Origin of the sequence: Allobosea sp. (genome assembly GCF_030694325.1) — a bacterium.
Lineage (GTDB): Bacteria > Pseudomonadota > Alphaproteobacteria > Rhizobiales > Beijerinckiaceae > Allobosea.
Window position 1 is genome coordinate 1 of sequence record NZ_JAUXYO010000201.1, and the last position, 54,018, is coordinate 54,018.

At 67.5% G+C, this 54,018-nt stretch carries 62 protein-coding genes and 1 pseudogene (1 of these 63 only partly in view); 42 read left to right on the top strand and 21 right to left on the bottom strand.

Features of this window, described 5'->3' with window-relative positions; genetic code table 11:
- Positions 1-341: 341 nt before the first annotated feature.
- The 5 genes from Q8M82_RS12860 to lepB all read right to left on the bottom strand — a co-directional run bounded on the left by Q8M82_RS12860 (position 342) and on the right by lepB (position 4,465).
- The gene (locus tag Q8M82_RS12860) at positions 342-974 is read right to left on the bottom strand and encodes a LabA-like NYN domain-containing protein (RefSeq protein WP_305691744.1); all 633 of its coding nucleotides are present in this window, start codon (positions 972-974) and stop codon (positions 342-344) included.
- Positions 975-1,115: 141 nt separating this feature from the next.
- Positions 1,116-1,700: an orotate phosphoribosyltransferase gene (gene pyrE, locus Q8M82_RS12865; RefSeq protein ID WP_305691745.1), complete on the bottom strand. Its 585-nt coding sequence runs from the start codon at positions 1,698-1,700 to the stop codon at positions 1,116-1,118.
- 316 nt (positions 1,701-2,016) lie between these two features.
- On the bottom strand, positions 2,017-2,943 hold the full coding sequence (gene era, locus Q8M82_RS12870) for a GTPase Era (RefSeq protein WP_305691746.1): 927 nt from the start codon (positions 2,941-2,943) through the stop codon (positions 2,017-2,019).
- The gene (gene rnc / locus Q8M82_RS12875; RefSeq protein WP_305691747.1) at positions 2,936-3,667 is read right to left on the bottom strand and encodes a ribonuclease III; all 732 of its coding nucleotides are present in this window, start codon (positions 3,665-3,667) and stop codon (positions 2,936-2,938) included. The genes era and rnc overlap by 8 nt, the downstream gene beginning before the upstream one ends.
- A 30-nt stretch (positions 3,668-3,697) precedes the next feature.
- Positions 3,698-4,465, bottom strand: a complete 768-nt coding sequence (lepB, locus tag Q8M82_RS12880; protein WP_305691748.1) for a signal peptidase I — start codon at positions 4,463-4,465, stop codon at positions 3,698-3,700.
- Positions 4,466-4,714: 249 nt separating this feature from the next.
- Here lepB and Q8M82_RS12885 point away from each other — a divergent pair, with 249 nt between their 5' ends.
- Both Q8M82_RS12885 and aqpZ read left to right on the top strand, forming a co-directional pair.
- Entirely contained in the window at positions 4,715-5,752 is a 1,038-nt protein-coding gene (locus Q8M82_RS12885) for a sensor histidine kinase (RefSeq protein ID WP_305691749.1), read from the top strand.
- Positions 5,753-5,799: 47 nt separating this feature from the next.
- Positions 5,800-6,525, top strand: a complete 726-nt coding sequence (gene aqpZ, locus Q8M82_RS12890) for an aquaporin Z (RefSeq protein ID WP_305691750.1) — start codon at positions 5,800-5,802, stop codon at positions 6,523-6,525.
- Positions 6,526-6,540: 15 nt separating this feature from the next.
- Here aqpZ and acpS read toward each other — a convergent pair whose 3' ends face one another.
- Both acpS and Q8M82_RS12900 read right to left on the bottom strand, forming a co-directional pair.
- Positions 6,541-6,948, bottom strand: a complete 408-nt coding sequence (acpS, locus tag Q8M82_RS12895) for a holo-ACP synthase (protein ID WP_305691751.1) — start codon at positions 6,946-6,948, stop codon at positions 6,541-6,543.
- 9 nt (positions 6,949-6,957) lie between these two features.
- Positions 6,958-7,707: a pyridoxine 5'-phosphate synthase gene (locus Q8M82_RS12900; RefSeq protein ID WP_305691752.1), complete on the bottom strand. Its 750-nt coding sequence runs from the start codon at positions 7,705-7,707 to the stop codon at positions 6,958-6,960.
- A 237-nt stretch (positions 7,708-7,944) separates the two neighbouring features.
- Here Q8M82_RS12900 and Q8M82_RS12905 point away from each other — a divergent pair, with 237 nt between their 5' ends.
- From Q8M82_RS12905 to Q8M82_RS12915, 3 genes are all read left to right on the top strand, one after another.
- Positions 7,945-9,645, top strand: a complete 1,701-nt coding sequence (locus Q8M82_RS12905) for an ATP-binding protein (RefSeq protein WP_371126343.1) — start codon at positions 7,945-7,947, stop codon at positions 9,643-9,645.
- Between the two features lie 102 nt (positions 9,646-9,747).
- Entirely contained in the window at positions 9,748-10,140 is a 393-nt protein-coding gene (gene rpoZ / locus Q8M82_RS12910) for a DNA-directed RNA polymerase subunit omega (protein ID WP_069054763.1), read from the top strand.
- 167 nt (positions 10,141-10,307) lie between these two features.
- A complete protein-coding gene (locus Q8M82_RS12915) occupies positions 10,308-12,542 on the top strand; it encodes a RelA/SpoT family protein (RefSeq protein ID WP_305691806.1) in 2,235 nt (744 codons plus the stop codon).
- Between the two features lie 3 nt (positions 12,543-12,545).
- On the opposite strand, the gene Q8M82_RS12920 is transcribed toward Q8M82_RS12915, so the two are convergent.
- A complete protein-coding gene (locus Q8M82_RS12920) occupies positions 12,546-13,391 on the bottom strand; it encodes a LysR family transcriptional regulator (RefSeq protein ID WP_305691753.1) in 846 nt (281 codons plus the stop codon).
- A 115-nt stretch (positions 13,392-13,506) separates the two neighbouring features.
- Between Q8M82_RS12920 and Q8M82_RS12925 the strand changes: the two genes are divergently transcribed.
- Together Q8M82_RS12925 and recO are read left to right on the top strand one after the other, a co-directional pair.
- Complete coding sequence (locus Q8M82_RS12925) at positions 13,507-13,890, top strand: tautomerase family protein (protein WP_305691754.1); 384 nt, start codon at positions 13,507-13,509, stop codon at positions 13,888-13,890.
- A gap of 182 nt (positions 13,891-14,072) precedes the next feature.
- Positions 14,073-14,816, top strand: coding sequence for a DNA repair protein RecO (recO, locus tag Q8M82_RS12930; protein ID WP_305691755.1), 744 nt, complete (start codon positions 14,073-14,075; stop codon positions 14,814-14,816).
- Here the strand turns inward: recO and Q8M82_RS12935 are convergent.
- Positions 14,723-15,514 carry a DUF1003 domain-containing protein gene (locus Q8M82_RS12935; protein WP_305691756.1) on the bottom strand — a complete coding sequence of 264 codons (792 nt, stop codon included), beginning with the start codon at positions 15,512-15,514 and terminating at the stop codon, positions 14,723-14,725. The genes recO and Q8M82_RS12935 overlap by 94 nt on opposite strands.
- Positions 15,515-15,645: 131 nt before the next feature.
- Between Q8M82_RS12935 and parC the strand changes: the two genes are divergently transcribed.
- Positions 15,646-17,892 (top strand): DNA topoisomerase IV subunit A, encoded by a 2,247-nt coding sequence (parC, locus tag Q8M82_RS12940; RefSeq protein ID WP_305691757.1) that lies wholly within the window; start codon positions 15,646-15,648, stop codon positions 17,890-17,892.
- 153 nt (positions 17,893-18,045) lie between these two features.
- On the opposite strand, the gene Q8M82_RS12945 is transcribed toward parC, so the two are convergent.
- The 4 genes from Q8M82_RS12945 to Q8M82_RS12960 all read right to left on the bottom strand — a co-directional run bounded on the left by Q8M82_RS12945 (position 18,046) and on the right by Q8M82_RS12960 (position 21,803).
- On the bottom strand, positions 18,046-18,651 hold the full coding sequence (locus Q8M82_RS12945) for an outer membrane protein (protein WP_305691758.1): 606 nt from the start codon (positions 18,649-18,651) through the stop codon (positions 18,046-18,048).
- Positions 18,652-18,738: 87 nt separating this feature from the next.
- A complete protein-coding gene (locus tag Q8M82_RS12950; RefSeq protein ID WP_305691759.1) occupies positions 18,739-19,764 on the bottom strand; it encodes a DUF2336 domain-containing protein in 1,026 nt (341 codons plus the stop codon).
- Between the two features lie 99 nt (positions 19,765-19,863).
- Positions 19,864-20,889, bottom strand: coding sequence for a DUF2336 domain-containing protein (locus Q8M82_RS12955; RefSeq protein WP_305691760.1), 1,026 nt, complete (start codon positions 20,887-20,889; stop codon positions 19,864-19,866).
- A 167-nt stretch (positions 20,890-21,056) separates the two neighbouring features.
- Positions 21,057-21,803: an arginyltransferase gene (locus Q8M82_RS12960; protein ID WP_305691761.1), complete on the bottom strand. Its 747-nt coding sequence runs from the start codon at positions 21,801-21,803 to the stop codon at positions 21,057-21,059.
- A 136-nt stretch (positions 21,804-21,939) separates the two neighbouring features.
- Between Q8M82_RS12960 and Q8M82_RS12965 the strand changes: the two genes are divergently transcribed.
- Both Q8M82_RS12965 and Q8M82_RS12970 read left to right on the top strand, forming a co-directional pair.
- Positions 21,940-22,362, top strand: a complete 423-nt coding sequence (locus Q8M82_RS12965) for a putative toxin-antitoxin system toxin component, PIN family (protein ID WP_305691762.1) — start codon at positions 21,940-21,942, stop codon at positions 22,360-22,362.
- Entirely contained in the window at positions 22,359-22,598 is a 240-nt protein-coding gene (locus Q8M82_RS12970; RefSeq protein WP_305691763.1) for a ribbon-helix-helix domain-containing protein, read from the top strand. The genes Q8M82_RS12965 and Q8M82_RS12970 overlap by 4 nt, the downstream gene beginning before the upstream one ends.
- A gap of 30 nt (positions 22,599-22,628) precedes the next feature.
- On the opposite strand, the gene Q8M82_RS12975 is transcribed toward Q8M82_RS12970, so the two are convergent.
- Genes Q8M82_RS12975 through Q8M82_RS12985 form a run of 3 tightly spaced genes read right to left on the bottom strand, consistent with a single transcriptional unit; the run spans position 22,629 to position 25,796 of the window.
- A complete protein-coding gene (locus Q8M82_RS12975) occupies positions 22,629-23,102 on the bottom strand; it encodes an RDD family protein (RefSeq protein WP_305691764.1) in 474 nt (157 codons plus the stop codon).
- Between the two features lie 56 nt (positions 23,103-23,158).
- Positions 23,159-24,418 carry a threonine ammonia-lyase gene (locus Q8M82_RS12980; RefSeq protein WP_305691765.1) on the bottom strand — a complete coding sequence of 420 codons (1,260 nt, stop codon included), beginning with the start codon at positions 24,416-24,418 and terminating at the stop codon, positions 23,159-23,161.
- A gap of 58 nt (positions 24,419-24,476) precedes the next feature.
- Positions 24,477-25,796 carry a branched-chain amino acid ABC transporter permease gene (locus Q8M82_RS12985; protein ID WP_305691766.1) on the bottom strand — a complete coding sequence of 440 codons (1,320 nt, stop codon included), beginning with the start codon at positions 25,794-25,796 and terminating at the stop codon, positions 24,477-24,479.
- A 155-nt stretch (positions 25,797-25,951) separates the two neighbouring features.
- Here Q8M82_RS12985 and Q8M82_RS12990 point away from each other — a divergent pair, with 155 nt between their 5' ends.
- Positions 25,952-26,686 (top strand): class I SAM-dependent methyltransferase, encoded by a 735-nt coding sequence (locus tag Q8M82_RS12990; RefSeq protein ID WP_305691767.1) that lies wholly within the window; start codon positions 25,952-25,954, stop codon positions 26,684-26,686.
- Between the two features lie 40 nt (positions 26,687-26,726).
- Here Q8M82_RS12990 and hemB read toward each other — a convergent pair.
- Positions 26,727-27,725, bottom strand: a pseudogene (gene hemB, locus Q8M82_RS12995) (porphobilinogen synthase).
- A gap of 223 nt (positions 27,726-27,948) precedes the next feature.
- On the opposite strand from hemB, the gene Q8M82_RS13000 reads away from it, so the two are divergent.
- From Q8M82_RS13000 to Q8M82_RS13110, 23 genes are all read left to right on the top strand, one after another.
- Positions 27,949-29,004, top strand: a complete 1,056-nt coding sequence (locus Q8M82_RS13000; protein ID WP_305691768.1) for an enoyl-CoA hydratase/isomerase family protein — start codon at positions 27,949-27,951, stop codon at positions 29,002-29,004.
- Positions 29,004-29,453 (top strand): DUF6163 family protein, encoded by a 450-nt coding sequence (locus Q8M82_RS13005; RefSeq protein ID WP_305691769.1) that lies wholly within the window; start codon positions 29,004-29,006, stop codon positions 29,451-29,453. Before Q8M82_RS13000 ends, Q8M82_RS13005 begins: the two co-directional genes overlap by 1 nt.
- Before the next feature lie 203 nt (positions 29,454-29,656).
- Positions 29,657-30,169: a transcriptional regulator LdtR gene (gene ldtR, locus Q8M82_RS13010; protein WP_305680877.1), complete on the top strand. Its 513-nt coding sequence runs from the start codon at positions 29,657-29,659 to the stop codon at positions 30,167-30,169.
- Between the two features lie 273 nt (positions 30,170-30,442).
- Complete coding sequence (locus Q8M82_RS13015) at positions 30,443-31,675, top strand: L,D-transpeptidase family protein (protein WP_305691770.1); 1,233 nt, start codon at positions 30,443-30,445, stop codon at positions 31,673-31,675.
- A 259-nt stretch (positions 31,676-31,934) separates the two neighbouring features.
- Positions 31,935-33,074, top strand: coding sequence for an RNA-dependent RNA polymerase family protein (locus Q8M82_RS13020; protein WP_305691771.1), 1,140 nt, complete (start codon positions 31,935-31,937; stop codon positions 33,072-33,074).
- A gap of 8 nt (positions 33,075-33,082) precedes the next feature.
- Positions 33,083-33,436: a hypothetical protein gene (locus Q8M82_RS13025; RefSeq protein WP_305691772.1), complete on the top strand. Its 354-nt coding sequence runs from the start codon at positions 33,083-33,085 to the stop codon at positions 33,434-33,436.
- A gap of 375 nt (positions 33,437-33,811) precedes the next feature.
- A complete protein-coding gene (glyA, locus tag Q8M82_RS13030) occupies positions 33,812-35,113 on the top strand; it encodes a serine hydroxymethyltransferase (RefSeq protein WP_305691773.1) in 1,302 nt (433 codons plus the stop codon).
- 75 nt (positions 35,114-35,188) lie between these two features.
- Positions 35,189-35,431 (top strand): hypothetical protein, encoded by a 243-nt coding sequence (locus tag Q8M82_RS13035; protein WP_305691774.1) that lies wholly within the window; start codon positions 35,189-35,191, stop codon positions 35,429-35,431.
- A gap of 145 nt (positions 35,432-35,576) precedes the next feature.
- Positions 35,577-35,897: a PIN domain-containing protein gene (locus Q8M82_RS13040; protein ID WP_305691775.1), complete on the top strand. Its 321-nt coding sequence runs from the start codon at positions 35,577-35,579 to the stop codon at positions 35,895-35,897.
- A gap of 7 nt (positions 35,898-35,904) precedes the next feature.
- On the top strand, positions 35,905-36,399 hold the full coding sequence (nrdR, locus tag Q8M82_RS13045) for a transcriptional regulator NrdR (protein ID WP_305691776.1): 495 nt from the start codon (positions 35,905-35,907) through the stop codon (positions 36,397-36,399).
- On the top strand, positions 36,392-37,537 hold the full coding sequence (ribD, locus tag Q8M82_RS13050) for a bifunctional diaminohydroxyphosphoribosylaminopyrimidine deaminase/5-amino-6-(5-phosphoribosylamino)uracil reductase RibD (protein WP_305691777.1): 1,146 nt from the start codon (positions 36,392-36,394) through the stop codon (positions 37,535-37,537). The genes nrdR and ribD overlap by 8 nt, the downstream gene beginning before the upstream one ends.
- A complete protein-coding gene (locus Q8M82_RS13055) occupies positions 37,537-38,184 on the top strand; it encodes a riboflavin synthase (RefSeq protein WP_305691778.1) in 648 nt (215 codons plus the stop codon). The genes ribD and Q8M82_RS13055 overlap by 1 nt, the downstream gene beginning before the upstream one ends.
- A 35-nt stretch (positions 38,185-38,219) precedes the next feature.
- Positions 38,220-38,729, top strand: coding sequence for a 6,7-dimethyl-8-ribityllumazine synthase (gene ribH, locus Q8M82_RS13060; RefSeq protein WP_305691779.1), 510 nt, complete (start codon positions 38,220-38,222; stop codon positions 38,727-38,729).
- The gene (nusB, locus tag Q8M82_RS13065) at positions 38,726-39,208 is read left to right on the top strand and encodes a transcription antitermination factor NusB (RefSeq protein WP_305691780.1); all 483 of its coding nucleotides are present in this window, start codon (positions 38,726-38,728) and stop codon (positions 39,206-39,208) included. The genes ribH and nusB overlap by 4 nt, the downstream gene beginning before the upstream one ends.
- Before the next feature lies 1 nt (position 39,209).
- Entirely contained in the window at positions 39,210-39,479 is a 270-nt protein-coding gene (locus tag Q8M82_RS13070; RefSeq protein WP_305691781.1) for a DUF4258 domain-containing protein, read from the top strand.
- Positions 39,476-39,691: a DUF2283 domain-containing protein gene (locus Q8M82_RS13075; RefSeq protein WP_305691782.1), complete on the top strand. Its 216-nt coding sequence runs from the start codon at positions 39,476-39,478 to the stop codon at positions 39,689-39,691. Before Q8M82_RS13070 ends, Q8M82_RS13075 begins: the two co-directional genes overlap by 4 nt.
- A gap of 4 nt (positions 39,692-39,695) precedes the next feature.
- A complete protein-coding gene (thiL, locus tag Q8M82_RS13080) occupies positions 39,696-40,682 on the top strand; it encodes a thiamine-phosphate kinase (RefSeq protein ID WP_305691807.1) in 987 nt (328 codons plus the stop codon).
- Between the two features lie 38 nt (positions 40,683-40,720).
- Positions 40,721-41,926: an MFS transporter gene (locus tag Q8M82_RS13085; RefSeq protein WP_305691783.1), complete on the top strand. Its 1,206-nt coding sequence runs from the start codon at positions 40,721-40,723 to the stop codon at positions 41,924-41,926.
- Positions 41,927-41,962: 36 nt separating this feature from the next.
- Positions 41,963-42,763 (top strand): (S)-ureidoglycine aminohydrolase, encoded by an 801-nt coding sequence (allE, locus tag Q8M82_RS13090; RefSeq protein ID WP_305691784.1) that lies wholly within the window; start codon positions 41,963-41,965, stop codon positions 42,761-42,763.
- Positions 42,764-42,993: 230 nt separating this feature from the next.
- Positions 42,994-45,150, top strand: a complete 2,157-nt coding sequence (locus tag Q8M82_RS13095; protein WP_305691785.1) for a sodium-translocating pyrophosphatase — start codon at positions 42,994-42,996, stop codon at positions 45,148-45,150.
- A gap of 119 nt (positions 45,151-45,269) precedes the next feature.
- A complete protein-coding gene (locus tag Q8M82_RS13100; RefSeq protein WP_305691786.1) occupies positions 45,270-45,530 on the top strand; it encodes a type II toxin-antitoxin system ParD family antitoxin in 261 nt (86 codons plus the stop codon).
- On the top strand, positions 45,527-45,823 hold the full coding sequence (locus tag Q8M82_RS13105; protein WP_305691787.1) for a type II toxin-antitoxin system RelE/ParE family toxin: 297 nt from the start codon (positions 45,527-45,529) through the stop codon (positions 45,821-45,823). The genes Q8M82_RS13100 and Q8M82_RS13105 overlap by 4 nt, the downstream gene beginning before the upstream one ends.
- Positions 45,824-45,983: 160 nt before the next feature.
- Positions 45,984-46,913, top strand: a complete 930-nt coding sequence (locus Q8M82_RS13110; RefSeq protein WP_305691788.1) for a DMT family transporter — start codon at positions 45,984-45,986, stop codon at positions 46,911-46,913.
- A 72-nt stretch (positions 46,914-46,985) separates the two neighbouring features.
- Here the strand turns inward: Q8M82_RS13110 and Q8M82_RS13115 are convergent, their stop codons facing one another.
- Positions 46,986-47,480 carry an outer membrane protein assembly factor BamE gene (locus Q8M82_RS13115; protein ID WP_305691789.1) on the bottom strand — a complete coding sequence of 165 codons (495 nt, stop codon included), beginning with the start codon at positions 47,478-47,480 and terminating at the stop codon, positions 46,986-46,988.
- A 142-nt stretch (positions 47,481-47,622) separates the two neighbouring features.
- Between Q8M82_RS13115 and Q8M82_RS13120 the strand changes: the two genes are divergently transcribed.
- From Q8M82_RS13120 to sugE, 7 genes are all read left to right on the top strand, one after another.
- Entirely contained in the window at positions 47,623-48,162 is a 540-nt protein-coding gene (locus Q8M82_RS13120; protein ID WP_305691790.1) for a ubiquinol-cytochrome C chaperone family protein, read from the top strand.
- A complete protein-coding gene (locus Q8M82_RS13125) occupies positions 48,159-48,707 on the top strand; it encodes a YceD family protein (RefSeq protein ID WP_305691791.1) in 549 nt (182 codons plus the stop codon). Before Q8M82_RS13120 ends, Q8M82_RS13125 begins: the two co-directional genes overlap by 4 nt.
- 113 nt (positions 48,708-48,820) lie before the next feature.
- Positions 48,821-49,876 carry a phosphate acyltransferase PlsX gene (plsX, locus tag Q8M82_RS13130; RefSeq protein WP_305691792.1) on the top strand — a complete coding sequence of 352 codons (1,056 nt, stop codon included), beginning with the start codon at positions 48,821-48,823 and terminating at the stop codon, positions 49,874-49,876.
- Between the two features lie 4 nt (positions 49,877-49,880).
- On the top strand, positions 49,881-50,864 hold the full coding sequence (locus Q8M82_RS13135; RefSeq protein WP_371126344.1) for a beta-ketoacyl-ACP synthase III: 984 nt from the start codon (positions 49,881-49,883) through the stop codon (positions 50,862-50,864).
- A 190-nt stretch (positions 50,865-51,054) separates the two neighbouring features.
- Complete coding sequence (locus Q8M82_RS13140; protein WP_305691794.1) at positions 51,055-51,369, top strand: integration host factor subunit alpha; 315 nt, start codon at positions 51,055-51,057, stop codon at positions 51,367-51,369.
- 49 nt (positions 51,370-51,418) lie between these two features.
- Positions 51,419-51,874 carry a MerR family transcriptional regulator gene (locus tag Q8M82_RS13145; RefSeq protein ID WP_305691808.1) on the top strand — a complete coding sequence of 152 codons (456 nt, stop codon included), beginning with the start codon at positions 51,419-51,421 and terminating at the stop codon, positions 51,872-51,874.
- Between the two features lie 118 nt (positions 51,875-51,992).
- The gene (gene sugE, locus Q8M82_RS13150) at positions 51,993-52,307 is read left to right on the top strand and encodes a quaternary ammonium compound efflux SMR transporter SugE (RefSeq protein ID WP_305691795.1); all 315 of its coding nucleotides are present in this window, start codon (positions 51,993-51,995) and stop codon (positions 52,305-52,307) included.
- A 10-nt stretch (positions 52,308-52,317) separates the two neighbouring features.
- On the opposite strand, the gene Q8M82_RS13155 is transcribed toward sugE, so the two are convergent.
- Positions 52,318-52,488, bottom strand: a complete 171-nt coding sequence (locus Q8M82_RS13155) for a hypothetical protein (RefSeq protein WP_305691796.1) — start codon at positions 52,486-52,488, stop codon at positions 52,318-52,320.
- A 184-nt stretch (positions 52,489-52,672) separates the two neighbouring features.
- On the opposite strand from Q8M82_RS13155, the gene Q8M82_RS13160 reads away from it, so the two are divergent.
- Entirely contained in the window at positions 52,673-53,176 is a 504-nt protein-coding gene (locus Q8M82_RS13160; RefSeq protein ID WP_305691797.1) for a YciE/YciF ferroxidase family protein, read from the top strand.
- Positions 53,177-53,244: 68 nt separating this feature from the next.
- Here the strand turns inward: Q8M82_RS13160 and Q8M82_RS13165 are convergent, their stop codons facing one another.
- Together Q8M82_RS13165 and Q8M82_RS13170 are read right to left on the bottom strand one after the other, a co-directional pair.
- On the bottom strand, positions 53,245-53,388 hold the full coding sequence (locus Q8M82_RS13165; protein ID WP_305691798.1) for a hypothetical protein: 144 nt from the start codon (positions 53,386-53,388) through the stop codon (positions 53,245-53,247).
- Positions 53,385-54,018, bottom strand: the 3' portion of a protein-coding gene (locus Q8M82_RS13170) for a LysR family transcriptional regulator (protein WP_305691799.1). Its footprint extends 347 nt past the window's final position; 634 of the gene's 981 nt are visible here — the last part of the coding sequence; its start codon lies off the right edge, out of view; the stop codon is at positions 53,385-53,387. The genes Q8M82_RS13165 and Q8M82_RS13170 overlap by 4 nt, the downstream gene beginning before the upstream one ends.

Consider the following 54,018-nt stretch of genomic DNA (forward strand, 5'->3'; position numbering starts at 1 on the left):
GTGCGGCCGGGCGGGGTTTGCGGGTTTCGTCGCTTGCGGCCGTTGCGGGCCGAAGGCGGCGGAGGCGCAGATCGCCATCGCGCGGGTGAGTCAGGCCGCGCGACCCGAGACCCGGATAACCAGAAGGCGATCTGGTCGGCACAAAAGACCTGCGCGCGGGACGGGGCGGCGGCTGTTGGCGCTGCTTCGACACGACATTCGACATCGACATCGGCACGCAGCCGTCGACTGCGACGCCACCACCGTCCCGCGCATCCCCTCGGATCCGCAAAGAGAGATCGAGCGAGCCGGCCCGAAAACCCCGCGGCGTGAGCCGGCCGGGGCTTTCGGTGCGAAAGGGTTCAGCCTTCGGCGGGGTCGTCGCCCTGGCGGATGCCGTAGCGCCGCTCCAGCCCAGGATTGCCGGGCGTCACCGGCGCGCCCGCGGTGCCGCTGCGGGCACTGCGCTCGGAGGGATCGCGGCCGATCTTCTGCATCAGCTGGGCGAGGTCGATGAACTCGTCGCATTGCCGGCGCAGATCGTCTGCGACCATGGGCGGGCTGGTCGAGACGGTTGAGACCACCGAGACCTTCACGCCCTTGCGCTGCACCGCCTCGACCAGGGGCCGGAAATCGCCATCGCCCGAGAACAGGTAGATCTGGTCGAGATGAACAGCGAGTTCGAGCATCTCGATCGCCAGCTCGATGTCCATATTGCCCTTGATCCGCCGGCGCCCGGTGGCGTCGGTGAACTCCTTGGCCGCCTTGGTGATGACGCGGTAGCCATTGTAATCGAGCCAGTCGACCAGCGGCCGGATCGAGGAATATTCCTCGCTCTCGATCAGCGTGGTGAAATAGAAGGCGCGGATGAGGTTACCGCGGCTCTGGAACTCCCGCAGCAGCCGGCGGTAATCCATGTCGAAGCCGAGCTGCTTGGAGGTCGCGTAGAGATTGGCGCCATCGATGAAGAGCGCGATGCGCGGGTCGGCGGCCATTGAAATCACTCCGTCTGAAATCGCTTCAAAAATTCAAATGAAAAGCAAACACGGTCGAACCATGTCGGATCGGCAAAAATCGTCGGCGGCCGCTCGCCCCTTGCTGTGACCCCTCGCCGCAGCCGGCAAAACGGATGCGGCTCAGACGCTCAAGCCGCGGCTGCCCGGCTTGATGGCGGGGATGGCTGCGAGCTCCGGTGGCAGCGCATCGGGCGCATAGTCCGGCACGGCATACTCCATCAGGCTGACCAGTTCCATGCCGAGTTCGGCCCGGCCGGCCGAGCGGTCGATCAGGCAGGCCGCGCCGACGATCGTGCCGGGCTCGTCCTTCACCGAGTCGCGGCATTCGCGCAGCGACAGCCCGGTGGTGATGATGTCCTCGATGATGACGCAGCGCGCCCCGGCCGGCAGGGTGAAGCCGCGGCGCAGTCTGAAGCTGCCGCCCTCGCGCTCGACGAAGACCGCCTTGGCGCGCAGGTGCCGCGCGGTCTCATAGCCCGGCACGATGCCGCCGATCGCGGGCGAGACGACATAGTCGATGGTGCCGAAGCGCGCCTCGATCTTGGCCGCCAGCGCCTTGCACAGCCGCTCGGTGCGCACCGGGTCCTGGAAGACGAACATCTTCTGCAGGAAGACGCCGCTGCGCCGGCCCGACGACAGGATGAAATGCCCCTCGAGCAGCGCACCCGCCTCGCGGAATTCGGCGAGAACCTCGTCGTTGGTCATGGCATGGGCTCCTGAACAGAACGGTCGGCGGCGTCTTTGCGTCGGATCACGGGCGGGCGCAAGGCGCGAGGAGCCCCTCATTCACAGCCCTCATCCTGAGGAGCGCCAAAGGCGCGTCTCGAAGGATGCTCCCGGAGGCTCCAGAGGCATCGGGAGCATCCTTCGAGACGCCGCGTGCCGCGGCTCCTCAGGATGAGGGCTGAGCAACGTGCCGTCATTCTCGGGCGGAGCGAAGCGCAGACCCGAGAATCTCGTGACGAGAAGACGCCGGGTTCCGAGATGGTCGGGTCAAGCCCGACCATGACGAGCTTCCCAGCTAACCCTTCGGGAACTCGAGCCCCATCTCGCGATAGCGGGCCGGGTCGTCGCTCCAGTTCTCGCGCACCTTCACGAACAGGAAGAGATGCACCGTCGCCTCGGCGGCTTCCGCGATCTCGATGCGCGCCTTCTGGCCGATCGCCTTGATCGTCTGGCCGCCTTCGCCGAGCACGATCTTCCGCTGGCCCTCTCGCTCGACATAGATCGTCTGCTCGATGCGCACGGACCCGTCGGGCCGCTGCTGCCACTGCTCGGTCTCGACGGTCGAGCGATAGGGCAGCTCGTCATGCAGCCGCTCGAAGATCTTCTCGCGCGTGATCTCGGCGGCGAGGAAGCGCAGCGGCGCATCCGAGATCTGGTCCTCCGGATAGAGCCAGGGGCCGAGCGGCAGGCGCGTCTCCAGCCAGGCCAGGATGTCTTTGACGCCGTAGCCGGTCAGCGCCGCGATCATGAAGGTCGTCTCGAAGGCGCCCTGTGCGTTCACCTTGGCGGTGATCTCGAGCAGCTTGTCCTTGGCGATGGTGTCGATCTTGTTGAGGATCAGGAACTTCGGCTGCTTCAGCTCGGCGAGCTTCTCGAGCAGGCGCGTGTTCTCCTCGTTGTCGTGGCGCTCGACATCGATCAGCACGCCGATCAAATCGGCATCGGTGGCGCCGCCCCAGGCGCTCGTCACCATGGCGCGGTCGAGCCGGCGCTTGGGCTGGAAAATGCCGGGCGTGTCGACGAAGATGATCTGCGCCGCGCCCGACATGGCGATGCCGCGCACCTGGGTGCGCGTCGTCTGCACCTTGCGCGAGACGATCGAGACCTTGGCTCCGACGAGCTGGTTCAACAGCGTCGACTTACCGGCATTGGGCGCGCCGATCAGCGCGACGAAGCCGGCCCGCGTCGGTCCGGTGGGGGCGCCGCCCGTCTCGTCAGCCATGGTCGCTCTCCATCGTTTCGGTCCACAGCCCCTCGCGGCGCAGGAAGGCCTCGGCGGCGGCCTGCTCGGCCAGCCTTTTGGACGGGCCCTGCGCCTCGGAATCGGCGAGGCCCGTGATGCGCGCCGCGACGCGGAACATCGGGGCATGGTCGGGTCCGGAGCGGCCGCGCTCGGAATAGGTCGGTGTCGGATAGCCCTGGCCCTGGGCCCATTCCTGCAGCGCCGTCTTGGCGTCGCGCAGCGGCCGCGCCGGCTTGAGCAGGCGCTCGCCAAAGGCCCGTTCGACCAGAGCACGCGCCGCCTCGTAGCCCCCGTCGATGAAGACGGCGCCGATGATCGCCTCGCAGGCATCGGCCAGGATCGCCTTGTTCTTGCGGGCACCGCCGAGGATCTCACCCTCGCCCAGCCGCATGAAGGCGCCGAGATTCCAGGCGATCGCGACCTCGGCGCAGGTTTCCTTGCGCACCAGGTCCGCCAGCCGGCGCGACATGTCGCCCTCGGCGGCGAGCGGATAGCGGGCGAACAGCATGTCGGCGATGCACAGCCCCAGTACCCGGTCGCCCAAGAACTCCAGCCGCTGGTAGCTCTGCAGCCGCGGGCCCTCCGCGCTCATATGGGTGAGGGCGGTGTTGAGCAGTCCCTGGTCCTGGAAGGCATGGCCGAGCGTCGCCTGCAGGCGCGCGGTCTCGGGCGGCTTGCGCCCGTTCTCGCCGGCCTTGCTCACGTGCGGATTCCGCTCATCGGCAGATCCAGTTCACTTGATCGCGCTGAACAGGCGGTTCCAGCGCACCGTCCAGGGCCATTCCCACAGTTTCCAGGCGGAGGCACCGTCCTCGATCGAGAAGAAGACGATCTCGGCCCGGCCGACGAAATTCTCGAAGGGCACGAAGCCGACGCTGCGGTCGCGCGAATCCAGCGAGTTGTCGCGGTTGTCGCCCATCATGAAGAAGTGACCGGGCGGCACGACGAAGACGGGCGTGTTGTCGAAGCTGCCCCGGTCGCCCTCGCGCTCGATGATCTGGTGCGAGACGCCGTTGGGCAGGGTCTCGCGATACTGGATCGCCGGCGCGCTGCGGCCCCAATTATCGGTTGTGACGAAATCGGCGATGCGCTCGCGCTTCACCGGCTGGTTGTTGATGTGCAGGATGCCGTCGATCATCTGGATGCGCTCGCCGGGCAGGCCGATGACGCGCTTGATGTAGTCGGTCGAATTGTCGGTCGGCAGCTTGAACACGGCGATGTCGCCGCGCTTGGGCTCGGCCGCCCAGACCCGGCCGGAGAACAGCGGCGGGCTGAACGGGATCGAGTGCTTGGAATAGCCGTAGGTGTATTTCGAGACGAAGAGGTAATCGCCGATCAGCAGCGTCGGGATCAGCGAGCCCGAGGGAATGTTGAAGGGCTGGAACAGCAGCGTCCGGATCACCAGCGCGATCAGCAGCGCCTGCACGACGACCTTGATGGTCTCGACGATGCCGCCCTCGTCCTTGGCGGTCTTCTTCTTTGAATCGACGTCGTTGGCCACGCGGGCGCTCCTGGGACGGGGGTCCAGCGGGCGGTCTAGCGGAATGTCGCCCGGCAGACAACGCCGCGCGGGAGGGGGGCGGACGGCGCAGCCCGGGCTTACGCGAGGCGGGCCGGGTGATCTAACATGCGACACGTCTTTTGACATGGATGTTCCGTCCAGCCGTTCTAGGGAAGACAGTGTCTCGCTGGTTCGGGTGGCCCCGACGCGCGACGCCTGCCGTTCGAGTGACCAGCCGTTCAGGATTCCGTGAAGACCTTCGACCTGCCTCCATTCCTCTCCCGCCCGCAGCCCTTCGACGGGTCGGCGGTCGGGATCGCGCTCGCCTGCTTCATCGCGGCCGCGGCGGTGCTCGGCCGTTTCGCGCTGGAGGGCACGCTGCCGCTGGGCTACCCCTTCCTGACCTTCTTCCCTGCCGTGATCATCACGAGCTTTCTGTGCGGCACGGCGGCCGGCGCGCTCTGCGCGCTGCTGTGCGGACTGGCGGCCTGGTACTGGTTCATCCCGCCCGACGGTTTCTCGCTCGACCGGCAGAGCGCTTTTGCGCTGGGCTTCTACGTCTTCATCGTCACCGTCGACATCGTGCTGATCCATCTGATGACCCGCGCGATGCGACGGCTGGAGGCCGAGAAGCGCGTCTCGAACGCGCTGGCCGAGCAGCAGGGAACGATGTTCGAGGAGTTGCAGCACCGTGTCGCCAACAACATGGCCTTCGTCGCCAGCCTGTTGAACATGTCGCGGCGGCGGCTTGCTGCCGATCCCGCTGCGGCTCCGGCTATCCTTGACGATGCCCGCAACCGCATCGAGACCATGGCCCGGATTCACCGGCGCCTGCACGATCCCAACCAGGTCGATCTGCCGATCCGGGCCTATCTGCAGGATCTCTGTGCCGACATCGTCGAGACCAGCGGTTTGCCGGGCGTGGGCTGCGTGGTGGACGTCCCCGAGATGACCTTCGATATCCGCAGGCTGACGACGATCTCCATGCTCGTCTCGGAGGTCGTGACCAACTCGTTGAAGCACGCCTTTCCCGGCGGCCGCGCCGGCCGGCTCTCGGTGTCGCTGCGTCGCCTCGACGACGGTCAGGCCGAACTCACCATCGCCGATGACGGCGTCGGGCTGCCGAAGATTCCCGACGATGCGGTACCTGGCCATGGCCTGGGCAACCGCATCGTCGAGGCGCTGGCCAAGCAGCTCAAGGGCAGCGTCTCGCGGGAGTCGGGCGCGGGTCTGGTGACCCGCATCATCTTTCCGCTCGGAGCTACGACGACCGTGAGATTGACCTAGAGGCAGCTCGCGCGCACCATCGCCGTCATCTCGGGGGAGACGGCATCATGAACGGCAGGAAATATGCGGCGGAAGCCATCGGCACCTTCTGGTTGACCTTCGCGGGCTGCGGCAGCGCGGTCCTCGCCGCGGGCTTCCCGCAGGTCGGCATCGGCCTGCTCGGCGTCTCGCTCGCCTTCGGCCTCACCGTCGTGACCATGGCCTATGCCATCGGCCACATCTCGGGCTGCCATCTCAACCCGGCGGTGACGGTCGGCCTGGCGGCGGGCGGGCGCTTCCCGACGAACCAGATCCTGCCCTATGTCGTGGCGCAGGTGGCCGGCGCCGTCGTCGCGGCGGGCGTGCTCTACCTCATCGCCAGCGGGGCGGCCGGCTTCGACCTCGCCAAGGGCTTCGCCTCCAACGGCTATGGCGAGCACTCGCCGGGCAAGTACAGCCTCTTCGCCGGGTTCCTCACCGAAGTCGTGATGACGATGATGTTCCTCTTCATCATCATGGGCGCGACCCATGGCAAGGCGCCGGCCGGCTTCGCGCCGCTGGCGATCGGGCTCGGCCTGTGCCTGATCCACCTCGTCAGCATCCCGGTCACCAACACCTCCGTGAACCCGGCGCGCAGCACCGGCCCGGCGCTCTTCGTCGGTGGCTGGGCGATGGGGCAGCTCTGGCTGTTCTGGGTCGCGCCGCTGATCGGCGGGGCGCTCGGCGGCATCCTTTATCGCTGGCTCAGCGAGGAGCCGAGCGGTCAGGTCGTCGGAACTGTGCCGGCGGAGTAGGCCGCGGCGCGGGCCTCAGCCGCCCGACAGCGGGCGCGCCTCGATCACCACGAAGGCCTGCGCCATCGGCGGATCATCGGTCATCGAGACATGCACGAAGGCCTCGTGCCCGGGCGGCGTCATCGCCTTGAGCCTCGCGGCGGCGCCTCCGGTCAGCCGCAGCGTCGGCCGGCCGCCGGGCAGGTTGACGACCTCCATGTCGCGCCAGAACACGCCGGCGCGCAGCCCCGTGCCGAGCGCCTTGGAGCAGGCCTCCTTGGCGGCGAAGCGCCGCGCATAGGAGGCCGCGCGCGTCGCCCGCCGCTCCGACTTGGCGCGCTCGCCCTCGGTGAAGATGCGGTGGGTGAAGCGCTCGCCGAACCGGTCCAGCGATTTCTGGATGCGGTCGATGTCGCAGAGATCGGAGCCGATGCCGAGGATCATGCGCGAGACTTACGTCGCGGCGCGCCCCTCGTCCATCGCCTGCCGCATCCGCAGGAGGGCGGCGTCGAGGCCGATGAAGATCGCCTCGCCCATCAGGAAATGGCCGATGTTGAACTCGACGAGCTCCGGCACCGCCGCGAGCTGCCGCGCCGTCTTGTAGTCGAGCCCGTGCCCGGCATGGACCTCGAGACCGAGCGAGGCGGCGAAGGCCGCGCCCTTCGCGAGGCGCGCGAACTCGGCCTGCGCCTTCTCCGCATGGCCGTCGGCGACGGCGTGGCACCACGTCCCGGTATGCAGCTCGATCACCGGTGCGCCGAGCTTCGCCGCCATGGCGATCGGCGCCTCGTCCGCCTCGATGAAGAGCGAGACCCGGCAGCCGGCCGCCTTCAACCGCGCGATGGCGGGTTGCAGCGCCGCCTCCTGGCCGACGATGTCGAGGCCACCCTCGGTGGTGCGCTCCTCGCGCTTCTCGGGAACGAGGCAGGCGGCATGCGGCTTCAGCCGCTCGGCCAGCGCGATCATCTCCTCGGTTGCGGCCATCTCGAAATTCAGCGGCTTGGTCAGCTCGGTGGCGAGGCGGGCCATGTCGGCGTCGCGGATATGGCGCCGGTCCTCGCGCAGATGCGCGGTGATGCCGTCCGCGCCCGCCGCGACCGCCTGATGCGCGGCCCGCACCGGGTCGGGAAGGGCGCCGCCACGCGCATTGCGCACCGTCGCGACGTGATCGATGTTCACGCCCAGTCGCAGCCGGTTCGCCATGGGTCAACTCTCCTCGGGACCGGGCGTGCATAGACGACAATGCGCCGCTGTCTCAAGACACGCATTGTCACGGCCGACCCCACGAAAAATGATGGGTCGCGAGGATTGGCGTCGCGACCTTCGCGCTTCGGTAACCGCGTCCTCAGAGCAGCCGAGCGCCCGGCCTCCAATAAGGCAATCGTAAAGACTCGACTCTACCGTGAAACGCGGGGGTTTGAATGTCGTGGGGCGCGTATCGTGCAGCTTGCCGTAAAGTCGGGAATGTTCGAGACCGAGGTGACGCGTGACCGGCGCGATCACGCGCAGGATGCCGATCGCTCCCTCGGCCGCGTCGTCACCTGCGACGGCTCGCGGGCGACCATCGCCAGCACGGTGGCCGGGATGGCCCGGCTCGGCCCGGAATCCTGGACCGTCGGGCGGATGATCTCGATCAATCTCGGCCGCACCCGCATCGTCGGCCTGGTCTACGAGATGTCGGCGGTGAACGCCGTCTGGGACGAGGGCGCCGACAACGCCATCCATGTCCAGGTCGAGTTGCTGGGCGAAGTCACGGAGTCGGCCGATGGCCGCACCAGCTTCCAGAGCGGCATCTCGACCTATCCGCCGATCGGCGCCGTCGCGCACCGCATCCGCGCCGGAGACCTCGCCCTCGTCCATGATCTCGGCACCCGCAAGGGCGTCGCCATCGGCACGCTGACACAGGACCCGACGATCCCCGCGACGGTCTGTATCGACGACATGCTGGCGCGGCATTTCGCTCTGGTCGGCACAACCGGCGTCGGCAAATCGAGCGCCGTCTCGCTGCTGCTGCGGCGCGCGATCGCCGCCCGCCCGCGGTTGCGCGTCCTCATCCTCGACCCGCACAACGAATACGCCGCCGCCTTTCCCGACCGGGCGCTCGCGATCGACGCCGAGGCGCTCGACCTGCCGTTCTGGATGTTCAAGCTCGAGGAGTTTGCCGAGGTCGTCTTCCGTGGCCGGAGCGCCTTCGACGAGGAGGCAGACATCCTGCGCGAGGTCGTGATGGGCGCGCGCGAGCGCTATCGCGCCGGCAACTCCCGCAACACCATGCGCGATCTCAACTCCACCCTGCTCAAGCGGCCGCTCGACGCCGGCCTCGGCCGACGGGAGGATGGGACCGGCAACGCCAGCGACATGCCGACGCCCTACCGGATCATCGACGCCATCGCGATCATCGACGAGTTCATCGGCCTGCACGAGAAGCGCTGGCCGCACGCCTCGCTGCGCTCGCTGAAGGTCCGGCTCGAGACCCTGCACAACGACCCGCGCTACCAGTTCATGTTCGCCCGCGCCAACATGATGGAGACCATGGCGCCGGTCGTCGCGCAGATCTTCCGCGTGCCGCATCACGGCCGCCCGATCACGGTCTTCCAGCTCGGGGGGCTGCCGTCCGAGGTCGTCGATGCGGTCGCCTCCGTGCTGGCACGGCTCTCCTTCGACCTCGCCATGGCGAGCCAGGGCACTTACGAGATCCTCCTGCTCTGCGAGGAGGCCCATCGCTACGTGCCCGCCGATCCCTCGCTCGGCTTTCTGCCGACGCGCCAGGCCATCGCCCGCATCGCCAAGGAGGGCCGCAAATACGGCGCCTATCTCGGCGTGGTGACGCAGCGCCCCGGCGAACTCGACCCCACCATCCTCTCGCAATGCTCGACGATCTTCGCCATGCGGCTGGCCAACGAGGTCGACCAGCAGATCATCCGCTCCGCCATTTCGGACGCCTCCGCCAGCACGCTGAAATTCCTCTCCTCGGTCGGCAACCGCGAGGCGATCGCCTTCGGCGAGGGCGTCGCCACGACGATGCGCATGCGCTTCGCCGAGCTCGCCCCGCACGAACTGCCGGCGATGGACCTCGTCACCGGCGCCGATGGCCGGCGCGAGCCGGGGCTGGACGAGATGGTGCGGCGGATGCGCGGCTGAGCCGGCGCGCAGGCGACGCCAATCTTGCATCCGCGCTGCTTTGCCTGTAATGGCACGCGCTACCCATTTCCCTGCATCGCGACAGATCAGAAGGAGCCGCCCATGGCTCGCGTCACCGTTGAAGATTGCATCGACAAGGTCGACAACCGCTTCGAGCTGGTCCTGCTCGCCAGCCATCGCGCGCGCATGATCCAGTCGGGCTCGGCGATCCTGGTGCCGCGCGACAACGACAAGAACCCCGTCGTCGCCCTGCGCGAGATCGCTGACGAGAAGCTCAAGCCCGAGGATCTGAAGGAAGACCTGATCCACTCGCTGCAGAAGCATGTCGAGGTCGACGAGCCCGAGGCCGAGACCGTGCCGCTGCTCGCCGCACCCGGCCAGAGTGCCTCGACCCCCGATTCGGAGGTCCAGTTCGACCGCATGAGCGAGGACGACCTGCTGCGCGGCCTCGACGGCCTCGTCCCGCCGACCGAGAGCGCCGACGACGAGGACTGAGCCTGGCCCGGCCGGTTCTGAACGAACTCTTCACCCAATCCGCTAAAGCCCGGCACCGCCGGGCTTTTTCGTGCCTCGATCCGGGAATACGCCTTGCTGCCGTCCTCCGCCGCCCCGATATTGGGCAATTCCAGATCAGGCAGGCGTGACAGAGGGCCCGCATGGGCATGATGCGGCAATACGAACTCGTCGACCGGGTTCGAAGCTACAATCCCAACACCGACGAGGACCTCCTCAACCGGGCCTATGTCTATGCCATGCGCGCCCATGGCACGCAGAAGCGCGCCTCGGGCGACCCGTTCTTCGCCCATCCGCTCGAGGTCGCGGCTCTCCTGACCGATCTCAAGCTCGATGATGCGACGATCGTCGCAGCCGTGCTGCACGACACGGTCGAGGACACGGCCGCCACGCTCGAAGAGATCGAGAGCATGTTCGGGCCCGACATCCGCCGGCTGGTGGACGGGCTGACCAAGATCAAGAAGCTCGACCTCGTTTCCAAGAAGGCCGCCCAGGGCGAGAATTTCCGAAAGCTCCTGCTCGCCATCGTCGATGATGTCCGCGTGCTGCTGGTCAAGCTCGCCGACCGGCTCCACAACATGCGCACCTTGCATTTCATGGCGCCCGAGAAGCGACTGCGCATCGCCGAGGAAACCGCCGAGATCTACGCCCCGCTCGCCGGGCGCATGGGCATGCAGGAGCTGCGCGAGGAGCTGGAAGAACTCGCCTTCCGCCACATCAAGCCCGAGGCCCATGCCACGGTCACCAAGCGGCTGGAGGAGGTGACGGAGCGCGAAGGCCACGTCATCGGCGAGATCGAGCGCGATCTCAAGGACAAGCTCGCCGCCAGCGGCATCCAGGCCGAGGTTTCGGGCCGGCGCAAGCGACCCTATTCGATCTGGAAGAAGATGGAGCGCAAATCCATCTCCTTCGAGCAGCTCTCCGACATCTTCGGCTTCCGCGTGATCGTCGCCACGCCGGAGGATTGCTACCGCGTGCTCGGCATCGTCCACATGACCTGGCCGATGGTGCCCGGCCGTTACAAGGACTACATCTCGACGCCCAAGCAGAACGACTACCGCTCGATCCACACCACCGTGGTCGGGCCCGGGCACAGCCGCGTCGAGCTGCAGATCCGCACCGACACGATGGACCGCATCGCCGAGTTCGGCATCGCCGCACATGCCCATTACAAGGATGGGCGGACCACCGAGCTGGCGCAATATGCCGACGAGAGCCGCGCCTATCAGTGGCTGCGCCGCACCGTCGACCTGCTCGCCGAGGGCGACAGCCCGGAGGAGTTCCTCGAGCACACCAAGCTCGAACTCTTTCACGACCAGGTCTTCTGCTTCACGCCGAAGGGCCGGCTGATCGCGCTGCCGCGCGGCGCCACGCCGATCGATTTCGCCTATGCGATCCACACCAATGTCGGCAACAGCGCCGTCGGCGCCAAGATCAACGGCCGCATCGCCCCGCTCCTGACCGAGCTCGCCAATGGCGACGAGGTCGAGATCACCCGCGCCGAGGGTCAGACGCCCCCGGCCGCCTGGGAATCCCTCGTGGTCACCGGCAAGGCCCGCGCCGCGATCCGCCGCGCCACCCGCAGCGCGGTGCGCCGGCAATATTCCGGCCTCGGCCGGCAGATCCTGGAGCGCGCCTTCGGCCGGGCCGACCGTCCCTTCAGCGACGAGAAGCTGAAGGCGGCGCTGAAACGCCTCGCTCGCAATGCTGTCGACGACGTGCTCGCGGCGGTCGGGCGCGGCGAGATGTATTCCGGCGACGTGGTCAAGGCGGTCTATCCCGACCTCGAGCCCGAAAAGCGCGCCGCGCCCGACCCCAAGGCGGCCGGGGCCGGCACCGGCAATGGCAAGGGCTGGTTCGAGCTGCGCCAGGGCGAGAACCTGAAGTTCAAGCTGCCGGGCGAGGGGACGGGCGACGACGTCTCCGGCGACAACGCGATCCCGATCCGCGGCCTCGGCGGCGATCTGCCGGTGCGCTTCGCGCCCAATGGCGGGGCGGTGCCGGGAGACCGCATCGTCGGCATCCTGACGCCGGGCGAGGGGGTGACGATCTACCCGATCCAGTCCTCGGCGCTGGCGGCCTTCGACAACGAGCCCGAGCGCTGGCTCGACGTGCGCTGGGACCTCGACGACAAGACGCCGCAGCGCTTCCCGGCGCGGATCGCGCTGAACTCGATCAACGAGCCCGGCTCGCTCGCCCAGATCACCACCACCATCGCCGAGCATGACGGCAACATCGACGCGGTAGCGATGCACCGCCCGAACCCGGACTTCACCAACGTCACCATCGACCTGACGGTGTGGGACCTGAAGCATCTCAGCGCGATCATCAGCGAATTGCGCGAGAAGCGGGTGATCAGCCGGGTCGAACGGGTGGTCGGCTAGGCGTCAGCCGGCCCGGAAGGCCGCGGCGAGTTCTCGCACGAAGGCGGTGGCGCCCGGCGTCGCCACTTGGCTGCGCAGCACGACGCAGGAGGTGCCGAGATCGGGTAGCCCCCACTCCGGGCCGACATCTGCCGTCCCCGTCGGCGCCAGCCTTGCGGCCAGCGGCGAGACGCCGAGCCCGCCCGCGACCGCCGCCAGGACGGCCGCCATGCCGCCGCCGATGAAGGCCTCGCGCCAGGCAAGCCCGGCCCGGTCGAGCGCCGCCATGCCGTGCTGGCGCAGCCAGCAATCTGGCATCAGGCTGACCAGCGGCAGCGCCTCGTCGCGCCGCCGGACCAGCCGCGGCGCGGCGAACCAGCCGAACGTGTCCTCCCGAAGCACCTCACCGCTGCGGCCGGCGGCCAGACGGCGGATGACCGCGACGTCGAGTTCGCCGCGCTCGAAGGCGGCCTCCAGCGCCCGCGACGGCTCGATCCGCAGTGTGATCACGACGTCCGGATGGGCAGCCGCCAGCCGTGCCAGCACCACGGGAATCTCGGCGCCGACCGCCTGCTCGCTGATCCCGATCGCGATGCGCTCCGGCACTGTCGCGAAGACCGAGAGCGCCTTGCCCTGCGCCGCCATCAATTCGCGCGCCGCGGGCAGGAAGCGCTCGCCCTCCGCCGTCAGCCGCACGAGCCGCGGATGGCGCTGCAGCAGCACCTTGCCGAGCCGCTCCTCCAGCCGCCGGATGCGCGTGCTCACCAGCGACTGCGTCGTGCCCAGCGCCTCGGCCGCCCGGGTGAAGCTGGCGAGATCGGCCGTCCGCAGGAAGGCGGCGACGGCGTCGGGATCGAGCGCGGCGAGCATGAGTGATCCTCAATCGATATCGCTGATATCATATTCGATACGGTTTCAGGATGCTTCACGCAAGCTAGGGTCTTCCTCACCGGCGGGACTGCCGCTGTGCCAACGGAGACCTCTAATGCCCCTGATCCGGATTTCGCTGCGCCGCGGGCGCCCCGCCTCCCATCCCGCGGCCATCATCGACGGCGTCTATCGCGCCCTTCGCACGACCTTCGAGGTTCCGGAGAACGACCTCTTCGCGGTCGTCCACCAGCATGAGGCCGAGGAGTTTGTCTTCGACGCCAATTTCTTCGGCTTCGAGCGGTCGGCGGGGCTGGTGATCATCCAGATCACGGTCGCCAATACCCGGGGCGTCACCCAAAAAAAGGCCCTCTTTGCCGCCATCGCCGCCAATCTCGCCAAGGAGCCGGGGCTGAAGCCGGACGACGTCTTCATCAACCTCATCGAGGTCAAGCGCGAGGACTGGTCGTTTGGGGGCGGCGTGGCGCAGTATGTGGCGTGAGCGTTGTGATTGTACTCGCCAACCACGCCGTCATTCCGGACAAGCGGCGAAGCCGCGCAGTTCCGGAATCCATCATAGGGCGTCGCAGCCCTCTGATGGATCCCGGCGCACCGCTTCGCTGCGGCCGGGATGACGTTGCGCGTGAAATTGCAGCCTCGCGCGAGCCGCCCTAAACCGATCCCATGGAGTGGAGCGACGAGGGCACGATCATCGGCGTCAGGCGCCATGGCGAAAGCGCCGTGATCCTGGAGGTGATGACCCGTGACCATGGCCGCCATCTCGGCCTCGTCCGTGGCGGGCGCTCGGCGAAGCAGCAGCCTGTGCTTCAGCCTGGCAACGCCGTCGCGCTGACCTGGCGGGCGCGGCTCGACGAGCATCTCGGCGAATACAAGGTCGAGCTGCTGGCCTCCCATGCGGCGCGGCTGATCGAGGCGCCGGTGGCGCTTTACGGGCTCGCCACCATTTCGGCCCTCCTGCGCCTGCTGCCCGAACGCGATCCCCATCCCGGCCTGCATGAGGCGCTCTCGGTGATGGTCGAGCATCTGCACGAGCCGGGTCTGGCGCCGGCGTTGGTGGTGCGCTTCGAGGTCGCGATGCTGTCCGAACTCGGCTTCGGGCTCGATCTGACGCGCTGCGCCGTCACCGGCTCGCTCGACGATCTCAGTCATGTCTCGCCGAAATCCGGCAAGGCCGTCAGCCGCAAGGAAGCGGAACCCTATCGCGACCGGCTGCTCGCCCTGCCGCCCTTCCTGAGCGAGGGGCAGGGCGCCCGCCAGCCCTCCGCCGCCGATCTCGCGGCCGGCTTTTCCCTGACGGGCTTCTTCCTGCGCCGCTATGTCTTGGAGCCGCGGGGCTTGGCCGAGCCGCCCGAGCGGGCGCGGCTGGTCGAACTCGCCGTACGCGCCTCGCTCGCGTCCGAGGCTTGAGCGCTGCGCAACTCCTGCAGCAGCTCGATCTGCACCTCCTGGATTTCGGCGAGGCGCTGCCATTGCCGGTTGACGAGATGGTCCATTTTCTCGTGCAGATGCCGGATCTCAAGCTCGGCCTTGAGATTGACCTGGTAGTCGTTGCGCGAGCGGGCGCGGTCCTTCGCCTCCTGGCGCTGCTGGCTCATCATGATGACGGGCGCCTGCACGGCGGCGACGCAGGACAAAACGAGATTGAGCAGGATGAAGGGGTAGGGGTCGAACACAGTCGCGCCGGCGACATTGATCGTCATCCAGAAGGCGATGACGACGCCAAACGAGATCAGGAAGGCCCAGCTCCCGCCGAAGCTCGCGACATGGTCGGCCAGGCGCTGCCCGAAGGTCCGGTCGCGGTCGATCTCGTCATCGGTGTTGCTGGTGATCAGCTCGGAGGAGGCGAGGCTTTCCGCCACCTGCCGGTCGAGCTCGGTCAGCTCGCCGCGCTCGCTGGCGAGCAGCGCATTGACATAGCGCGAGCGATAGGTTGCGACGGCATCCTGCGAGACAAGCGCATGGGCCGGGAGATCGGGGTGGTCGCGCCGGATCGCATCGGCCAGCGCCGGTCGCAGCGCGTCGAGGCCGATGAGATGGCGCCGCGGCAGCGTGCGCCCGGTCAGTGCGCAGACGGCATCGTCCGCGCTGGGCTCGTGGCTCGTCATGCGGCTCTCCATCGGGTTGGGGCGCTCGCCGGTCGATTGCGTCGCACTGTCTCGCCCGCCATCGTTCTAGCGGGGCGAATCGGGCCGTGCGATAGAGGCGCGGACGAAATCGTATTGGGGGTCAGCACGCCATGGGGAAGCCGGTCGATCCGCCGCCGGAGCAGGAATCCGAGCGCATCGACCTGAAGGCGGCGCTCGAGGAGCGCTATCTCGCCTATGCGCTCTCCACCATCATGCACCGCGCCCTGCCGGATGCCCGCGATGGGCTGAAGCCCGTGCACCGGCGCATCATCCACGCAATGCGCCTGCTGCGGCTCGACCCCGGCCAGGTCCACAAGAAATGCGCCCGCATCGTCGGCGACGTGATCGGCAAGTTCCACCCGCATGGCGACCAGTCGGTCTATGACGCGCTGGTGCGGCTCGCGCAGGATTTCGCCCAGCGCTACCCGCTCGTCGACGGGCAGGGCAACTTCGGCAATATAGACGGCGATAACGCCGCCGCCTATCGCTACACCGAAGCGCGCATGACCGAGGTCGCGCGCCTGCTGCTCGACGGCATCGACGAGGACGCGGTCGATTTTCGCGAGACCTATAATGGCGAGGACGAGGAGCCGATCGTGCTCCCCGCCGCCTTCCCGAACCTGCTGGCGAACGGCTCGCAGGGCATCGCGGTCGGCATGGCGACCTCGATCCCGCCGCACAACGCCGCCGAACTCTGCGATGCGGCGCTCTATCTGATCCAGCATCCGGAGACCTCCTCCGAGCAGCTGATGACCTTCGTGCAGGGGCCGGATTTCCCGACCGGCGGCATCATCGTCGAAACCAGGGCCTCGATGGCCGAGACCTACCGCACGGGGCGTGGCGCCTTCCGCACCCGCGCGCGCTGGACGGCGGAGGATCTCGGCCGCGGCACCTGGCAGGTCGTCGTCACCGAAATCCCCTACATGGTCCAGAAGGGGCGGCTGATCGAGAAGATCGCCGAACTCCTGAACGACAAGAAGCTGCCGCTCGTCGGCGACATCCGCGACGAATCGGCGGAGGACATCCGCGTCGTCATCGAGCCACGCGCCCGCAATGTCGATCCGGCGCTGATGATGGAATCGCTCTTCCGGCTGACCGAGCTGGAATCGCGCATTTCGATGAACATGAACGTGCTGACCGGCGGGCTCGTCCCGCGCGTGCTCGGCCTCAACGAAGCGCTGCGCGCCTGGCTCGACCACCGCCGCGACGTGCTGCTGCGGCGCTCCCGCTTCCGGCTCGGCCAGATCGAGAAGCGGCTCGAGATCCTGCGCGGCTTGCTGATCGTCTATCTCGACCTCGATCGCGTCATCAAGATCATCCGCGAGGAGGACGAGCCGAAGACCGAGCTGATGCGCGTTTTCGAGCTCAACGAGGTCCAGGCCAACGCCATCCTCGACACCCGCCTGCGCGCCCTGCGCAAGCTCGAGGAGATGGCGCTGAAGACCGAGCTCGACGAGCTGACCAAGGAGAAGGGCCAGATCGAGGAGCTTCTCGCCTCGGAACCGGTGCAGTGGAAGCTGATCCAGCACGATATTCGCCAGGTGAAGAAGCTCTTCGGCCCGGAGACGGCGATCGGCAAGCGCCGAACCACCTTCGCCGACATGCCCGACACCACCGACATCGACCTGACCCAGGCGATGGTCGAGCGCGAGCCGGTGACCGTGGTGATCTCGAAGAAGGGCTGGATCCGCGCGCTGAAAGGCCATGTCCAGGACCAGTCGACCCTGACCTTCAAGGGCGATGACGGTCTCAAGACCGCCTTCTTCACCGAGACGACGGCGAAGATCCTGGTGCTCGCCACCAACGGCAAGGTCTTCACGCTGGAGGCCGCCAAGCTGCCCGGCGGGCGCGGCTTCGGCGATCCGATCCGCCTGATGATCGACCTCGAGGAACATGCCGAGATCGTCGAGGCCTTCCCCTACCGGCCGGGCCTCAAGCTCCTGATGGTGACGACGGACGGGCGCGGCTTCGTCGCCCCGGCCGACGACGTCGTCGCCAACACCCGCAAGGGCCGGCAGGTGCTCAATGTCGACATGCCCGTCGAGGCGCTGCTGGCGACGCCGGCCGAGGGCGACCATGTCGCGATCATCGGCCAGAACCGCAAGCTCAACTGCTTCCCGCTCTCGGAAGTGGCGGAGATGAGCCGCGGCAAGGGCGTGCGGCTGCAACGCTACAAGGATGGCGGCGTCTCCGACGCCAAGACCTTCAGGCTGGCCGACGGCCTGACCTGGCGCGACACCTCGGGCCGGACCTGGACCGTGGCGCAGAGCGAACTGCTGGAATGGCTCGGCCACCGCGGCGAAGCCGGCCGCCTGCCGCCCAAGGGCTTCCCGAAGAACAACAAGTTCGGGGGGTAATGGCTCGCCGTCACGGTCGGGCTCGACCCGAGCATCTCTCCAACCAGAGGTCTCTGATCATGATATTCTCGGGTCAAGCCCGAGAATGACAAGCGTGATCAATCACTTGCGTCCGGCGGCGGATTCAGCCCCGCAACCGCCTGAATCAAACTCTCAGCGGATGCTCTGGCCGACGACGCCGACTTCGAGGCCGAGCGTGAGATTGTTGGTCACCGCCCATTCGACGCCGGCGCGGGCCTCGGGCCGCAGCGCGATGTCGCTGCGCGAGAACGGTGCCGACCAGGGCGTCGCGCCATAGCGGTAGGTCTCGTTGGCGGCGGCCATGCCGACCTTGGTGTAGAGCAGTACCTCGGGCGTCACCAGCACGCCGGTCTTGATCTGGAAGGCGCCGGCGAAGTCGCGCGTGAAGCTGGCCTGGCCGAAGCCCGGCGTGTTCGCGCCGCCGAAGCTCGGCATGTAGTCGAGCGCGCCGACGATGCCGTAGACGAAATTGCCCTCGCGCTTCATCACGCCCGCCTCGAGCCCGAAGGTCGGGCCGGCGCTGCTGCCGAAGCGCTTCGAGCTGGTGACGTTGAAGCCCGTCGAGATCCGGGCATAGGAGCCCTCCCAGCGCACGCCGCCGGGTGCCACGGTCGGCTCCGACCAGGCGAAGGAGGGCAGCGGAGCGAAGCCGTCGAAGGGCAGCCAGGACTGGGCGCGGGCCGCGCCCGGCAGGAGCAGGGCGCCGATGATTGCGGCGGAGAGAAGCGGCACTCTCACGGTCAAACGTTCCTCGTCACAGCCGGTCCGAACAGGAGCCTAGCATCAGGCCGACGGAATGTCGCGGATTTGTGGCTGCGGGGTGGTTCAGGACAGTTTGGTCTTGAGCTTGAGGAAGCGCATCGTCCGCTCGGCGGTGGCCGGGTCGAGCGCGGCATAGGCCTTCAGGTCGTCCTCGGTCGCCGCCTTGGCGAACATCATCCGCCGTCCGCGCAGGCGCAGCACGGCGCCGAAGGCGTCCGTCGAGATGCCGAGCGCGCGGCAGGTGACGGCGATGCCGCTGGCCTCTCGCTGCATCAGCACGCGCAGCGCCTGGTCGGTGCTGAGGCTGGCGACCTGCGCGAAGACGAGGGCGAGATGGAAGGCGCGGTCCTCCTCGGCCAGCATCGCGACGATCTCGTCGAGCGGACGGCGTCCGGCGCTGAGATCGGCCATCAGCAGCTTGATCTCCAGGCGTTGCTGGCGCGCCTGGCGGGCCAGGCTCAGGGCCTCGCTGGAGGGCTTGTTCCAGAGCCCGCCATCGTCGCCCATCTGCTCGACGATGCGCATGACGCGCTCGGCGCGGTTCGGCGTCAGGTCTGAGCGCGAGGAGAGGGCGAGGCCGATCTGGCCGTCCTGCCCGCCGCGCTCGATCAGCCGGTCGAAGCCCTTTTCCGAGAGGCTCGCGCCCTCGTTCGCGCTGACGGTGTGCAGCACATCGCGGTCGCCGCGCTCGACCAGGATGTCGGTGACGCCTTCGGACAGGCGCGCGCGTTCCGCGATCGCCACGAGATGGCGCTGCGACTGCGTCACCGCGATCGCGGCGAGATCGGTGTCCGTCAGCACCGGGGAGAGCTTGAGCACGAGGCGCGCCACATCCGCGTCCGGATCGGACGCGAGCGATACGGCGACGTCGCGCGGCAGGGTCGGCGTCTCGGCGACACGGTCGGCATAGTCGCGCCGCGCCTCGGTCTCCAGATGGGGCAGCGATTTCAGCGCGATGTCGCCGTAATGCGACTGCGACGCCTCGTTGGGGCTCTCGTCGAGCAGGAACAGGTCGGTGACCGCGTTCAGCAGTTGCCGCCGGCTTTCCGACGACATTTCGGCAGGCATTCGGGAGAGGGCGCTGAGCATGGGGCGGTCCGGCGACAGGTCAGGAGCCCATCATAGCGCCTAGGGCTTGACCTTTGATTAAGATCACCACGCGTAAACCGGGTTATCTGGCGATCTCGGTCAGGCGACGCGGGCCTTCATTCGGATGAAGCGCATGCCGCGCGTGGCGGCCGCGGGCTCGATCTGGGCGTAGCGCCGCAGATCCTCATCCGTGTCCTTGTTGGCGAACATCAGGCGCCGCGCCCGCAACGCCAGCACGGCCGCGAAACCGGGGATGCCGATATCGAGGGCGCGACAGGCCAGAGCGATCCCGCTGACGTCCCGCCGCAGCAAGGCGCGCAGCACCTGCTCGACGCTGATGTCGGAGACGCGCGCCAGGACCTGGGCGAGATGGTAGGCACGGTCTTCCTCGGCCAGCATGATCACGACATCGTCGAGCGGACGCGTCCCGCCCTTGAGATCGCCGATGAGCTGGTTGACCTCGAGCCGCTGGCGCCGCACCAGCCGCGCGATGGCGGCCGCTTCGCTGTCCGAGGCGATGTCGATATCACCCTGCTCGCCGAGCTCTGCCAGAACGCGCAGCACCCGTTCGGCGCGAACCTCGCTCAGGTCGGAGCGAACGGCGACCGCGAGCGGGATCGCGGCTTCCTCGCGGCCGCGGTCGAGCAGCTTCTCGAAACCCTCTTCGGTGAAGGCGGCGCCCTCGTTGCCGCCCACGGTCTTGAGCACGTCGTTGTCGCCGCGCTCGACAAGAATGTCGGTGATGTGTTCAGACAGCCGGACGCGCTCGGCGATGGCGGCGAGATGGTCCTGGGATTGGTTCAGCGCGATGGCGGCGAGGTCGCGGTCGGTCAGCACGGGAGACAGCCGCAGCACCAGCCGCGCCACCTCGCCGTCCGGATCGCCGGCGAGCGCATTGGCGACGCTGCGCGGCAAATTGGGCTCGGCCGCGACCTCGTCGGCATAGCCTTGCCGCGCCTGAGGGTCGAGATGAGGCAGGGCGCGCAACGCGATCTCGCCGTAATGGTGCTTCGACAGCCCCGTCGGCTCCGGATCGCAGAAAAACAGGTCCGTCACCGCCTGAAGCAGCTTCCGGCGTGCGTCGGACGAGGTCTCCGCGGCGAGTTTGAACAGGGAGTGCAGCATGACGCCCCCAAAGCCTTTCTCATGGTCGGCCGCCCCGCTGGGCGGCGGCCAATGTGACGCAGCCCGGCGACCGCGAAAACCATTGTCGGGGATTGGTATGAACAAAACCTATTGCCGCAGCGTCAACGGCTTCGGCGGCGAACTGTCCCGGCGGTTCCGGCGTGGCTTCAGCCGAAGCGTTCCCAGCCCTGCGGCAGCAATCGTTCCTGGGGCAGGAAGCGCTCCTTGTAGGCCATCTTCGGCGAGCCCTCGACCCAGTAGCCGAGATAGACGTAAGGCAGGCGCAGCCGCCTGGCCCGCTCGATATGGTCCAGCACCATGAAGGTGCCGAGCGAGCGCGCCTCCAGCGACGGGTCGAACACGGAGTAGACCATCGAGAGCCCGTCGCTCAGCGTATCCGTCAGCGCCATCGCGAAGAGATCGCCCTGGCCGCGGCCGGTGAAGCCGCTGTCGGGGCCGCGGCGGCGATACTCGATCAGGGCGGTCTCGACATGGGTGTCCTCGACCATCATCGCGAAATCCAGCGCCGACATCGTCGCCATCCCGCCATCGGGATGGCGCTCGTCGAGATAGGTCCGAAACAGCGAGTAATGCTCGGAGCGGGGCCGGGGCGACAGCCACTCGCCGACGAGGTCGCTGTTGTGGGACATCACCTTGCGGAAGCTTCGTGAGGGCCGGAAGTCATCGACCAGGACGCGCACGGAAATGCAGGACCGGCAGGTCTCGCAGGCCGGGCGATAGGCGATGCTCTGTGAGCGCCGGAAGCCGCCATGGCTGAGCACGTCGTTCAGATCGCGGGCGCGGGCGCCGACGAGATGCGTGAACACCTTGCGCTCTTCGCGCCCGGGCAGATAGGGGCACGGCGTCGGCGACGTCAGGTAGAATTGCGGGGCATCCCGCAACGGGCGCGTCACGTCAGGTTCGCTCCGGCATCGGGGTCGAACCGGAGTTTAGCAGCAGCCTCGTCGGCAACAAGGCCCGGCTGCGGATGCGCAGCGGCTTGGCGCGCCACATCTTGATCGCCGTCGATCTGACGGCATATATGCTATCATGAAGATCGCGATCGTGATCGATACCAATGTATTCGTATCCGGCCTGCGGTCGGAGGGCGGTGCTTCGCGTGCTGTTCTGCGCGCCGCGCTGCAGGGGGAGGTCGAGCCGCTGTTCGGGAATGCCCTTTGGCTCGAATATCGCGATCTGCTCTCTCGCCCGGTCTGGAGCGATCTCACCACGCCGCAGGAGCGCGACCAAGTCCTTGCGGCGCTGGCAAAGAGAGGGCGATGGGTCACGATCTACTTCGGGTGGCGTCCGAATTTGCCCGACGAAGCGGACAATCATCTGATCGAACTGGCGATTGCAGGGGGCGCTTCCGCTATCATTACACACAACCTGCGAGATATCGGGCGCGGTGAGCTGCGCTTCGGACGGCTCGCCATCCTCACACCCGCTCAGTTCCTGGAGGTGAAACGATGACGGTCATGACTATCAGGCTACCGGAGGAAACGGCATCGCGGCTCAAGTCGCTCGCGCAGAGCCGGGGGCTTAGCGTCAACAAGCTGGTCGAGCAGCTGAGTGCGCAGGCGTTGGCGGCGTGGGACACCGAAAACCATTTCCGTAGCGTCGCCGCGACGGGCGATATCGAAGCGGCCATGGCCGTGCTTGATCGACTGGACGCCGAAGCCACGCCCACTCGATCGGGGAGGCGGTGACAGGCGCTTGCCGCGCCTGCCGCCCTGACGTCAGGCCCGCACCACCACGAGCCCGGTGAGCAAATCGTGTCCGAGCCGCCGGTCGCTGCGGACGATGCCGCAAAGGATGTCGAGAACCCAGAGAGCTACCGTCGAGGCCGCGACGTAGAAGAGCAGGGCGTGCACCGCGGCCGCCAGCCCGTCCGGCCGGCCCCCGGTGGCGGTCTCGACGCGCAGGCCGGCCATCCGCATGCCCCAGGTCGCCTGGCGCGGGCCGCCGATCGTCAGCGCGGCGTAGCCAAGGGCGGTCGCCACCGTGGCGATCGGGATCAGCAGCCAGGTTGCGCCGAAGGTGACGATGCCGAGCACCGCGAGCGCGAACCAGACCAGCGTGCCGAGGATGGCGAGGATGATGATGTCGCCGATCCAGGCGAAGATGCGCGACCCCAGGACGCCGCTGACATCCTGGACCGGTCGCTCGCCCATCGCGACGATCGGGGGCTGGCCGTAGCGGGTGTCGCTCATCTGAAATCGTATCCTGTTCTCGTCCGGGCCGGTGCGGCCCTGGACATAATGTTTGGTCAGCGTCCCGGTTCCGCAAGGTCGCGGCCGGCGAGCCCGCGCGGCAGCACGCGATGGGGCGCGAAGCCGCTCTCGCGCAGGGCGGCTTCGATCGCGGCCGAGTGGGCGCTGCCGCGGGTCTCGACGGTGACGTCGAGCGTCACGCCCTTCGCCGGCACGTCGAGGAAGAGCCGGCCATGGCTGACCTCGAGGATGTTGGCGCCCTGCTCGCCGAGCAGGCTCGCGACCTTGCCGAGCAGGCCCGGCCGGTCGGCCGTGGTGAGGCGGAAGGCGACGATGCGGTCCTCGCGCTCGAGCTCGCGCACCATGATCGCGGCCAGCAGGCGGGTGTCGATATTGCCGCCGCAGAGCAACAGCCCGACCTTGCGCCCGGCATAGCGCCCCGGCTCCTTCAGCATGGCGGCGAGCCCGGCCGCGCCGGCGCCTTCTGCGAGACTGTGTTGAAGACTCGCATAGGCATAGACGGCGCGCTCGATCAGATCCTCGCCGACCAGCACGATGTCGGAAACCAGGCTGGAGACGATCGGCAGGGTCTGGACGCCGACCGTCTTGACCGCGATGCCCTCCGCCAGAGTCGGCCCGCCGACGGGCAGGTCGTCGGCATTGATGGCGTTGAAGAAGGAGGGGTAGAGCGCCGCCTCCACCCCGATCAGCTCGATCGACGGCTTCAGCGCCTTGGCGGCGACCGCATTGCCCGCCATCAGCCCGCCGCCGCCGAGCGGAATGATCAGCACCTCCAGATCGGGATCGTCCTCCAGCATCTCATGGGCGATCGTGCCCTGGCCCGCCATCACCGCGGGGTCGTCATAGGGATGCACGAAGACCAGTTCCTCGGCCCCCGCGAGTTCACGCGCCTTCTGCGCGGATTCGTACAGCGTCTCGCCGTGCAGCACGACGCGTGCGCCATGCGAGCGCGTATTCTCGACCTTCACCAGCGGCGTCGTCTCCGGCATCACGATCGTCGCCGGAATGCCGAAACGCCGCGCGTGATAGGCCACCGCCTGGGCGTGGTTGCCGGCCGACATGGCGATGACGCCGCGCTCGCGCTCGTCCTCGTCCAGCGTCAGCAGCTTGTTGACCGCGCCGCGCTCCTTGAAGGAAGCGGTCGCCTGCATGTTCTCGTGCTTGACCAGCACGGTCGCGCCCGTGAGGTCGGAGAGGCGCGGCGCCGGCACCAGCGGGGTCCGCAGCACATGCCCCTCGATGCGCCGGGCCGCTGCCTCGACATCGGCGGGCGTGATGGTGAAAGGCTCGCTCATGATGGGGGAGTCCGGTCTCTGGAAAGGGCGAGAGGGCAGGAGCGGAGAGGCAATGCGTTCAGACCGGCCGCGGCGCCAGCGCACCATCGCCGAAGAAGCCGCCCGGACGCAGGATCAGGACCACGGCGAGCAGGGCGTAGACGGCGATGTCGCGCTGCTCGAGCGGCATCGTCGCCGACCAGAGCACTTCGAACAGGGCGATGCAAAGCCCGCCGAGCGCCGCGCCCGCCGGCGAGCCGATCCCGCCAAGGATCGCGCCGACCAGCGCCTTCAGCCCCAACGAAAAGCCCCCCGCGAAGCCCATCCCGCCATAGACGGCCGTGACGATGACCCCGGCCATGCCGCTCGCGGCGCAGGCCAGGATCAGCGCTCGATCCTGGACGGCCCGCGGATCGACACCGAACAGCGTGGCGATGCGCGAATCGTCCGCGACCGCGCGCCATTGCCGGCCATAGGCCGAGCGCGCGATCAGCAGGACGAGACCCAGCGTTGCCGCGAACCCCGCTGCCGCCACGCCCAGCCCCAGCGGCGTCGTGGTCACGACGAAGCTGCCGGCGCGCGCCAGCGGCATCGGCTCGTTCAGCACGGGCGGCAGCCAGCGCAGCCCCGTGCCCTGCGCCAGCCGCAGATATTCCGAGAGGGCCAGCGCGAGGCCCAGCGTGGCGATCAGCACCGCCTGGCCTCTGGCCCGGGCGAGGGGCCTCAGCACGAAGCGCCCCATCGCGAAACCGTGCAGGGCTGCGACGAGGATAGCGACGACGAAGGCCGCGATCAGCCCCGCGACCGGCGTCGAGGCCGCGACGGAGACGAACAGGGCCGCCCCGACCACCGCGGCCGTCGCGCCCACCGCCGCGAACTCGCCGAAGCTCAGGAGAATGCGCCCGCTCAGGCCGTAGATCAGCGCATAGGCGCAGGCGAGCAGGGCGTAGATCGCCGCCGTGGGCAGGCCGCTGAGCCCTTGCTGCAGCCCATAGGCGAGGGCGGGCGGCAACTCGGGCAGCCAGAGCGGCAGCGGCGCGCCGGGATCGACCGGCGGATCGACGCGGTCTTCCAGATAGAAGCGGCGCAGCAGATAGAAGCTGGCGTCGCTCATCGGCTGGCCGTCGGATGCGATGCCGATCAGGCGACCAAGCCGCAAGCCCTGGCCCTCGCCGGCGAAGAGGCAGTCGATGCTGCGGCGGCGCACCGGTCCCTTCGGGGGGCCCGCCAGATAGATCATGCGCAGGATATGCGGGCGCGCGCCGGCTCCCGTGCGCTCGACGGTGATCAGCGTATCCGGCGCGTTCAGGGCGGGGATCGCCTGGCGGCAGAGCCGCTGCTGGTCGGTGTCGAAGCGCTCGCTGCAGGCGGCGAGCGCGAGAACCAGCAGAAGGGGCAAGGTGAGGCGCATCGCGGCCGAGGCTAGCAAGAGAACGGCATCGTTGAAACGCCGGGTCGCCCGGCCCATCATCGTCGTCCACCCGTCAGGCGGGATGGCGTGGCTTTCCGGTCTTGGGCGGGGGAGGATCGCGGGGAGCCGCAAGGGAGCCTCACATGGATCGGGACGACATCTGGGACAGCGTCACAGCCCGATCCTACGACACGCCGGGAATCGGCATGTTTTCGCCGGATGTGCTGGAGCCGACGGTCGAGACGCTCGCTCGGCTCGCGGGCGGAGGCCGCGCGCTCGAGTTCGCGATCGGGACGGGCCGCGTCGCCGTGCCGCTCAGCCGGCGCAATGTCCCCGTGGCCGGGATCGAAACGTCGCCCGCGATGATCGTGGAGCTGCGCAAGAAGGCCGACGAGGCGACCATTCCGGTGGCTCTGGGCGACATGGCCTCGACGATCGTTCCCGGCGAGTACGCGCTCGTCTATCTCGTCTACAACACGATCTCGAACCTGCTCACGCAGGCCGAGCAGGTCCTGTGCTTCCGCAATGCGGCGCGCCATCTCAGGCCACATGGCTGCTTCGTGGTCGAACTCTGGGTGCCCGAACTGCGCAAGCTGCCGCCGGGACAGAACGCCGTGATCTGGCAGGCGGAGGCCGACTATATCGGGCTCGATACCTACGACACGCTGCACCAGCGGGTCGTCTCGCATCATGTCAGGATGGGCGAGGGGCGGACGGCCGAGGTCTTCCGGACGCCGCATCGCTACATCTGGCCGGCGGAGCTCGATCTCATGGCCCAACTCGCCGGCTTCGTGCTGGAGTCCCGGCACGCGGACTGGGCCCGACAGCCCTTCACCGCCGAGTCGCGCTCGCACGTCTCGGTCTATCGCCTCGCCTGAAGCGGCGCGCTTGCCGCCCACGCCGGCGCGAGGCGCTGCGTCAGGCCCCCGCCTTCAGTTTCTGTGCCGCCTGCGGTGCGAAATAGGTCAGCACGCCGTCGGCGCCGGCGCGCTTGAAGGCGGTCAGGCTTTCCATCATCGCGCGCTCGCCGTCGAGCCAGCCATTGCCGGCCGCCGCCATGATCATCGCGTACTCCCCCGAGACCTGATAGGCGAAGGTCGGCACCCGGAAATGGTCCTTCACCCGCGCGACGATGTCGAGATAGGGCAGGCCGGGCTAGATCATGACCATGTCGGCGCCCTCCTCGAGATCGAGCCCGACCTCGGCGATCGCCTCGTCAGAATTGGAGGGGTCCATCTGGTAGGTGCGCTTGTCGCCGACCAGCGTGGCGTTGGTGCCGATCGCGTCCCGGAACGGGCCGTAGAAGGCCGATGCGTATTTCGCCGCATAGGCCATGATCTGCACGTCCTCCTGGCCCGACGCATCGAGCGCGGCGCGAATCGCGCCGACGCGCCCGTCCATCATGTCGGAGGGGGCGATCACGTCGGCCCCGGCATCGGCCAGCGCCAGCGCCTGCTGGACGAGGATGTGGACGCTGGCGTCGTTGAGGATGCGCTCGCCCTCCATCACGCCGTCATGGCCATGGGAGGTGTAGGGGTCGAGCGCCGCGTCGCAGATGATGCCGATCTGCGGCACCTCGGTCTTGATCGCCCGCACCGCCCGGCACATCAGGTTGCGCGCGTTCAGCGCTTCCGAGCCGGTCGGGTCGCGCAGTGCCTTGTCGACGAAGGGGAAGGGCGCGATCGCCGGAATGCCGAGCGACGCCGCATGCGCGGCCTGGCGTACGGCCTCGTCGATGTTGAGCCGGTCGACGCCCGGCATCCAGGCGACCGGCGTGCGCGCCTCGCTCGAATCCATCAGGAAGAGCGGCCAGATCAGGTCGTCGGTGGTCAGCCGCGTCTCGCGCACCAGCCGCCGCGACCATTCCGCCTTGCGGTTGCGACGCATGCGCCGGGTCAGGCCGAGGGCGGGGGCCATGTCCGGGCGAGACTGCGGCGCCGGGAAGGGCCGCACGTTCCGGGTGTCCAATGAGGCCTCCGTCGGCTGAGTGATGCCGGCAGCGCCGGAAGCGACACCGTAGCACATCGGAACGGTTCCAAAAAAGAGCCTGTCCTCGCAACCGGCGCGGGCCGGGGGCGCGTTGACAAGCATCCCGGGCCCGGACCAGAACCGGGACCGACGCAGCAGGGAGCGCAACCGCATGTCGCAGACCCCGGAGATCCTGTGCGAGCGGTGCGGCGCGGCGGGAATGGTCATCCTCGACCGGCCGAAGGCGCTCAACGCGCTCACCCTGCCGATGGTCCGCGAACTCGCCCGGGCACTCGACGCCTGGGAGCATGACCCGGAGGTCGATCGCATCGTCGTCACCAGCACGAGCGAGAAGGCCTTCTGCGCCGGCGGCGACATCCGCACCCTGCACGATCTCGGCAAGGCCGGCCGCCATGACGAGATGCTGGCGTTCTGGGGCGAGGAATACATCCTCAACGCCCGCATCCAGAGCTATCCCAAGCCCTATCTCGCGCTGATCGACGGCATCGTCATGGGCGGCGGTGTCGGCATCTCCCTGCATGGCAGCCACCGCATCGCGGGCGAGCGCTATCTCTTCGCCATGCCCGAGGTCGGCATCGGCTTCTTTCCCGATGTCGGGGCGACGCACGCGCTGCCGCGCTTGGCCGGCGCAGCCGGCATCTATCTCGCCCTGACGGGCGACCGTGTGGGGGCAGCCGACGCGCTGGCCTTCGGGCTCGTGACCCATGCGGTTCCGAGCGCACGGATGGCCGAGCTGACCGACGCCCTGACCCGTCGCGGGGCGCTGGACGACATCCTGGCCGCTTTCAGCCATGATCCCGGCCCGCCGAAACTCGCCGGCGAGCGCGAGACGATCGCCCACTGCTTCAGTGCGCCGACGCTGCCGGCGATTCTCGCCCGTCTCGACGACGCCGCCGCCACGGGCAGCGCATTCGCCTCCAAGCTGCGTCAGACGCTCGCGGTGAAGTCGCCGACCAGCGTCGCCATCGCCTTCGAGCAGATGCGCCGCGGCGCTGACCTCGATTTCGCCGAGGCGATGAGGACCGAGTTTCGCATCGTCTCGCGCATCGCCCATGGTCACGACTTCTACGAGGGCGTGCGCGCCGTGGTGATCGACAAGGACCATGCGCCGCACTGGCGACCGGCCTCGCTCGACGCGGTCGATCCCGCGCAGATCGAGGCTTATTTCGCCCCGCTGGGCGCCGCCGAGCTGGAGCTGGCCTCCTGATGCCCGGCGGGGACGGCGAGGTTCTGCGCGGCCAGCGCAGCGACGAGATGACCGCCGGCGGCGCAGCCGCGGCCTCGACGCGCTGGCGCACGGTGCTGGTCTGGATGCTGCGCATCCTGTCCGTGCTGTGGCTCGCCAAGGGGCTGCTCGCCTGGGGCGTGATCTTCGGTGTCTGGGGCGAGACGCAGCCGCCCTTCGAGAACCGCCTGCTGAGCTTCCAGGCCATCACCGTCTATTTCGCGGTGATCGATCTCGTGGCGGCAGTGGGGCTCTGGCTGACATCGACCTGGGGTGGTGTGCTCTGGCTGCTGGCCGCGATCAGCCATCTGCTCCTGGCCTTCTTCTTCCCGCGAATGCTGCCGATGACGCTCTGGTTGGCGGGGGCGTATGTCTGCGCGATCCTGGCTTATTTCGTCGCGACCTGGGCCGCCGAAAACGAAAGCGCCTGAGGCCGGACCGTTCGACAGCGGCGAGTCACGGTAACTAACGCTTTAGCTTAAGCCTTTCCGGCTTCACCTTGCATTCACCCAAAGGGGTAAATCCCTGATTCATCCTGATATTTAAACTCGTTTTCATCCGGCCCGCCTATGGTGTTTCTCAGAAGCGGATCGGGAGATCAATCCTGACCGACGGTCAACAGGCGGGATATACCATGAAAGCGAGCGTCAAGACTTCGGTCGTCGAAAGGTCTGAAGAGGCTGACCTGAAGGTGAAGCCCCTCTACCTCGAGTCCCTCACGCTGGTCGAGCGGCTGCATCGCCGCCTCCTCGACGTCATCAAGGACGAGTTCGAGCGGCGCGGCCGCGACGACGTCAACAGCGTGCAGGCCCTGCTGCTCTACAATATCGGCGATGCCGAGCTGTCAGCCAGCGAGCTGCGCACCCGCGGCTACTATCTCGGCTCGAACGTCTCCTACAACGTCAAGAAGCTGGTCGAGCTCGGCTATCTCCACCATGCCCGCTCGCGGATCGACCGCCGCTCGGTGCGCATCAGCCTGACCGAGAAGGGCGCCGAAGTGCACAATCTCGTGAAGGGCGTCTACGACAAGCATGTCCGCACGGTCGAGCAGATCGGCGGCATCGCGGCCGACGATTTCGAGCGCATGAACAACGCCCTGCTGCGCCTGGAGCGCTTCTGGACCGACCAGATCCGCTACAAGCTCTGAAACGGGGCGGGATCGCTCCCGCTGCCGCACCTGTCGCGCGCCGTCGCCGCTCCCGCCTCCGGCCGGGGGCGGCGTCGCGTTGCCGCGGTGCCACGTCCGCGCCCCGACTGTTGCCGGATGCGGCCATGCCCTAAATTCGCCGCGCTCATCACGCCTCGTTAATTGTGTTACGGCAGCTTCGCCCGCTATGAGGCTCCCGCATGGCGGGCGGCCCACGGGCCGATGCCGGCCCCGCGCAGGTTGACCGAGTTCGAGAGGGACGAGATGCCGACGATGAGCCTGACCCGCCGCGAGACCGTTCTGGCGCTGCTTTCGGGCGCCGCCGCGACCACGGCCGTGCCGGCCTTCGCCCAGCAGGCGGAGTGGCGCCAGAACTATGATGCCGGCGCCCGCAACGCGGTGGCCCGCTCGCATACGCCGATGCTCTCGCCGGAATCGCTCCAGGCGACGGAAGCGGCCATCGCCGCTTATCGCGACCTCGCCGCGCGCGGCGGCTGGCCGACGGTGCAGCTCGCCGAGCGCATGGCGGTCGGTTCGCGCGGCCCGGGCGTGGTGGCCCTGCGCCAGCGCCTGATCATCACCGGCGATCTCGACGCCAATGCCGGCACCAGCAACGTCTACGATTCCTATGTCGAGGCGGGCGTGCGCAACTTCCAGGCCCGTGTCGGCCTCTCGACCACCGGTGCGATCAACCGGGCGACCATCGCGGCGCTGAACGTGCCGATCGACCGCCGCATCCGCCAGCTCGAGACCAACGTCATCCGCCTGCGCACCTGGTCCGGCAATCTCGGCAACCGCTACGTCGTCGCCAACATTCCCGCAGCCATGGTGGAGACGGTCGAGAACGGCCATGTCGCGACCCGCCACGCCGCCGGCGTCGGCAAGATCGACCGCCAGTCGCCGCTGCTCTCGACCCGCATTCCCGAGGTCAACTTCAATCCGACCTGGACCGTGCCCGCTTCGATCATCCGCAAGGATCTGATCCCGAAGATGCGCAAGGAGCCGAACTACCTGACCGAGAACAAGATCCGCATCATCGGCCCCAGCGGCGAGATCGCCCCAGAACGGGTGAACTGGAACTCGGACGAGGCGACCCGCTACACCTTCCGGCAGGATCCCGGCGGCGAGTTCAACTCGCTCGGCTTCGTGCGCATCAACATTCCCAGCCCGCACGGCGTCTACATGCACGACACGCCGGCCAAGGGCATCTTCGGCGACGATTTCCGCTTCGTCTCCTCGGGCTGCATCCGCGTCCAGAACGTGCGCGACTACATCGCCTGGCTGCTCAAGGAGACTCCCGGCTGGGACCGCGCCAAGATCGACCAGGTCATCGCCTCGGGCGAGCGCATCAATGCGCGCCTCGCCACGCCGGTGCCGTGCCACTGGGTCTACGTCACCGCCTGGGCGACGCCCGACGGCGGCGTCCAGTTCCGCGACGACATCTACAACAAGGACGGGCTGGGCCCGGCCCCCGTCGCCGCGCTGCAGGGCGAGCAGGACATCTGAGCGGCTTTTACGAGCCGAGCGAGACGAGGAAACCCGCCGGAGACGGCGGGCTTTTTCTTTGGGGGGAGGGGCGCCTGGTCTAATGGTTAGTTGGTGCCACTCTGGGCCTGCTTAAAAACAGGCTCTTCTGCATAAGTGCGCAGGGCAGGCTAGTGGACTAATCGGCGCGGCGAGAATATGGTCTGATGCGGCTCGTAAGCGTATGAGCGGTAACCCTTTGCAGCGATCTGTGTGGATATTAGGGTCGGTGGAGTAGCTGGTGCCCGGCCAATCTGACCAGAAGCCATTTAGCGCCGCAGATTTCTTCTTAGAGGATCTTCCTCGTACTCTGTTCCCGCTGACTACCAACAAGATACTTGTTGAGCAGGGAAATGCAGAGCTTTTGGCGTTTGCCGAAGGTCTGATTGCCGGCAGAGGTACCTTTTTGCCTCAACGTCGGGTGTACGCGAATAAGGATCCCTTGCACTTACGGCGCACTGTCAAACTCGATCCGGTAGCAGAGTTTTATTTCTATCACATCGTTCACAAGAACCGGAACAAATTTCGAAAACCGCACCGCATTGAGCGCCAGCATTTTGGCTATCGATTTGAGCATGGTCGTCCGATATCTCCATCTAAAAGCTACGCCGACTTTAAATCTGCGGTAGCAGACGGTATATTCCGGACTGAGGAGTTTTGTTATTTCGACGTCTCATCATATTTCAACGGTCTTTATCATCATGACCTGCATGCGTGGTTTGCAGCTTTAGGTCCAGACGACCCATCCGATTCAGTGGCGTTTGGTAAATTTCTCCGGGAAATCAATGCTGGGCGATCACTCGACTGCCTGCCGCAAGGCCTTTATCCAGCAAAAATGATTGGGAACGATTTCCTTCGTTTCTTAGAAGAATCTTCGACGATCCGCGCCGAGCGGATTGTACGCTTCATGGACGATGTGTATTTGTTCGGCAACGATCTGAACGCGCTATCCTCTGACTTTTCGCATGCGCAGAGGTTGCTGGGACTCAAGGGCCTTTCAGTCAACGCCAGCAAGACCCGCAACGCAGGCATGCCTCAGACTGACGAGGTGGATGACCAGTTGGGCGAACTGAAGAAGAGGTTGCTACAGCGGCGGCGGCAGATAATCATTTCACATTACTACGAGATTGACAACGAAGTCACCGACGAGGCTGATGGAAGCTTCGAGCTCGATGATGATGAGCTAGAATTCATCCTATCTCTGCTGAATGCGGGGAATCTTAGCGAGGAGGACGCAGAGCTCATTATGGTTGTGATGCGCGATCATGTAGCAAAAATTGAACAACATCTTAGATTGTTTGCTAGTGGTTTCCCTCACCTTGCCAAGAATTTTTTGGATTATGTAGTGAAGCTGCGGACAAAGAGGCTGTTGCGCGCATAATACTGGATGTGACCGGGGCCGGTAAACACGTAGGTGAATTTCAGTTATTTTGGTTCGGTATGATGCTGGAGAGTTATCTGCTGGACACAGCAGTGGCGCCTGATCTCGTACACGCCCTGTTCAGGCATGAAAGCGCGACCGACATATCCCGCGCCAAGATCCTAGAAATTCCGGACCTTCGCTATGGTTTGCCAGAGATGCGTGAGACGTTCCTTCGTGAGGGCAGATCCGACTGGCTAGCATGGGCGTCGGCAGTTGGATCGCGCCGTATGGACAAGCAAGCTAGAAATTACCTGCTCGATTATTTTGCCAACGGCTCTTCAATGAACAAGCTAATCGCTACTATACTTCAGAAGCAATGAGATGCATCTGCGCCGGACGCCGCCCGGCGACCCTCAGCGCACCCCGGCGCTTCTGGCCCTCAGCTTGATCGGCTCGGGCATGGCGGCCTCCCCATTGTCGATCGTGACAGCTGAAGCGCGCCCAGAGCCGTCAAGCGGGCTCGGCCGTTGGCGGCGGGGCCGTGCGTTCCGTCACACCGACGACGTCTCGTTTCGTCACGCTGCCCGCCTGTTCGCCCGCGCGCTCATGTCGCCCGCTTCCCGCTTGGAAAGGGGGCGTGCGGATGCTACGGGACCGCCGATGGCGGGATCGTGCGCGGATTCCGCAGACCCGATTCTACCGCATGGGCCTCCGGTCCGGGCCGTGCGACGATCCAGCGCCGAGGGAGCCTCGCCATGAGCCATGACGCCGCCGCCGAAAAGCACCTGTCGAACTCGTTCTTCGGCGCCTCGCTGGCCGATGCCGACCCCGAGATCGCCCGCGCCATCGAGCTCGAGCTCGGCCGCCAGCGCGACGAGATCGAGCTGATCGCCTCGGAGAACATCGTCTCCCGCGCCGTGCTCGAGGCTCAAGGGTCGGTGATGACCAACAAATACGCCGAAGGCTATCCGGGCCGGCGTTATTATGGCGGCTGCCAGTTCGTCGACATCGCCGAGAAGCTGGCGATCGAGCGCGCCTGCCGGCTCTTCGGCTGCGGCTTCGCCAACGTGCAGCCCAATTCCGGCAGCCAGGCCAACCAGGCCGTGTTCATGGCCCTGATGCAGCCGGGCGACACCTTCATGGGCCTCGACCTCGCCGCCGGCGGGCACCTGACCCATGGCGCGCCGGTCAACCAGTCCGGCAAATGGTTCAACGTCGTCTCCTACGGCGTCTGCGTCGTCGACCAGCTCATCGACTATGACGCGCTGGAGCGGCTCGCCCGCGAGCACAAGCCCAAGGTCATCGTCGCGGGTGGTTCGGCCTATGCCCGGCACTGGGACTTCGCCCGCTTCCGCGCCATCGCCGACGAGGTCGGCGCCTGGCTCTTCGTCGACATGGCGCATTTCGCCGGCCTCGTCGCGGGCGGCGCCCATCCCTCGCCGTTCCCGCACGCCCATGTCGCGACCACGACCACGCACAAGACCCTGCGCGGCCCGCGCGGCGGCATGATCCTGACCAATGACGAGGCGCTGGCGAAGAAGTTTAACTCGGCGATCTTCCCGGGCATCCAGGGCGGGCCCTTGATGCATGTCATCGCCGCCAAGGCGGTCGCCTTCCAGGAGGCGCTGCAGCCGGAGTTCAAGATCTACGCCCGCGCCGTCGTCGAGAACGCCAGGGCGCTCGCCGACACGCTCAAGACCAAGGGCTTCGATCTCGTCACCGGCGGCACCGACAACCACCTGATGCTCGTCGACCTGCGCTCCAAGAAGGTGACCGGCAAGGCGGCCGAGATCGCGCTCGGCCGCGCCCACATCACCTGCAACAAGAACGGCATCCCCTTCGATCCCGAGAAGCCGATGGTCACCTCGGGCATTAGGCTGGGCACGCCCGCCGCGACCTCGCGCGGCTTCGGTGTCGCCGAGTTCAAGAAGGTCGGCGAGCTGATTGCCGAGGTGCTGGACGGGCTCGCAGCCAATGGCGAGGAGGGCAATGCGGCGACCGAGCAGGCGGTCAAGGCCAAGGCGCATGAGCTGACGGGGCGCTTCCCGATCTATTGAGGAGCGATCTGACACATCAGCGGCTTGAATGAGCTGCCCTACAGCATTACATACAGGTTGGTGCTGGAGGTCGGTATGCAGAAGCAAGCCGTGACGATGCGAGAGCTGCAGAAGATGTCGGCGGCGACCATCAAGGCGCTGCCGCATGCTGTTCCGATACAGAGCGACGGGGAAACTGTCGCCTTTCTGACGCCACTGAGGGAGCCCGACCCTGAGGCATGGAAGCGCGTCCTTGATCAAATCGAGGCGCATCATGCCCAGCTGAGCCCGGACACGAAGGCTTGGCTAGAGCAGTTCCTCGACGCGCGCGAACAGTGACCATCGGCCGCCAACCCTCGGCTGCTCTGGTCGTTGACACCAACATCGTGCTGTCGATGGTTTTGGGCTTCAGGCTACGGGGGTCTGGGACCAGATTGCAACACGCAGGCGTCTGCTGTTTTCGGTGGACTCCGTTGCGGAGTTGATGGCCGTGCTCTGGCATCTGCGGGATCGGGCACCAGACGCAGAACATGACGCGAGAATCGTGCTGCGTCTGATCGAGGTCCCAGCGGAAGCGCGTTATCACTTGTCGCTGGTGCCGGCAGCAGACGCTCTCCGTAACGCCCCCGCCTCTCGGAACGGCAGCGTCAAGGACGCCCACATTCTCGCGCTCGCCTGGACCTTCGACGCCGACATCTGGTCGCATGACCGCGACTTTGCGGGAACGGGCTGGCCGTCCTGGTCCAGTGCCAATCTCGCCGCTGCCCTGAGCACGGAGGCCGGTGCCTCCGCTGCGCAACCCTGAGCCCACCATGCGCTGTCCCTATTGCGGCTCCCTCGACACGCAGGTGAAGGATTCGCGCCCGACGGACGATTCCGCCGCCATCCGCCGCCGCCGCGTCTGCCCCGATTGCGGCGGCCGCTTCACCACCTTCGAGCGGGTGCAGTTGCGCGAGCTGACGGTGGTCAAGCGCTCGGGACGGCGCACGGTCTTCGACCGCGACAAGCTGCAGACCTCGATCGAGGTGGCGCTGCGCAAGCGCGCCGTAGCGCCCGAACGGATCGAGCGCATGGTCAACGGCATCGTGCGCCAGCTCGAAAGCTCGGGGGAGGGCGAGATCGCGAGTTCCGCCATCGGCGAACTGGTGATGGAGGGGCTGAAGGCGCTCGATGACGTCGCCTATGTCCGCTTCGCCTCGGTCTACAAAAATTTCCGCGAGGCCCGCGATTTCGAGGCGATCCTCGGCCAGCTGAGCAGCGACGAGGAGGCGGACGAGGCCGCCCCCCCGACCCGGACCGATGGCTGAGGCGACGGCGGACCGCGCCGCAATCGACCGCGACTTCATGAGACAGGCGCTGGCGTTCGGGGCGCGCGGACAGGGCACGACCTGGCCGAACCCCTGCGTCGGCGCGCTGGTGACGCAGGAGACTGCCGACGGGCCGGTCATCGTCGCGCGCGGCCACACCCAGCCAGGCGGCCGGCCGCATGGCGAGGCCAACACCTTCGACCGCGCCGGCCCCAATGCCGCTGCCGGCGGCACGCTCTATGTCACGCTGGAACCCTGCTCCCACCGCACCATCCGCGCCGCGACCCCTTGCGTCGAGCGCACGATCCTCGCCGGTGTCCGCCGCGTCGTGGCTGCCATGGCCGACCCCAATCCGCGCTTCCAGGGGCTGGGCTTCGCTTTGCTGCGCACGGCCGGCATCGAGGTCACCACCGGCGTGTTGGAAGCGCAGGCGCAGCGCGCCCATCGCGGCCATGTCCTGCGCGTGACGAAAGGGCGGCCGATGGTGACCTTCAAGATCGCTCGTACGGGGGATGGCTATGCCGGCGGGCCGGGCGGTTCTCGGCTGGCCGTGTCCTGCCCGGCGGCCAATGGCTGGGTCCATCTCCAGCGCGCCCATCATGATGCGATCATGCTGGGAATCGGCTCTGTTCTGGCGGACGACCCGCAACTGACCGTGCGCCTGCCCGGCATGGCGGCACGCTCGCCGGTGCGCGTCGTGCTGGATTCGCAGTTGCGGCTGCCTGTGGCGTCGAAACTGGTGCAGACCGCGGCCGAAGTACCCGTCTGGGTCATGGCCTCCGAGACGGCGCCCGTCGAGCGCGAGCGAGCGCTCGTCGCCGCAGGGGTCGAGGTGATGCGCGTCTCCGCCGACGCGCAGGGCCATCTCGATCTCACAGAGGCGCTCACCCTGCTCGGCACGCGCGGCATCACCCGCGTCTTTTCCGAAGGCGGACCGACCGTGGCGGAGAAACTGGCCGTCGCCGGGCTGCTGGACGAGGTCGTGGTCTCCACCTCTCCGAGTGCGCTCGGCCAGCCCGGCGTCGTCGCCGTGCGTCCGGGCCTTGCAGCGGCGCTGGCCGACCCCGATCTCTACCGCCTTGCGGAGACCGGCCTGATCGGCCACGACCGTTTCGAGCATTTCGTGAGGACAGGCTGATGTTCACCGGCATCGTCACTGCCATCGGCACCGTCGTCGAGAGCGAGCGCAAGGGCCCGAGCCTGAAGCGGCTCGCCATCGCCTGCCCCTATCAGGCCGATGGCATCGAGATCGGCGCCTCGATCGCCTGCGCCGGCGTCTGCCTCACGGTGACGGCGCTGCGGCCGCGCAGCGATGGCGAGCCCGGCTGCGTCTTCCAGGTCGAGGCCGCCGCCGAGACCCTGGCCAAGACGCTGGTCGGCCAATGGAAGGTCGGCAGCGCGATCAATCTCGAGCGCTCGCTCAAGGTCGGCGACGAACTCGGGGGCCATCTCGTCACCGGCCATGTCGACGGCGTCGGCCAGATCCTGACGATCGAGCCGATCGCGCCGGATCCGGACGAGCCCTGGGGCGCGACGGCCCGCTTCCACATCCGCGCGCCGCAGGGGCTGGCGCGCTTCATCGCCGCCAAGGGCTCGATCTGCCTCGACGGCACCTCGCTGACCGTCAACACGGTCGAGGACGACGTCTTCACCGTGCTGCTGATCCCGCATTCCTTCGCGGTCACCACCTGGGGGCAGCGCAAGGCGGGCGATCCCGTCCATGTCGAGGTCGATCTGATGGCGCGCTATGCCGCGCGGCTTGCAGAGGCGCGTGCGGAGGTCTAACCAGCGGCCTCATCATTTCGAATAGGACAAGAACCATGGCCGGACCCCGGCAATCCTCGGCCGCACCGGCCGCAACTTCGGCCGTCGATCTCGACGGCGCCCGCGTTCTCGTGGTCGAGGCGCGCTTCTACGACACGCTGGCCGACGAACTGCTGGCAGGCGCGCTCGCCGTGCTCGACGAGGCGGGCTGCCGCGTCGATGTCGTCACCGTTCCCGGCGCGCTGGAAATTCCCTCCGCCATTGTCATCGGTCTGCGCGCCGCCGACGAGGCGGTAGACCCTTACGAGGCGGTGGTCGCGCTCGGCACCGTGATCCGCGGCGAGACCGGCCATTACGACATCGTCGCCGGCGAGAGCTCGCGCGCGCTGATGGACCTCTCGGTCGCCTTCGCGCTGCCGCTGGGCAATGGCATCCTCACCGTCGAGAACGAGGCGCAGGCCTGGGCGCGCGCTAACCGGTCCGAGATGGACAAGGGCGGTGGCGCGGCGGAAGCGGCGCTGTCGGTCCTGCGCTACAAGCGCTCGCTCGGGGAGCAATCCTCATGAGCAAGCCGGACTCGAACCGCGCCGAGATGCGCCGCGGCGCGCGGCTCTCGGTCGTGCAGGCGCTCTACGAGATGGAGATCGGCGGCCGCGGCGTGGTCGAGGCCATGGCCGAGTTCGAGGCCTTCTGGATCGGCAAGCTGGTCGAGGACATCGAGTTGCCCAAGGCCGAGATCGCCTTCTTCCGCGACCTGCTCGGCGGCGTCGTGCGCGAGCAGCGCCTGGTCGACCGCTCGGTGGACGAGGCGCTGGCCTCCGGCTGGCCGCTGAAGCGGATCGAGGCGGTGGTCCGGGCGATCTTCCGCGCCGGCGCTTATGAACTCGCCTTCCGCAAGGACGTGCCGGCCCGCGCCGTGATCTCCGAATATGTTGCGGTCGCCCGCGCCTTCTATGAAGGCGAGGAGATCGGCATGGTCAACGCCGTGCTCGACAAGCTCGCGCGCGACTTCCGTTCCGACGAGTTCGACGCGCCCGCGGCGTGAGATGGTGAGATCGGGGCGGGGCATCGTCTACACGATCCATACGCGTGAACGGCTGCGCGAACGCCGTATTCCGACGAGTTGGGTCGAGGCCATTCTTGATGCTCCTCTGATCGATGAGCCTGATCCCTCTGGCGATGGTCGGCGTCGATGCTGGGGCCGCATTCGCGAATTTGATGACCGCATGCTGCGGATCGTCTATGTTGCCGAGACAGACTTGATCCGTGTGATCACGGTCACGCCCGACCGCAACCGGGGACGCCGCACGCCATGAGGCGCGACATCGCCACCACTTACGATCCCGAAGCCGACGCAGCCTATCTGCGGGTTGGCGAGGGCCGGATCGCGCGGTCGGAAGAGGTTGCCCCAGGCATCGTGATCGACTTTGCAGAGGACGGCGGGGTGGTCGGAATCGAACTGCTCGACGTCCGACGGACCGTGGCTGGTGGCCGCATGCATTTCGCTCGGTCGGAAGCGGCGGAGTAGCGGTCTGGAACGCCCCGGCGAATTTGAGCTGATCGCCCGCTATTTCGCCCCGATCGCCGGGCCGGGCGGGCTCGGGCTGATCGACGATGCCGGGCTGCTGCGGCCGGCGCGGGGCTACGAGATCGTCGTCACCGCCGATGCGCTGGTCGCCGGCGTGCACTTCTTCCCCGATGACCCGCCTGGCTCCATCGCGCGCAAGGCGCTGGCGGTGAACCTCTCCGATCTCGCGGCCAAGGGCGCGAAGCCCGAAGGCTTCATCCTGGCGCTCGCTTTGCCGAAAGGCTGGACCGAAAGCTGGCTCGCCGCCTTCGCCGCCGGGCTGAAGCAGGCCGCCGACGAGGGAGCCTGCCCGCTGGTCGGCGGCGATACCGTCTCGACGCCTGGCCCGCTGACGCTCTCGATCACCGCGTTCGGCAGCATTCCGGCCGGCCGCATGGTGCTGCGCTCCGGCGCGAAGCCGGGAGATCTGCTTGCCGTCTCGGGGACGATCGGCGACGGCGCGCTCGGGCTGAAGGTTCATGGCCCCGCCGCGCCGCCCTGGGTCGAAAGGCTCTCATCCTCCGATCGCGGCTTCCTCGCCGATCGCTATCTCCATCCGCAGCCGCGCCTGGGTCTCGCCGCCGCGCTCCAGGCTCACGCCTCGGCTGCCATGGATGTCTCGGATGGCCTGGTGGGCGACCTCGCCAAGCTGCTGAAGGCCTCCGGGTTGGGCGCCGAGGTCGATCTCGACGCCGTGCCCCTGTCGGAGGCGGCGCGCGCTGCGATCATGGCCGATCCTGCGCTGGCGGAACTGGCCTGGACCGGCGGAGACGACTACGAAATTCTCTGCACGGCTTCGCAGGGAGAATATCCTGCTCTGGTCGCGGCGGCCGCGGCTGCCGGCATCCCGCTGACGGCGATCGGCGTGGTGACCGGGACGGCCGGGGCCATACAATATCGCGAGAAGGGCAGCGCGCGCCATTTCGCCGCCGGCTCCTTCGCTCATTTCTGAAGTCGGCCTCCAGCCGCCTTCGCGGGGACGGCAGAGCCATGAATCAGCATGTTCCGGTCGCTGACGCAGACGCGCTCGCCAAGCGCAACTCGGTCGTTCTAGCCTGCGCCCAGGCGCTCGGCGGCGCCAGCCCCTCGATCGTCATCTCGCTCGGCGGCATCGTCGGCTCGCAACTCGTCTCCGATCAGACCTTCGCCACCGTGCCGGTCAGCCTGATGCAACTCGGCATCGCCGTCGGTGTCATCCCCGCCGCCATGCTGATGCGCCGCCACGGCCGCCGCAACGGCTATCTCATCGGCGCGCTGATCGGAGCGACTGCCGCGAGTGTCGCCGCTGCCGGCGCCAGCACGCGACTGTTCTGGCTGTTCTGCTTGGGCACCTTCGCCTGCGGGCTCTATGGCGCCTTCGTCCAGAGCTACCGCTTCGCCGCCGCCGATGCCGCGACAGAGAGCTTCCGCCCGCGCGCCATCTCCTGGGTCATGATCGGCGGCATCGCAGCCGGCGTCATCGGTCCGCAATCGGTCTATTGGACGCGTGATCTCACGCCGGCCGCTCCCTTTGCCGCCAGCTTCCTGGCCCAGGCCGCGCTTGCCCTGATCGCCATGCTCGTCATCCTGCAGCTGCGCGCCCCGCCGGTGGCGCAGGTCAAGGCGAGCGGCGGCCGGCCGCTGGGCGAGATCATGCGCCAGCCGAAATTCATCGCCTCGGTGACGGCGGCGCTCGTGGCCTATGGCCTGATGAGCTTCGTCATGACGGCGGCGCCGCTTGCGATGGTCGGCTGTGGCCATTCGGTCGGCGATGCCGCGCTCGGCATCCAGTGGCATGTGCTGGCGATGTTCGGGCCGAGCTTCTTCACCGGGCGTCTGATCGCGCGCTTCGGCAAGGCGCAGGTGACGGTGGCAGGCCTGCTGCTCACCGCGCTCGCCGCCGTGATTGGGCTCACGGGCCTCAGCGTCGCGCATTTCTGGATCGCGCTGGTCGTGCTCGGGGTCGGCTGGAACTTCGGCTTCATCGGCGCGACCGCGCTGGTGACCGACTGCTACCGGCCAGAGGAGCGGGTGAAGGTCCAGGCCGCCAACGACTTCCTCGTCTTCGGCTCGGTCGCCATCGCCTCCTTCTCCTCGGGCGGGCTGCTCCATGCTGGCGGTTGGGAGAGCGTCAACTGGCTGGTGTTTCCGCCTGTGGCGGTCGCGATGGCGCTCGTTGCCTGGCAGGCCTCGGGCCGCCGGGCGCAGCCGGTCTGATCCAGGCCGGAGCCGACGAACCACAGGAGACTGCCGATGCGCCCTCATCAGTTCCCGCACACACCCGGACGGCCGCCCGTCGGCGCCATCGGGCACAACCGCGGCGTGGTGGCGCGCAACTACGCCTTCATGCCGCCCGAAGGCGTTCTCGTCAGCCGACTGCCGCATCTGGAGAAGACGGTCGTGCGCGTTCTCGCCGCGCCTGTGCTGGGGGCCGCGTTTGCGCAGTATGTCTTCGAGATCGAGCCGGGCGGCGGGACGCGTACCCCTTTCGCCGAAGAGGGCATCCAGCACTTCTATTACGGGCTCTCCGGCGAGGCCGCCTTCGCCGTCGGGGACGGCGCGCCGGTTGCGTTCGGGAAGGGCAGCTTCGCCTATCTGCCGCCCGGCACGGCCTTCAGCCTGCGCAACGAGAGCGCAGCGCCGGCCCGCGTGCTGGCCCTGCGCAAGCGCTACGAGCCCGCTCCGGGGCTCGCCGTGCCCGAGCCGATCCTGTCCCACCAGGACGCGGTCCCGGTGACCAACCACACCGGCATGGAGGGGCGCGGCTTCCAGTTCCTGCTGCCCTATGGCGATCTGCGCTTCGATTTCGAGATGAACCTGATGTGGTTCAAGCCGGGAACCTGTTTTCCCGATGTCGAGACCCATGTGATGGAGCACGGTCTCTACATGCTGGAAGGGCAGGGGCTCTATTTCCTCGGCCGCGACTGGCACGAGATCTGGGCGCAGGATTTCATCTGGATGGGCGGCTACTGCCCGCAGCAATTCTATCCGACCGGCTTCGACGACGCCTGCTATCTGCTCTACAAGAACGTCAATCGCGACCTGGCGCTCTGAGGCGAGCGGGCCACTCCCGGTAGCCTCACCTCCGGCCGGCAAAGCGCGGCTCTCATGCGTCATCGCGTTTGCGCTTCCTTGCGAAACTTGCCACAAATTCGCCCGACACTGGCGACGCGAAGCGGGCCGACTAGTCTTTCGGCCCGCATTTCCTGTGCCTGGCGTCCAAAGCGGCAAATGAGGAGCGACAGCGCTCCCTCTCGGTCGGAAGCTCAAGGTCAGGAAACCGAATGTCAGCCCTGCTTATCATCATCGTCTTAAGTGCATTATCGATCGCCTATGGCGTCTGGGCCTATGCCGACGTCATGAAGCGCGATGCCGGCAACCAGCGCATGCAGGAGATCGCGGCGGCGGTCGCCGAGGGGGCGCAGGCCTATCTCAAGCGGCAATACATCACCATCGGCATGGTCGGCGTCGTGCTCTTCGTCGCGCTCGCCTATCTGCTGGGGCAGTGGGTCGCGGTCGGCTTCCTGATCGGTGCCGTGCTGTCCGGCATGGCCGGCTTCATCGGCATGAACGTCTCGGTGCGCGCCAATGTCCGCACCGCCCAGGCCGCCATGCAGTCGCTCGGCGAGGGGCTCGACGTCGCCTTCAAGGCCGGCGCCGTCACCGGCATGCTGGTCGCGGGCCTCGCTCTGCTCGGCGTCGCCGTCTATTACGGCATCCTGACCTCGATGCTGGGCTTCTCGCCCTCGAGCCGCGTTGTCATCGATTCGCTCGTGGCGCTCGGCCTAGGCGCCTCGCTGATCTCGATCTTCGCCCGTCTCGGCGGCGGCATCTTCACCAAGGGCGCCGATGTCGGCGCCGATCTCGTCGGCAAGGTCGAGGCCGGCATTCCCGAGGACGATCCGCGCAACCCGGCGACCATCGCCGACAACGTTGGCGACAATGTCGGCGACTGCGCCGGCATGGCGGCCGATTTGTTCGAGACCTATGCGGTGACGCTGGTCGCGACGATGGTGCTGGCCGCGATCTTCTTCGCGGGTCAGGCCACGCTCGGCACGATGATGCTCTACCCGATGGCGATCGGTGCGGCCTGCATCGTGACCTCGATCATCGGCACCTTCTTCGTCAAGCTCGGCGCCAACCAGTCGATCATGGGCGCGCTCTACAAGGGCTTCATCGCCGCAGGCGTGCTCTCGATCGGCGCGATCGCGGCGGTCAACTATCTGATGTTCGGCGGCTTTGCGGCGTCCTTCACAACGGTTCAGGGCGTCACCTTCACCTCGGGCGGGCTCTTCGCCTGCGCTTTGGTCGGTCTCGCCGTCACGCTGCTGATCGTCGTGATCACCGAATACTACACCGGCACCGGCAAGCGCCCGGTGGTCTCGATCGCCCAGGCCTCGGTCACCGGCCATGGCACCAACGTCATCCAGGGCCTCGCGGTCTCGCTGGAATCGACCGCGCTGCCGACGATCGTAATCATCGCCGGCATCATCGTCTCCTATGGCCTCGCCGGTCTCTTCGGCATCGCCATCGCCACCACGGCGATGCTGGCGCTGGCGGGCGTCGTCGTGGCGCTCGACGCCTTCGGCCCCGTCACCGACAATGCCGGCGGCATCGCCGAGATGGCCGGCCTGCCCAAGGAGGTCCGCCACTCCACCGACGCGCTCGACGCCGTCGGCAACACCACCAAGGCGATCACCAAGGGTTATGCGATCGGCTCGGCGGGCCTTGGCGCGCTCGTGCTCTTCGCGGCCTATACCTCCGACCTCAACTTCTTCGTGGCGGAGGCCAACAAGGCGGGTTCGACCTCGTTCCAGTACTTCAAGGGCGTGGTCGTCGATTTCTCGCTGTCCAACCCCTATGTCGTCGTCGGCCTGCTGCTGGGCGGCCTGATCCCCTTCCTCTTCGCCGGCATGGGCATGACGGCGGTGGGGCGCGCGGCGGGCTCCGTCGTCGAGGAGGTCCGGCGCCAGTTCAAGGAGAAGCCGGGCATCATGGACGGCACCGAGCGGCCCGATTATGCGCGCGCCGTCGACCTGCTGACCAAGGCCGCGATCAAGGAGATGATCGTGCCCTCGCTGCTGCCGGTGCTCGCGCCGATCGTGACCTTCTTCGCGATCAACGCCATCGCCGGAAAGAACCAGGCCTTTGCGGCCGTCGGCGCCATGCTGATGGGCGTGATCGTCACCGGCATCTTCGTCGCGATCTCGATGACCGCGGGCGGCGGCGCCTGGGACAATGCCAAGAAGTCCTTCGAGGACGGCTTCGTCGACAAGGACGGGGTGCGCCACCTGAAGGGCTCCGAGGCGCATAAGGCCTCGGTCACCGGCGACACCGTCGGCGACCCCTACAAGGACACGGCGGGCCCAGCCGTGAACCCGGCGATCAAGATCACCAACATCATCGCGCTGCTGCTGCTGGCGATCCTGGCTCACAGCTGAGTTCAAGCCCGCGTTGTCACGGCCATCGACCCCGCGGAGCGATCCGCGGGGTTTTCCAATGGCGGGGCAGCCTTGATTGTTTAATAATAGATATGGAAATGGCTCATGGAGGCATGCGGATGGCTGTCAGTGCTGATCTCGGGACTCGCCTGGAACACCTCCTCGAAACGCTGGTGGCATCAGGACGCTACAACTCCAAAAGCGAGATCTTGCGGGAGGGGGTTCGCTTGGTCGAAGAGCGTGAAAAGCGGCTTCAGGCGCTCGACCTGATGCTCGACGCCGGGCTAGCCGATGCGCAAGCCGGACGGATGTTGGCTGGAGACGATGTTTTCGCCGAACTGCGCGCTCGCTACAGTGAAGAAGCGCCGAGCGAGGGATGAAACTTGCCTTCACGGCGGCGGCGCGGCGCGACCTCCACGAGGTTGGCGATTACATCGCGCGAGACAGCCGTCGGCAGGCTCTGCGTTTCGTCGCGGCTCTGGAAGGCTTTTGCGCCACCCTGCTCGCGCAGCCTGAGCGTTATCCCCTTCTGACACATCGGGCCGATCGCGAGATCCGGCGCGCTCCTTATGCCGACTACCTCGTGTTCTATCGGGTCAGAGAGAGCACGGTCGAGGTTCTGCGGGTGATCCATGCCGCGGGTGACGTCGGCAGGATCGTCGATGAGCTTTGACAAGGGCCGCCAAAGACGGATCGCGATCGAATAGGGAAGGCCGAGTTCCGGAGGTCGAGCAGCCGCTCGACCGCTCCCGACGCTACCGCCGCCCCCGTAGCGTTCCTGCAAGCCATCACCAGCGCCGGCGGGCATGACGTCTCCATCACAGGAGACCCTCATGACCCCACCCGCCACCGCCGCCGCGCCCCCATCCGGGGCAGGGCGTTTCACCGATCTCGCCCTTCTGCTCGTCCTCGCCACGCTCTGGGGCGGCTCCTACAGCTTCATCAGGGTCGGCGTGGAGACGATCCCGCCGGTGACGCTGATCGCGGCACGCACGCTGCTGGCGGGGGCGATCCTCCTCGCAGTGATCCGCTGGCGCGGCCTGCGGCTGCCGCGAGACCTTGGAACCTGGCGGCTTTTTCTCGTCCAGGCCGGCCTCAACAGCGTCCTGCCCTTCACGCTGATCGCCTGGGCCGAGCGCAGCATCGAGGCGGGGCTGGCGACGATCCTGAGCTCGACCAGTCCGATCTTCGTCGTGGTCCTTGGCCTGCTGGCCGGCACCGGCGAGCGGCTGTCGCCGATCAGGCTCGCCGGCATCGCAGCGGGCCTGGCGGGAACCCTGCTGATCGTCGGCGCCGAGGCGATCGCCGGATGGGGGACCGATCTCGCAGCCCAGCTCGCGCTCGTCGCGGCCAGCCTCTGCTATGGCGGCGCGGCGCTGTTCGGGCGCCACTTCAAGGGGCAGGACCCGATCATGCCGGCCGCCGGGTCGCTGATCTGCGGGGCGGCGCTCCTGATCCCGCTCAGCCTCGTCGTCGATAGGCCCTGGACCCTGGCGCCCTCCGCAGCCTCGATCCAGGCTCTGCTGGCGCTGTCGGTCTTTTCGACCGCGCTCGCCTTCGTGATCTATTTCCGCCTGATCGCGCGGCTGGGCTCCGTCGCGACCACCTCGGTCGCCTATCTGCGGGTGCCGATCGGTGTACTGATCGGCATGGTCTTCCTCGGCGAGAGCCTGGCGCCGACGGCCTGGTTAGGCCTCGTCCTGATCGTCTTCGGCGTCCTCGCCATGACGCTGCCGGCGCGCAAGCGGGTCGAGGGCCGCTGAGCCAATGCGGGCCACCAAAAAACCCGCGGCACAGGCCGCGGGTTTGATTTGGTCAGCCCCGATGGAAAACGGTCACGACCCCAGCGGGTTGAAGCGCGTCACGCCGCGGAAGAGGTTGCGCAGGAAGCTCTGCTCCTCGCCGCCGGTGGCGGTGGTGCGGCTGATGAAGTCGAAGATCACGCCGTCCTGCAGGCCGTAATTGGCGATGCGCTCGACCTTGAAGCCCTTGTTGAAATAGATCACCAGCACGGTCTGGTCGACGACCGTCAGTTCCTGGAACTGGAAGCGGCGATAGACCGTCTGGCTGATGTAGTAGAAGGTCCGGTTGCCGACCGTCGATGTCGTCGAGGGCGTGCCGAGGATCGACAGCACCTGCTGCACGTCCATGCCGACCCTGATCTGCGAGATCAGCGCCTCGTCGGCGACGAAGCCGCGCTTGAACTCCTCGTTCATGCCCGACGAGGTCGCGAGCTTGAAGCCGCCGGCCGTGGGACCGCAGGCCGCGAGAGCCAGCGACGTCGTCGCGAGGAGGCCGAGGAGGGCTGTGCGGCGGGAGACGGCGTTCATGCGGAGGGTATCCAGTGGCGCTGCGGCGATGGGCCGGGGCCCGCGCCGCTTGTCAAACGGGTCGAGGTTGGCGTAACGCCCGAGGATGGCTTTGGCAAGGCGAGGACGTTTCGCCCGCCGCAGGCCGGAGAGTGCTGACCCCATGTTCGGATTGTTCGCAAAGCGCGAGAAGCGGCAGGCGCCGGTCGATGCCGTCTTCGCGCGCATCGTCGAGGCGTCGCGGCAGCCCGCCTTCTATCTCGAAGGCGGCATCGCCGACAGCTTCGAGGGGCGTTTCGAATCGCTCACGCTTCACGTCTTTCTGGTGATGCGGCGCCTGCGCGAATTGCCGCCGCCCGCCGACGAGGTCGCGCAGGATCTGGTCGACGCGAACTTCGCCTATCTCGAACTGGGGGTCCGCAATGGCGGCGTCAGCGACATCGCCGTGCCCAAGCGGATGAAGAAGATCGGCCAGATGTTCTACGGACGCGTGCAGGCCTATGAGGCCGCCCTGGTCTCGACCGTGACGGGCGACCTCGCCGAGGCCCTGCGCCGCAATGTCACGCCCGACGCGCCCGAAGCCGCGACCGCGCTTTCCGATTATGCGCGGCGCGTGCAGCAGCGCCTGGCCGGGCTCGATCTCGACGGGCTCCTGAACGAGACCGCCCTGTTTCCGGCGGCGCAGCAGGGACCCGCGCGATGACCCCGCAAGCCGCTTCGCCCATGACCCGGCCGATCCATGTCGACGACATCAAGATGCGCGGCACCCGCGTGGCCGTGCAGGCCGAGCCGGCCGAGCGGACCGGCATCGCCGATCTGCTCGGTTTGCCCTCGCTCGAATCGCTGGAGGCGCGCTACGTGCTCGCCCGCAATGGCGAGCGCGTGAAGCTGGAAGGCGAGATCGCCGCGGCGTTCCACCAGACCTGTACCGTGACGCTCGATGCCTTTCCGGTGACGCTGACCGTGCCGATGAGCCTCGATTTCGCGCCGCAGGAGCCCGAGGGTCCGCGGCGCAAGGGCGACAAGGACGAGGCGGAGATCGATGTCGAGGTCAGGCTCAACGAGGCCGACCCGCCCGAGCCGATCGTCGACGGCACGATCGATCTCGGTGCCGTGACGCTCGAATTCCTGGCGCTGGCGCTCGACCCCTATCCCCGCAAGCCGGGTGCCGTCTTCGCCGAACCCGCGCCGGAGGAGCCGCCGGAATCGCCCTTCGCCAAGCTGGCGCGCCTCAAGCGGGACAGCTGACGCCGTTCCCGATCGCTGGCGGCTTGCGGCGGGCGCCCAAGTCGCTATTGTCCCGCCCGCATCGAGCCGCCCCGGACTGAAGGTCGGCCGCTCCTGGGATCGACCATCACTCCATGACACGACCGGTTACAATCGCGCTCGATGCGATGGGCGGAGACCATGGCCCTGCCATCGTCATCCCCGGCGCCGCGCTGACGCTGGAGCGTCGTCCCGATGCGCGCTTCGTCATTTTCGGCGACGAAGGTCAGGTCCTGCCGCTGCTGGACCAGCACCCGAAGCTGAAGGGCGTGACCACCTTCCATCACACCGAAGTCTCGGTGAAGATGGACGACAAGCCGAGCCAGGCCCTGCGCTATGGCCGCTACAAATCCTCGATGTGGCGCGCGATCGACGCCACCAAGACCGGCGAGGCCGACGTCACCGTCTCGGCCGGCAACACCGGCGCGCTGATGGCGATGTCGAAGTTCTGCCTGAAGTCGATGCCCGAGGTCGACCGCCCGGCGATCGCCTGCCTGTGGCCGACGGTCCGCGGCGAGAGCGTTGTGCTCGATGTCGGCGCGACCATCGGCGCCGATGCTCGCCATCTCGTCGATCTCGCGGTGATGGGCGCGGCGATGGCGAGGGTGATCTTCGATCTCGACCGGCCGACGGTCGGCCTGCTCAATGTCGGCGTCGAGGAAATCAAGGGCGTCGAGGCGGTCAAGGAGGCCGGGCGCATCCTGCGCGAGCTCGACCTGCCGCATCTCAACTATCACGGCTTCGTCGAGGGCGACGACCTCGGCAAGGGCACGGTCGACGTCGTCGTCACCGAAGGCTTCACCGGAAACATCGCGCTGAAGACGGCCGAGGGTACCGCCCGCCAAATCAGTTCCTATCTCAAGGCGGCGATGAGCCGCTCGCTGATGGCCAAGATCGGGTATCTCTTCGCGCGCAGCGCCTTTGCCGCGCTGAAGGACAAGATGGATCCGCGCAAGGTCAATGGCGGCGTGTTCCTCGGGCTCGAGGGCATCGTCATCAAGAGCCATGGCGGCACCGACGCGGTCGGTTTCGCCAGCGCGACCGAGCTCGGCTACGAGATGGCGCGCGAGAACCTGATGGCGAAGGTCCGGGAGATGGTCGCGGCCTCGGCCGAACAGGAGGCCGCGGCGCGGGCGGCCGCCGCCCAGTAAGGAAATGGCCTTGTCAATTCTGCGTTCCCAGATCGCGGGCTGCGGTTCCTACCTGCCCGCGCGCATCGTCACCAACGCCGAACTCGCGCAGCGGGTCGACACCACCGACGAGTGGATCGTCCAGCGCACCGGCATCCGCCAGCGCCATGTCGCGGCGCAGGACGAGACCACCTCCGTGATCGGCCTGAAGGCGGCGCAGGCGGCCCTGGCGGATGCCGGAATGCAGGCCTCCGAGATCGACATGATCATCGTCGCCACCGCGACGCCGGACCACACCTTTCCGGCCACCGCGACGCAGATCCAGGCGGCGCTCGGCATCGAGGGCGGCGTCGCCTTCGACCTGCAGGCGGTCTGCTCCGGCTTCGTCTTCGCGCTCGCCACCGCCGACAAGTTCCTGAGCACGGGCGCCGCCCGCACCGCGCTCGTCATCGGCGCCGAAACCTTCTCGCGCATCCTCGACTGGGAGGACCGCACCACCTGCGTGCTCTTCGGTGACGGCGCCGGCGCGGTCGTGCTGAAGGCGGCACCGGGCGAGGGGACGCTGGCCGATCGCGGCGTGCTGGCGACGCATATCCGCTCCGACGGCCGCTACAAGGACAAGCTCTATGTCGATGGCGGGCCGGGCTCGTCCAGGACGGTCGGCTTCCTGCGCATGGAGGGCAAGGAGGTCTTCCGCCACGCCGTCCAGAATCTCGCCGAGACCGTGCGCCACACCTTTGCGGAGACCGGCCTGAGCGGCGCCGATATCGACTGGTTCGTGCCGCACCAGGCCAATCGCCGCATCATCGACGCGACCGCCGACAAGCTCGGCATCGGCCATGAGCGGGTGGTGATCACGGTCGACCGGCACGGCAACACCTCGGCGGCCTCGATCCCGCTGGCGCTGGCGGAAGCCCATCGCGACGGCCGCATCAAGCGCGGGCAGCTCGTGCTGATCGAGGCGATGGGCGGTGGCTTCACCTGGGGGTCGGCCTTGATCCGGTGGTGAGCGGAAGAGCGGAAAACAAGTCGCTTTTTCCGGAATTTCGCGCCGTTTTCATGCAATTTTCATAAGCCGGGTGCATCCGCGCCCGTTCGAGCATTGACCCCGGCTGCGGGTGCGCCTAGCGTTCATCGTCCGGAATGGCGAAAGGCAGGTGGCAGACCCGCCGGCCGAGATAACGCCTAGGAGGATGTGGATGGCGGGGCACACGGTTACGCGGGCGGACCTCTGCGAGGCGGTGTATCAGAAGATCGGCCTCTCGCGGACGGAATCGTCCAAGCTCGTCGAGGCCGTTCTCGATGAGATCTGCGACGCCGTGGCGCGTGGCGAGAACGTCAAGCTCTCTTCCTTCGGCTCCTTCGTCGTCCGCGACAAAGGCGAGCGAATCGGACGTAATCCCAAGACGGGTGTCGAGGTGCCGATCGAGCCGCGGCGCGTGATGGTGTTCAAGCCATCGAATGTGATGAAGGCCCGCATCAACGGCCAGTTGGGTGAGGGCGGCGACGCGTGAGCCGAGTTAAGTGAGCGGGGCGTTCCACACCGGCGACACAGAGGCCGACATGGACACCAAGAGCCCGGATGCCTTTCGAACCATCAGCGAGGTCGCCGAAGACCTCGACATTCCCCAGCATGTCCTGCGCTTCTGGGAGACGCGCTTTCCCCAGATCAAGCCGCTGAAGCGTGGCGGCGGCCGGCGTTACTACCGGCCGGACGACGTCGCCCTGCTCAGGGGCATCCGCCGCCTCCTCTACGGCGAAGGCTACACGATCAAGGGATTGCAGCGCATCCTCAAGGAGCAGGGTCCGCGCCATGTCCAGGCCATCGGCCGGGGCGCGCCGATCACGGCCTCGGCGGACGCCGCCAAGACCAACGGTGGTGCCACCATGCCGCCCGGTCGCGCGCCGGTGCCGCCCGGGCTCGACGACATCACCCTGCTGACCGCAGTGCTGGCCGAACTCGGCGAGTGCAAGCGCATCCTCGACCGCGCCCTGCAGCCACCGGCCGAACTCGGCTGACCTCCGGCGGTTGCCAGCCGCTGCCGCGCGCCCTAGATCGTCGCACGGGGACGACCCCGGCGCGACGCGCCTTCCTGTCCGGCGTGGACGACCTCGCCCTGCATCGAGGAGCGCCGTCATGGCCTGGCTCTATCCCTTCATCGCCGGATTGTTCGAGATCGGCTGGGCGATCGGCCTGAAATACACGCAAGGCTTCACCCGCCTGGTGCCGACCGTGCTGACGCTCGCCAGCATGGCCGTCAGCCTCGGCCTGCTCGGCCTCGCGCTGAAGAGCCTCCCCGTCGGCACCGCCTATGCGGTCTGGACCGGCATCGGCACCGTCGGCACGGCGCTGTTGGGCATCGTCCTGCTCGGCGAGCCCGCCACGGCGCTGCGCCTCGCCTGCATCGGGCTGATCGTGGCCGGCATCGTCGGCCTCAAGCTGGTCGCGTGAGCGCGCGCGGCTAGGAGCGCCGCCAGGACTCGGGCCAGTAACCGCCGCGCTCCAGCACGACGATCAGCACGATCACCGCGAGCGTCACCGCCAGCGTGAGCAGCTTGGCGTTCCACGGCGTGCCGCGGCCGATCAGCCAGATCAGCGTCAGGCCGATCATCAGGGGAACGAGCATTTCCATGTCGACAGCCTAGAGCAGGGGGCCGCGCGAGGAAACCCGCTGCTGCGTGTCCCCGTTCCGGTGTGAAGGAGAATGGGGCGGGGAACCCATTCCGGCCAGGCACGTTCGCTGGACAGGGGAAGCGCATCGCCGCGAGCGATGCCGGTCCGCAACCTCCAGACACCGCACGCGACAGGAGTCAGCCATGGGACTGTTTTCCAAGGATATCGAGACGATGGACGATCTGTTCGTCCACCAGCTCCAGGACATCTATTACGCCGAAAAGCAGATCCATAAGTCGCTTCCGAAGATGATCGAGAAAGCGACAGATCCGACCCTCAAGCAGGGCCTCGAGGCGCATCGCGCCGAGACGGAAGGGCATATCGCCAGGCTCGAGCAGGTCTTCCGCCAGCACGGCGCCGAAGCCAAGGCCGTGACCTGCCCCGCCATCGACGGCATCCTGAAGGAGGCCGACGAGGTCGCGGGCGAGGTCGCCGACAAGCGGGTCCTCGATGCAGCGATCATCGCCGCTGCCCAGGCGGTCGAGCATTACGAGATCACGCGCTACGGCACGCTCGCGGCCTGGGCCAAGCAGCTCGGCCGCGAGGACTGCGCCGCCCTGCTGCAGCAGAATCTCGACGAGGAATATGCCGCCGACGACAAGCTCTCGAAGCTCGCCCAGTCCGGCATCAACCGCAAGGCCGCCTGACCGGGGCAGATGTCTCGATCGTCGACCGACATTGCCCGCGACGGTTCGCCGTCGCGGGCTTTGTGCTGTCAGGTCGGGTTGCCCGGGTCGCCGGGCGGGACCTTGGGCCGCTTCACGCCGGCACGTCCGCGCGCCCAATAGCCGGCAAGCGCGAGCCCGGGCGGGATCGCCAGAAGCAGCAACCAGGCCAGGAAGCTCTCGTCGCCGCTCACGGCGCGACGCGTGGCGAGAGCGCCAGTCCGCCTTCGATCAGCGGCTTCATCCGCCCGAGTTCGCCGGCCATATAGTCGAGGAACAGACGCACCCTCGGCGAATGCCGCAGATCCGGATGGGTCAGCAGCCAGAGATCGGCGGAGAAGCCGGGATCGGGCGGCGCCAGCCGGGTCAGGCCCGGCTTCCGGTCGGCGATGAAGCAGGGCAGGAAGCCGATGCCGATGCCGGCCTCGACCGCCTCCGCCAGCCCCAGGACCGTGTTGACCCGGTAGACGATGCGCTCCGGCGCGACATGCTGGGCGAGATAGCGCACCGCCTTGAGCGCGCTGAACGATTCGCCGAGCGAGACCCAGCTGCGCTGCCAGAGCGCCTCGATCGGCTCGCTGCCGCCCTCGGGGAAGTCTGCCGCCAGACCATAGAGGGCCCAGGCGATCCGCGCCGCCTTGCGGCCGACCAGCGTTTCCGGCGGGTTGTCGGTGGCCCTGATCGCGACGTCGGCGTCGCGCTTGGACAGGTTCAGCGCCTGGTTGCTCAGCAGCACCTCCAGCCTGATGTCGGGGCACTGCGCCAGGAAGCCGCCGAAGACCGGCGTCAGCAGATCGACCAGCAGCGTATCGTTGGTGGTGACG

Bases quoted from the DNA above. Each gene is read 5' to 3' on its own strand.
- Q8M82_RS12860 (WP_305691744.1), bottom strand. From the start codon at position 974: ATGGCCGCCGACCCGCGCATCGCGCTCTTCATCGATGGCGCCAATCTC.
- pyrE (WP_305691745.1), bottom strand. From the start codon at position 1,700: ATGACCAACGACGAGGTTCTCGCCGAATTCCGCGAGGCGGGTGCGCTG.
- era (WP_305691746.1), bottom strand. From the start codon at position 2,943: ATGGCTGACGAGACGGGCGGCGCCCCCACCGGACCGACGCGGGCCGGC.
- aqpZ (WP_305691750.1), top strand. From the start codon at position 5,800: ATGAACGGCAGGAAATATGCGGCGGAAGCCATCGGCACCTTCTGGTTG.
- acpS (WP_305691751.1), bottom strand. From the start codon at position 6,948: ATGATCCTCGGCATCGGCTCCGATCTCTGCGACATCGACCGCATCCAG.
- Q8M82_RS12900 (WP_305691752.1), bottom strand. From the start codon at position 7,707: ATGGCGAACCGGCTGCGACTGGGCGTGAACATCGATCACGTCGCGACG.
- rpoZ (WP_069054763.1), top strand. From the start codon at position 9,748: ATGGCTCGCGTCACCGTTGAAGATTGCATCGACAAGGTCGACAACCGC.
- Q8M82_RS12915 (WP_305691806.1), top strand. From the start codon at position 10,308: ATGATGCGGCAATACGAACTCGTCGACCGGGTTCGAAGCTACAATCCC.
- Q8M82_RS12920 (WP_305691753.1), bottom strand. From the start codon at position 13,391: ATGCTCGCCGCGCTCGATCCCGACGCCGTCGCCGCCTTCCTGCGGACG.
- Q8M82_RS12925 (WP_305691754.1), top strand. From the start codon at position 13,507: ATGCCCCTGATCCGGATTTCGCTGCGCCGCGGGCGCCCCGCCTCCCAT.
- recO (WP_305691755.1), top strand. From the start codon at position 14,073: ATGGAGTGGAGCGACGAGGGCACGATCATCGGCGTCAGGCGCCATGGC.
- Q8M82_RS12935 (WP_305691756.1), bottom strand. From the start codon at position 15,514: ATGACGAGCCACGAGCCCAGCGCGGACGATGCCGTCTGCGCACTGACC.
- parC (WP_305691757.1), top strand. From the start codon at position 15,646: ATGGGGAAGCCGGTCGATCCGCCGCCGGAGCAGGAATCCGAGCGCATC.
- Q8M82_RS12950 (WP_305691759.1), bottom strand. From the start codon at position 19,764: ATGCTCAGCGCCCTCTCCCGAATGCCTGCCGAAATGTCGTCGGAAAGC.
- Q8M82_RS12955 (WP_305691760.1), bottom strand. From the start codon at position 20,889: ATGCTGCACTCCCTGTTCAAACTCGCCGCGGAGACCTCGTCCGACGCA.
- Q8M82_RS12965 (WP_305691762.1), top strand. From the start codon at position 21,940: ATGAAGATCGCGATCGTGATCGATACCAATGTATTCGTATCCGGCCTG.
- Q8M82_RS12970 (WP_305691763.1), top strand. From the start codon at position 22,359: ATGACGGTCATGACTATCAGGCTACCGGAGGAAACGGCATCGCGGCTC.
- Q8M82_RS12975 (WP_305691764.1), bottom strand. From the start codon at position 23,102: ATGAGCGACACCCGCTACGGCCAGCCCCCGATCGTCGCGATGGGCGAG.
- Q8M82_RS12980 (WP_305691765.1), bottom strand. From the start codon at position 24,418: ATGAGCGAGCCTTTCACCATCACGCCCGCCGATGTCGAGGCAGCGGCC.
- Q8M82_RS12990 (WP_305691767.1), top strand. From the start codon at position 25,952: ATGGATCGGGACGACATCTGGGACAGCGTCACAGCCCGATCCTACGAC.
- Q8M82_RS13000 (WP_305691768.1), top strand. From the start codon at position 27,949: ATGTCGCAGACCCCGGAGATCCTGTGCGAGCGGTGCGGCGCGGCGGGA.
- Q8M82_RS13005 (WP_305691769.1), top strand. From the start codon at position 29,004: ATGCCCGGCGGGGACGGCGAGGTTCTGCGCGGCCAGCGCAGCGACGAG.
- ldtR (WP_305680877.1), top strand. From the start codon at position 29,657: ATGAAAGCGAGCGTCAAGACTTCGGTCGTCGAAAGGTCTGAAGAGGCT.
- Q8M82_RS13015 (WP_305691770.1), top strand. From the start codon at position 30,443: ATGAGCCTGACCCGCCGCGAGACCGTTCTGGCGCTGCTTTCGGGCGCC.
- glyA (WP_305691773.1), top strand. From the start codon at position 33,812: ATGAGCCATGACGCCGCCGCCGAAAAGCACCTGTCGAACTCGTTCTTC.
- Q8M82_RS13035 (WP_305691774.1), top strand. From the start codon at position 35,189: ATGCAGAAGCAAGCCGTGACGATGCGAGAGCTGCAGAAGATGTCGGCG.
- Q8M82_RS13040 (WP_305691775.1), top strand. From the start codon at position 35,577: ATGGCCGTGCTCTGGCATCTGCGGGATCGGGCACCAGACGCAGAACAT.
- nrdR (WP_305691776.1), top strand. From the start codon at position 35,905: ATGCGCTGTCCCTATTGCGGCTCCCTCGACACGCAGGTGAAGGATTCG.
- ribD (WP_305691777.1), top strand. From the start codon at position 36,392: ATGGCTGAGGCGACGGCGGACCGCGCCGCAATCGACCGCGACTTCATG.
- Q8M82_RS13055 (WP_305691778.1), top strand. From the start codon at position 37,537: ATGTTCACCGGCATCGTCACTGCCATCGGCACCGTCGTCGAGAGCGAG.
- ribH (WP_305691779.1), top strand. From the start codon at position 38,220: ATGGCCGGACCCCGGCAATCCTCGGCCGCACCGGCCGCAACTTCGGCC.
- nusB (WP_305691780.1), top strand. From the start codon at position 38,726: ATGAGCAAGCCGGACTCGAACCGCGCCGAGATGCGCCGCGGCGCGCGG.
- Q8M82_RS13070 (WP_305691781.1), top strand. From the start codon at position 39,210: ATGGTGAGATCGGGGCGGGGCATCGTCTACACGATCCATACGCGTGAA.
- Q8M82_RS13075 (WP_305691782.1), top strand. From the start codon at position 39,476: ATGAGGCGCGACATCGCCACCACTTACGATCCCGAAGCCGACGCAGCC.
- Q8M82_RS13085 (WP_305691783.1), top strand. From the start codon at position 40,721: ATGAATCAGCATGTTCCGGTCGCTGACGCAGACGCGCTCGCCAAGCGC.
- allE (WP_305691784.1), top strand. From the start codon at position 41,963: ATGCGCCCTCATCAGTTCCCGCACACACCCGGACGGCCGCCCGTCGGC.
- Q8M82_RS13095 (WP_305691785.1), top strand. From the start codon at position 42,994: ATGTCAGCCCTGCTTATCATCATCGTCTTAAGTGCATTATCGATCGCC.
- Q8M82_RS13100 (WP_305691786.1), top strand. From the start codon at position 45,270: ATGGCTGTCAGTGCTGATCTCGGGACTCGCCTGGAACACCTCCTCGAA.
- Q8M82_RS13105 (WP_305691787.1), top strand. From the start codon at position 45,527: ATGAAACTTGCCTTCACGGCGGCGGCGCGGCGCGACCTCCACGAGGTT.
- Q8M82_RS13110 (WP_305691788.1), top strand. From the start codon at position 45,984: ATGACCCCACCCGCCACCGCCGCCGCGCCCCCATCCGGGGCAGGGCGT.
- Q8M82_RS13115 (WP_305691789.1), bottom strand. From the start codon at position 47,480: ATGAACGCCGTCTCCCGCCGCACAGCCCTCCTCGGCCTCCTCGCGACG.
- Q8M82_RS13120 (WP_305691790.1), top strand. From the start codon at position 47,623: ATGTTCGGATTGTTCGCAAAGCGCGAGAAGCGGCAGGCGCCGGTCGAT.
- Q8M82_RS13125 (WP_305691791.1), top strand. From the start codon at position 48,159: ATGACCCCGCAAGCCGCTTCGCCCATGACCCGGCCGATCCATGTCGAC.
- plsX (WP_305691792.1), top strand. From the start codon at position 48,821: ATGACACGACCGGTTACAATCGCGCTCGATGCGATGGGCGGAGACCAT.
- Q8M82_RS13135 (WP_371126344.1), top strand. From the start codon at position 49,881: ATGGCCTTGTCAATTCTGCGTTCCCAGATCGCGGGCTGCGGTTCCTAC.
- Q8M82_RS13140 (WP_305691794.1), top strand. From the start codon at position 51,055: ATGGCGGGGCACACGGTTACGCGGGCGGACCTCTGCGAGGCGGTGTAT.
- Q8M82_RS13145 (WP_305691808.1), top strand. From the start codon at position 51,419: ATGGACACCAAGAGCCCGGATGCCTTTCGAACCATCAGCGAGGTCGCC.
- sugE (WP_305691795.1), top strand. From the start codon at position 51,993: ATGGCCTGGCTCTATCCCTTCATCGCCGGATTGTTCGAGATCGGCTGG.
- Q8M82_RS13155 (WP_305691796.1), bottom strand. From the start codon at position 52,488: ATGGAAATGCTCGTTCCCCTGATGATCGGCCTGACGCTGATCTGGCTG.
- Q8M82_RS13160 (WP_305691797.1), top strand. From the start codon at position 52,673: ATGGGACTGTTTTCCAAGGATATCGAGACGATGGACGATCTGTTCGTC.